This window comes from Methanolobus sp. (assembly GCF_016278385.1).
GTDB lineage: Archaea > Halobacteriota > Methanosarcinia > Methanosarcinales > Methanosarcinaceae > Methanolobus.
Map to the genome: position 1 here is coordinate 1 of NZ_JADQBY010000030.1, position 57,671 is coordinate 57,671.

Consider the following 57,671-nt stretch of genomic DNA (forward strand, 5'->3'; position numbering starts at 1 on the left):
CTTTTTAAATTATTATGTCAAAATAAAATAGGAAGTAGGTTTTCTACAGAGCCGATATTCCTCCATTTTAATATTGTTCAAGCACCTTTTACTAGCGGCACCTCATCACTCCATCAGCTCTTCTTCTGAAGGGGAAGACGAGGATGAGTTTCCACTATTCTGACCATCAGTTGTTATAGCAAAACTGGTGCTGAACGTAGCTGCATTTCCTGCATTGTCAACAACATACAGAACTACTGAATGGTTTTCTTCAGTCAGGTTAGTGGCACTGTACTTTGTATTTGAACCCGTGGTCATGACATCAGTGCTGTTAGTAATGTCCATATCATCAAATGTCATGGCTATTGAACTCACATTCACGCCTGTCTGCATGTCACTGTAGCTGAAACTGATATCCATGGATTCGATGGTTCCTTCAAATACAGGACCACTTGACATATTAACACCCTGAAGTACCGGAGCAACAGTATCGCTGGCTATTGCTGCATATACACCAGAGAACTGTTCAACCTGTGTGACCCAGTAATCAATGCCATCGACATTCTGGACCGTTGTTGGCAGTTCTTCCCAGACATTTGCGGTTTTATTGAAACTGTAGATAGCAACATCATCGATACCGATGCCTACCGGAAGGAGCGATTCATCAACCCTGATGGATATTGTGGCATTTGAGAGATTATTTGCCAGAGTATCATTAAGTTGTACAGCCAGGAAATGAATTCCCATCTGACCACTTGACGGATCTATGAAAGTCGTCGTACTTTCGGTTACTACTATTATTTCATCAGAATCCTCAATAGCATTAAAGTTAAGAATAATGTTACTTTCAGGGTCTGAGAACGTACCTGTTCCATTGAAAATAGCCACCGATGCAACATAAGCTTCAGATTCACCATTTCCGATGTTTCCGGCAAGGTCCGATCCGTTCATATTGATAGTGTAAGTTCCTGTACCATTAATCTGGAAGATGCCGTTCCAGCTATCATTCATAGATTCAATACTCACAGGCACATCATCAACAGTAAGTTCAGGATTACCCTGCAATGCTTCGGTGCTGGTGACATTCACATATGCATAGGTGTCATTGAGAATGGAGACGACTGAAGAGATACCGGGAGCTATCCTGTCGATTATCACTATCTCAGAAAGTGTGGAATTGATATTCTTTGCCCCATCCTCGGCAACAATTGTAAGTGTGTAGTTCCCGTCATCAGGAACCGGAGATAGGTCAAATGAAGCAGTCCAGGATTCATTTTCAAAGACAGCATTTGTATCTGTTTCGAAATTGCTGAAGGCAGATGACAGGACAAAGTCAACTGTGATTGCATTTCCATAAGTTGTCGATTCTGAAACGTTCACAAGCAGTTCTGAGTTGGCGTATACCTGCTGATCCGTATTATTTGTTCCATTGATACTGTTTATGACCATGACCGGTGCAGTGTTATCAACTGACACCGAGATCTCCTCTGAACTTGATTGGCCAAAGACATCAGTACTTGTGAGGTTCAGACTGTAGTTTCCACTTTCAAGTATTTCGCCGGACTGTCCGGTTGCATTCCATGTGAATGTGTATTCGCCGGTGAGCAACTTATCAGTGACGTTCTCTGTGTAGACAACAGTATTATTGTAGTCCGTGATGACAAATTCGGATTTATCCAGATTGAGATCAGTGCTGTTAAGCGTTACATTAACAGGATTATTGATGCTGATGTTGTCAGTAAACCCGACTTCCATGCTTACATATGGAGCTCCGTCATCAACAACCGTCAGGTTCTGAGTTGTTTCGGGGGACCATGCACTGTCATTGTCCTGAACCCTGAAGTTGATGGTATGATTTCCTATGGACAGAGTTGAAATTGTCAATACGGAGGTGTTACCCAGATAACCATCAATGATTGAGGTCCACTCATAATTTATTATAAAACCATCAGTGTCATTACCTGAACCGTTGAATTCAACTGAACTGCCTGCTATTGCAGGATTGGGTGAAATTGATATTATTGATGCAACAGGGATTTCATTGATGGTTTCGTTGCTCAATAATGTAAGTGGAAGATAATCGATGTTATTGTCATCCAGAGTATAGATAAGGTCAGAGATACCATCTCCATTTGTATCGTTAGCTGTCTGGCTGAAACCAGTTCCATTTATTTCTGCCCAGTAGTTCCCACCAAGATAAAGCCCGCCTACTATGTTTGTACCAGTTGTCTTTGTGATATTCCACAGATTGATATTGTCACCGACTCCGAATACAACATTATCCTTGTTATTGAGCAAATTGTTATAAATTATATTGTCGTTGGAAAATTCCAGTGAGATACCTTGAGAATTGTTCAACAATTTGTTGTTGCTCAATGTGTTGTTGTTGGACCCATTAAAATAGATTCCTTCATAGTTGTCCGACACAATGTTGTTAGTAACAACACAATTTTCAATTCCATCTAGATATATTCCATAAGCTTCGCTTGCTCCATCAATGCTAAAGCCGTTTATGTTTATTTTATCTGCATTTATAGAGAACACATCATCATTGGTGTCTGCTGCCATCACAATTGTATCTGCAGGATTTTCCGATTGCGATTTGATTGTAATGTTTGCTTGTGATACGACTATGTTCTCTTCATAGAACCCAGGATAAACCATGATTATGTCTCCATCAGTTGAAGCGTTAACAGCATCCTGTATCGAAGTAAAATTTGCTACCGAATCTATACTGTTGTTAACTGTTAGTGTGCTTGCTGATGCAGTTCCCAGAGTCACTAATAAAAAAGCTATTCCAATATAAAGTATTATATTATGTTTGATTTTCATTTTTGCTCCCCCTTCATTAGAATAATTTAGGAAACCCCACAATTATGTATACACAGCAAAGTTAGATTCCAGAAGCTATAAAGTTTTGGAATCAATGTTACTTATTATAACTACTAATGATAGTTACTAATTAGTGAAAAGTTCATTAAGTTGTAGGAGAACTTTGAATCAGTCTCTTTAAAAATAGAAGGGGAAAAAGATGTTTCATCTTTGGACTTAATTATCTTTACTTATTTTACTCAATCTCTATCTCCAGACCCCCGATTATTCCGGCTGCTGCATTGAATATCAATGCCACTATCACACCACCAATGAATCCCATGATCCCATAAAATATGGGTAATGTTATGATTGCCCCCGCTCCAAAAAGTGTACTTGCAAATGCTCCATGGTTTCCCATTATGGAACCCATTCCCAGGGATATGAGGGTTATCATAGCACCGAATATAAGTCCCAGTATTCCGTATATCGCTGCAAGGACCTTTCCAAGTGAAAATACCCCTACTTTATAGATACGTCTTGTTTCCATCAATAAAACCTCTTATTAGTAATCACTTTAAATGCTGTTGGGGTTGTATAAAAATATATGCGGTGAGTTTGAGAGCTAATCAGATATCCTTATATATATGTGACTGAATATATGCATCGTCATACAGATTGATGCTTTCATAAGCATATAGAACTTTAAAAAAATTTCATAGGGGTACATAGGATGTATAAAAAACTGATGGTTCTTGGAGCCGCTAAATCACAGGTTCCAATAATTAAATTAGCTAAGAAACGTGGCTTTGAAATAATCGTGGTAAGCTGTAATGGCAATTATCCCGGTTTAAAATTTGCAGATAAGATTTATGAAATTGACATATGTGATAAAGAAAAAGTATTGGAAGTTGCTAAACTAGAGCAGGTTGATGGGATAGTTACAGATCAACTTGATTTTCCAGTTCCAACCATTGCTTATGTAACTGAGAAATTAGGCCTGCCAAGTATTGGCTATGGTTGTGCCCTAAAATTCACTAATAAATACATAATGCGTAATGAAAGCATTAAATTAGGAATAAAGAGTCCTAAATACTATAAGGTTTCAACCTTGGATGAAGCCAGGGAAAAGTCTCTGGATATTGGTTTTCCAGTGGTAATGAAACCTACAGATAGCGCTGGTAGTAGGGGTGTATCAGTAGTAAAGACTATCACTGAACTTGAGAATAATTTCGAGTCTGCAATTGCTTACTCTACAGATAATTGCTTAATAATAGAAAAGTACATTCAGGGAGCAGATTATGGAATTTCAGGCTTTGCTTCAAATTACAAATTCACAAATTTAGTTATTGGGAAAAGACAATTATTTGATATTCCGGGCGCATTCATTCCCAGCTCAACCCTTTACACTTCATCTCCTGACAATTGTTCGGAAGAGCAGATGTTAAAGATTAATAAAACTTTGATCGAGGGTTTTGGTTTGAAATTCGGTGTTACTCACTCTGAGTATATAGTTGAAGAAGGAACAGGAGATATATATTTAGTAGAATGTGCTGCCAGAGGTGCTGCTATATGTATCTCATCCCATCTGATACCTTTAGCTACGGGCATTGATGCAAACAGTCTGTTGCTTGATGTTGCCGTGGGGAATGTAGAAGAAATTGAAATTCAAAATATAGAGAGCAATGTAGCCGGATATTTAGCGTTCACATTACCAAAGGGCTTTGTAAAAGATATCAGAGGTCTTGAAAAAATACAGTCAGTGCCAGGTGTCCAGAAAGTGTACATTGATCCGATCCATATCGGGATGGAAACAAAAACTGCGACAGATAAAGGTAACCGTATGGGCCCGATCATCATCAAAGGTAAAAATAAAGAACAATGCGAAAATATAATTCATGAAATAAAGTCTTTATTTGAGATCGATGTGGAAACCTCTGAAGGAATCAAAGGTATAATATGGCATTGAAAAGATTGGTTATGTAGGAAGCCTATTTCCTCTATACATTAAATATATTTTAAAATGCATAATTCCCAAAGTGTTAGTTGGCACCAAAATTCAAAGAATGATTAGTGTTTTGTTCCAGATCAGAAATCTGGAACACACTTTATGAATTTGTTGCAAGGTCAAATCTGTCTATTTAGGAGCAATACCTGGTGGCATACTGACTATTCTTTCAGGCCTGTGAAAGACCTGTTATAAATCCCAGAATGGCCGTTGCAACTATCCTATAAGAATAGAGTCCTTTATCTTCTTTTTCATTAATGCACTTATAAGAAAGAAACCGAATAGTGCCAGTGCTACAGGAATTGTATTCATCCCCCTATTATGCATTATGCACCTTCAACACCCGGAAAAACGATATCTGCGTTTATAAATCCGATTACTGGAATAAACTAAAGGAAGTTAAATTCAAAATATTAGTGCGTAACCTCTACAGGCATGTCAAGGTCATATTTATTATTTAATAAAGGATTTCGCTAGAGTCATTTTTTTTTGAAATTTTTTTAAATGAACTGACAACATAAGTAATAACGATTTTAGAAAATATTTTAATCAGACGAATTGGAGGTACATCTGCCATCGATCCAATAATATATCGCATTCTGAATTGATCTTCTATTTCTGTATTACCTAGTCTTGAATAATATTCAATCATCCAGAACCAGGTATTCATAGTCATGGCTTTTTGTTCGGCTCTTTTCTTCATAGACCATATTCCGCCTTCATGAACACGATAAACAGCCGGCTCTATGTTTGGTAAATACATGCCTGATCCGTATTGTCCCAAAATGGAAAAAAGGAAAGTGTCGCCATTTTTAATGAAGAAACTTTCTGGAGGGTACTCTTTTAATAATATATCAAGATTTCTATAAAATATTGTAAGAGTAGAAATATGAACTTGACCCGTCATCATTTCATAGCTGGTATATGATCGCTGATGCTCCGGTGCTATTCTGGACTCTTTCATAAGGCCATTTTCATTTAATACAATGTCGCCGTGGTAGCAACATACTACATCCGGGTTATTTTCAAGACAATCAAATTGAATTTGTAATTTTTTTGGATCAGTCCAGTAATCGTCTCCCTCACAAGTAGCAATATATTTTCCTTTTGCTCTTTGACGATTAAACAGGGATACTTTTTTACCTTGTGAGTACTGATTTACTGTTTGATAAATTGGTTTGATCAAATCTGGATATTTTTGCTCATAAGAACGGATAATATCTGCTGTCCCATCTTTTGATGCATCATCATTTATAAGGATCTCATATTTGAAGTTAACTTCCTGCATCAGAAATCCTTCAATTGCATCCGCTATGAATTTTTCATGGTTGTATGCAAGGCAGCAAATACTGACCATTATTTCTTCTTCTTCTTCTTCTTTCATTTTTGACCTTTTTAAAGTGCGTTTTTATCAGATTAATCGTACCTTAATTACTTGTAAATATATATAGATATAACTCGCTCCAATGTATGCGAGTACTGCAAGAGTGACAAAAAGTGCTATATGTATTCAATGTGGGAACAGTTTTGTAAAAACATGGCGTAGTCAGGTTACATGCTCTAGCAAATGATGTTTGCTGGACAAGACAAAACACTGGATTCACGTTGTTCTTTGAAGCGTTGATTGTTGCTATGTCTAAAGAAATGACTGTTTCTTCTATTGCAGAGCTGGTTAATATCCATGAGGATTCTGTGTGGAGAATTCTAATGCATTACGTTGAAGAAGCAAGATCAAAAGTAGATCAGTTTGAACTTGATACAATTGGAGTAGATGAAATATCTGTGAATTATCCAAATGCTAAGATCGTTTATGATAGGTTTCACATTATCAAAATGATGAATGATGTGATTGACATGGTTCGGAGAAAGGCGGTTATATTGAGATAGGTGCAATGTCCGCCGGGAATGAGATTGTGATCTATGTAAAAGACACTGGTGTGGGCATTGCAAGGGAAAATCTGGATAATATATTTGAAAAGTTCTATCAGGTTGATGGTACTTCAACCCGAATGTTTGGAGGAAACGGTCTTGGTCTGTCTATAGCAAAGCATATTGTCGACCAGCATAAAGGGAAACTGTGGGTGGAATCTGAATCAGGGAAAGGAAGCACATTTTACATAAATATCCCTTATTAGGGGAGAATGATGAAATAATTTAATTCCTTCTTTAATAAGTATTTTCATTTATTTTAATCTCTCCGAGGTTCCTATATAGTCTACATAGGTTCTACTGTTCTATGAAGACAAACTTTATAGCCCAATTCAGGTTCAATAGTTCTAGATTCCTTTTGGGTTGTGAAACGGATGGATACAAGAAAAGTACAGATAACAGGTAAATCCACTTATGTGCTTACCCTGCCCAAAAAATGGGCTCTTCGGTCAAAACTAGAAGCGGGTTCACATATTTCTATCTTTTACCAGGAGGATGGAGGTTTGCTTCTTAAACCTCCTATCTCAAAGGTTGCACAAAAAACAAAGAAATTGAAGTTTAATAAGCAATTGGAACATCTAAAAAGGGATATTGTAGGTCTGTACATAGTCGGGGATTTTCAGACAGTTGAATTAACTGGCGATAATATTTCTGATGAAGCACGCCGTGAGATTAAGGAGCTATGTCATCGTCTAGTGGGTATGGAAGTGGTTGAAAGCAGCGATCAGAAAATAATAATTAAAAATTTTCTGGACACTGAAGATTTTACCATCGAAAAAGGTCTGAAAAGAATGTCCTCTCTTGTTTATCTTATGCTGGAAGAACTTGCATCGGTTTTTGAGGAAAATGACAGGGATATGTGTCAACATATTATTACTCGTGATGATGATCTGGACCGTATGTTCCTTCTAGTATCAAAACAACACGTTGAACGTTTAAACCTCAAAAAACCTTCTAAACATGATAATCTAAACCTCGTAGAATCGTTTTATTATCGTCTTGCAGCCAACGATATAGAACGCATTGGTGACCATATATCTAAAATATCATTGCATTTTTCTTATATATCGTTGCCTCATGCTGGACTTTCCATACTTGCGGATCTGTGCAGGGACTGCCAGTCTCTCTTCATGGACAGCAGCGAAGCTTTGAGGGAATCTAACAATGAACTTGCCAATGATGTTCTTGGCAGAGAGGGTATGTTCAGTGAAAAACTTATCACTGCCAGCCAACTGCCCGTAGAGGATTCCATTGAGATGATAATTGACAGTTTCAACAGGATAAAGGATTATGCTTCAAATATTGCAGAGTCTGCGATCGATCTATCACAATTATAAGTTGATACCGCTTTTTCTTTGTATTGGTGTAATCATAGATTATTCCCTGACGTTCTATTTTGCAGGGAGTATAGAGAACATACTGGCATATGAGTTCAGTCCAACTCTTGTATTTGCAGTGAGAAACGATATAGTTCTTCTATATCTTGCAGCGACTGTTATATTTTATTATCTGATGGGTTACACAATCCTTAAGTTTCTGGAAAAAGAGGAAATATATCCAATTGGTGTTTTTATTATCTTGTTAATGAGCGTCACGCATGTGCTAGGAGGGCTTTCATGGTTTGTGCTAAAAGAGACGTATTCTAATGTGATTTTCATTCTTTCTATGACATCGATTATTGTTGCAATATCTGTGTTTGGGTATGAGGTTTTGAAGAGAGGGTAAAAAGCAGGTAGTTAAAAAAGATTTATAGGATACAGGACAGTTTGCCATTATGGCTATATCTGTCCCTGGATTTGTTTTTATGTTGGTTCGAACTCTATTTATTAAGGTCCTTTTCCACCATTAACCTGACAAGATCCTCAAAGCTAAGTTCAGACTTCCAGCCTAGTTCTGTTTTGGCTTTTGTTGGGTCTCCTATCAAAAGGTCAACCTCTGCTGGTCTGTAATATACGGGATTTACATCAACAAGTATCTTTCCAGTAGCTTTATCCTTGCCAACTTCCTGAGGTCCTTCTCCTTCCCATACAAGTTCGATTCCGGCCTCTCTGAAGGCAAGCTCTGTGAATTCCCGGACTGAATGTGTTTCACCTGTGGCAAGCACGTAATCATCCGGTTTATCAGCCTGCAACATCCTCCACATACCTTCAACATAGTCCCTCGCAAATCCCCAGTCTCTTTTAGCATCAAAATTACCAAGAGATAATTTTTCCTGCTTTCCTTTCTTTATGTTTGCAACAGCAATTGTTATCTTCCTTGTAACGAAAGTCTCACCACGCAGGGGTGATTCATGATTGAACAGTATTCCATTGCAGGCAAACATTCCATACGCTTCCCTGTAATTCACGGTTATCCAGTAAGCATAGAGCTTGGCCACGCCATACGGACTGCGTGGATAAAATGGAGTATTCTCGTTCTGGGGAATTTCCTGGACCTTTCCGTAAAGCTCGCTCGTAGAAGCCTGGTAGAATCTTGTTTTATTCTCAAGCCCAAGGATACGGATAGCTTCAAGAATCCTGAGGGTTCCCAATCCATCTGTGTTTGCAGTGTACTCCGGGGCATCAAAGGATACCTGAACATGACTTTGTGCTGCAAGATTGTAGATCTCATCGGGTTCTATATCTTTAATCAACTTGATAATACTTGGAGAATCTGTAAGGTCACTATAATGCAGCTTTAAACGGTCAGACAGATCAGGATCACTGATCAAATAATCAATTCGACCAGTGTTGCTCAAGGATGAACGTCGTACCATCCCATGGACAATGTATCCTTTGCTTAAGAGTAAATCTGCAAGATAAGCTCCATCCTGCCCTGTAATTCCAGTAATAATTGCAATTTTTGTCATTCAATCAACCTATATAGTTTAATAATTCTATTTATAGCTTAAACCCATGTCGTTTCTGACCATCATCCGGACAAGTTCTTCAAAACTTGTTTCTGGTTCCCATCCCATTTTATTATAAGCTTTTGCAGGACTGCCAACGGAAATACTTGATTCAACCGGTCTGTAAAAATCAGGACTAACTCTTACTACAATCCTTCCACACGATGCATCTTTTCCAATCTCACTTGGTCCTTTCCCTTCCCACTTGATTTTGATCCCAACTTCTTTGAAGGCAAAATTAACAAAATCTCTTACAGTATGTGCCTGTCCTGTAGCAAATATATAGTCATCCGGTTCGTTTTGCTGGAGTGTCATCCACATTCCTTTTACATAGTCGCCTGCAAATCCCCAGTCCCTTTTCGAATCCAGGTTTCCAAGGATAAGTTCTTCCTGTAAACCTTTTTTGATTCTGGCAACCGATGCTGTTATTTTTCGGGTAACAAAGGATTCGGGTCTATGGGGTGATTCATGGTTGAATAATACCCCATTACAGGCAAAGATCCCGTAAGATTCTCTATAATTGATGTTTATCCAGTGAGCGTAGATCTTTGAAACAGCATACGGATTACATGGGTAAAAAGGAGTTTCTTCTGTTCTTTGTAATTCTGTTGTTTTCCCGAAAATCTCTCCGCTAGATGCCTGAAAAAACCGTGTTTTTTCCTGTAGACCAAGGATCCGGATTGCTTCAAGTAATCGAAGTGTTCCAAGAGAATTGATATTGGATGTATATTCCGGCCTTTCAAAAGAAGTCTTAACATTGCTTTGTGCAGCAAGATTATAAACTTCGTCAGGTGCAATTTCTTGAAATAAACTGAGGACGGATGAGAAATCACTCAGGTCATTTTCGTGATAAAATACATTTTGTTGTTCATTTTCTGATGTTAATGCTGGTTTTTTTCTTGCAAATCCATGCACAATATATCCTTTATCCAGTAAGAACTGCAAAAGATATTTTCCATCCTGACCATTTATGCCAGTAATTAACGCAACTTTTGACACGTAATTCCTCTTATGATTATAATATGTTGGATATGCTCCCAAAATGAAACTTTATTTATCTCTATGTTTTAAAACACTATTCCATATAATATTTGTCGAATAAACTGTAATTTCTATATCAGGTGGGATTATGATAACTAATATATATTTTCATATGGTGTATTCAATACGATGTGTTCCATTTCATTAGTAATCTTTATTATTCTTGAAATGTTTTAAATCACATAAAATTGTACTAATGACGAGGGAAAATGAAAGTTGCTATATTCCATGACTATTTTGGTGCTATAGGTGGCGGTGAGAAAGTAGTAATGACTCTTGCCAGACTTCTGGATGCTGACATTATAACTACGGATACGGATGCTGTTAGCAAGATTGATTCTGAAATAAATGTTATTTCACTTGGTAAAACAATGAAAATCCCTCCTTTGAAACAAATATCAGCAACTTACAAATTTTACACATGTGATTTCTCTGATAAATATGACTATTTTATTTTTACCGGGAACTGGAGTCATTATGCTGCCCACAGGCACCATCCTAACATGTGGTACTGCTACACACCGGTAAGAGCCTTTTATGACCTTTATACCTCCTTTTTAGAACGACAGGATTTTATAAAGCGCTCTTTGTTCAAGCTATGGGTATATGGACATCGAAAGCTGGATCAAAAGTCGATTAAACAAGTTGACAAAATAGTCACTATATCTGTAAATGTTCAAAACCGAATAAAAGAACATCATCATAGGGAATCAGTTATAATATATCCCCCGGTTGATACTGCAAATTATAAGTTTAAAGAGCATGGTGATTTCTGGCTGTCTGTGAATCGTATTTATCCCGAAAAACGTATCGAATTACAGATAGATGCTTTTCGGGAAATGCCTGAAGAAAGTCTCATCATTGCAGGTGGTTATGCAAAAGGGGACCATGCTGAAAAATATGCAAAAATGATTGGTAAAACCCTTCCAGATAATGTAAAGATGATCGGGGAGATATCCGAGGATGAACTGGTTGAGCTTTATTCGACCTGTAAAGGATTTATCTGCACAGCGGTGGATGAAGATTTCGGCCTGACCCCGGTTGAAGCAATGGCAAGTGGAAAACCCGTTGTTGCGGTTAATGAAGGCGGTTTCCTGGAAACAGTTACATCAGAAACAGGTGTATTGGTAGTAGCTGATTCGCAAAGCATTGTAAAAGCAGTGAAAAAGATATCAGAAGAACCCGATATTTACAAGGAAGCTTGTATTGAACAGGCAAAAAAGTTTGATATATCGCTTTTTGAAGAGAAAATGAGAAATGTGGTAAATAATGATAGTTGATCACTTAAAGAGTCTCTATGGTTATAGAGAATTGATTTGGCAGCTTGCATGGAGTGAGTTTAAGCTCAGATACAAAAACTCAGTTTTAGGATATTTCTGGTCGCTTTTAGAACCCTTGCTTATGCTTACTGTTCTTTATGTAGTGTTTTCTAATCTAATGAGGGTTCAGGTAGAATATTTTCAGCTCTTCCTTCTTCTTGGTATAATTCTCTGGAACTTCGTGACCAGGGCAACTACTATTGGAACGATTGCTATAATTGGAAAAGCAGATATGATCAAGAAAGTATATTTCCCACGGGATATTTTTGTAATCTCCGCATGCTTAACAGCTCTGATCATGAGTTTTTTTGAAGCTATTATTTTCATTTTGTTTATGCTAGCATATAGAGTTCCTATATCTATTAATTTATTATATGCACCAATTCTCCTTATATTTCTTTTTGTATTGTCCCTAGGACTTTCTCTTATACTTTCTGCTCTTAATGTGTTTTTCAGGGATGTGCAGTTTATATGGCAGGTTATCTTGCAGGCAGGCTTTTTTGTAACACCTATCATTTATACAATAGATATATTTCCTGCAGATTTACAGAAAATAGTTCTACTGAATCCAGTTGCAAGAATGATTATTTCGGCACGTGATTCCATAATATACTCCTTGCCAGTTAGCACTAATGATATGGCTTTTATGTTAGCTACTTCATTTATTTTTCTTGTTGTAGGCTACATTGTTTTTTTCAGACTGGAACCCAAATTTGGGGAGGAAATATAATGCGTGTAATTGAAATTGAGCACATGTATAAGTCATTTCGTATTCCTCATGAAAAAAGAAACACATTGTTTGAATCAATGACGGGTGTTTTTAAGCCACCTTCCTATGAAACATTCAATGCCCTCAATGACATCAATTTTTCAGTTGAAGAAGGGGAAGCAATTGGTATTATCGGGGAAAACGGAAGTGGAAAAAGTACTTTATTAAAGATTATAGCTCACATACTTAATCCGACCGATGGTAACGTTAAAATTAATAAAAAAGTTACTCCTTTTCTTGAACTTGGTGTAGGTTTTCATCCCGAAATGACAGCTGTAGAGAATATAAAGACCTATGGCACGATAATGGGAATGTCTAAAAGGAACCTCAAATCAAGGACAGATGATATACTGGAATTTGCTGGGTTAGAAAAATTCAGAGATGCCAAACTGAAAAACTTTTCATCTGGGATGCAGGTACGACTTGCATTTTCTACTGCAATTCAGACAGATCCTGAGATTCTTCTTATGGACGAGGTTCTGGCAGTGGGAGATATGGAATTCCAGCGAAAATGTCTGGATGTCCTGAATAATTATCGTAAAGAAGGAGTGACTATTGTATTTGTGTCACATGATCTGTCTTCTGTCAGGAGGTTTTGTGACAGAACTTTGCTGTTGCATAAGGGAGAGCAGGTTGCAATTGGTGAAACTGGAGATGTTATTGATAAGTATGTTTATAGTGGGGGAGAAATATCTCCTGATGTTAATGAAATAGAAAAAGATTCATCTCAAACAGACGATGATTCTAATGAAAGTGTTCGTTGGGGTAACAAAAAGGTTGAAATTACTGGTGTAAAGTTCTATGATAAATTTGGGAATGGGAGTACAAGATTTAATTCCTTTGATTCTATGAAAATCAGGATTCTTTATAAGTCTCATCAAAAAATACTTGATCCAGTGTTCGGTATTGCTCTGTATTCTGAGAATGGAGAATACTTATTCGGTACAAATACTGAACTAAAAAAATTGTTCATAAATTACGTGGAAGGTGAAGGCTACATCGATCTCGATGTTGATAGGATTCCTATGCTTATGGGAAAGTTTCTGCTGACGGTTGCGATACATGCCCACGATCAAAAACCATATGATTGGCATGATAAGCAGTATTCATTTGACGTGATACCGTCAGGTAGAGATGCGGGACTCTTTGAAATACCATGTCAGTGGAATTATGATAATATGGTAACAAGGGCGAGGGACTGAGATTATGGATACATTTGAAATACACGATGAAGAGATTGATGTTGAAAAGATTATGGCCCAGATCAGGGAGAACATTCGCAACAGAAAAGGAGAAGGTGTTTATCGCGGGAACAAGGATGAGGACACCATATATCAGTCTGAAAAATCAGTTTGTCCCAATATCAAAGTTCAGCGGGATATTGAATACATTAATGCAAATTGGGATATCCAGAATAAAAGTTATTTCATCAGTTCACATCGTCCGTTTGTAGGTCAGATTCTGGTTAAAGGAAGGGAACTGGTCCACGGGGAAGTACGAAGATATGTTGATCCAATGTTCTGGAAACAGAGTGAATTCAATGCTGGTGTCACGAGGATAATAAACGATAACAACAATCGGTTCATTGTTTTAGATGGTCAGATAGACCAGCTTAGATTTGAGGTCAATAATGAGGTTAAAGATCAGATTCATCAGCTTCAGCATGAGTTCGATAACAGGATTAGAAGAATTGAATCTCAGATGAATAAAGACATTGAACATTTACAATCCCAAATAGATTTGATGAAGAGTTCAAATATATATGACAATTTAGAAGCTTTGGGAATAAATTACTTCCAATTCGAGAACAATTTCCGTGGCTCTTCCGATGACATCAAAGAGCGCCAGTCGAAATTCATTAATTACTTTAAAGGATGTTCAAATGTTCTGGATATTGGTTGTGGAAGGGGAGAGTTCCTGACATTATTGAAGGAGCAAGGCATTGGAGGAAAAGGCATCGATGTAGATGCTGCGATGATAGGACACTGTGTTTCTAAAGGATTGGATGTGGATCAAAAAGATGCGATAATGTACCTTGAATCGTTGGATGATGAAGCACTAGATGGTGTTTTCATTGATCAGGTAGTAGAACATCTTGAACCTGTTTATTTGATAAGATTGCTTACATTATGTGCTCATAAAATGCAACCAGGATCATATATTATAGCAGAAACTGTAAATCCATTGTCTTTTACTTCTTTTGCTAATTTCTATATAGATCTGACTCATATCAAACCAGTGCATCCTGCAACATTGAACTATTTGCTTGAAAGTTGTGGTTTCAAAGAAAGGGAAACCATATTTATTTCTCCTGTCCCTCAAGAAGAGCGGTTGAAAAAGATTGATCTAAGTGATTCCACAGGCTTTGAGACAAGAGAGCTCATGGAAGCATTCAATAATAACATTGAAATGCTTAACAATATACTCTATGGTGCTCAGGATTATGCAATAATAGGGCAAAGATAATTTAGGTGTGTTGTATGAAAATCGCGATAATTGCACCAAGTCCTGTGCCTTTTACTATAGGCGGAGCTGAGCTTTTGCTCAAGGGAATGGAGGATGCTATTAATAAATATAGTTCTCATCAATGTGAATTAATCAAGCTTCCTACCAAAGAAGATAGTTTCTGGAACCTTATTGAGTCTTATTATAAATTTTATCAACTAGATTTATCTCATTTTGACATGGTAATCTCGACCAAGTATCCATCATGGATGGTTAGACACAGGAATCACATTCTTTACATGATCCATCCTTTAAGAGGGTTGTACGATACATATTCTTTCTCCAACCAAAGTCAGGAAATTCCTGATAACCTCAGGATAGGACTGATCAAGGACATTGTTGATTTCATTGATAAAAGAGGAATGGGTCATGAGGGTGTTGATGACCTGTTCACAATGCTCTTTCAACTTAAAGAAAATGAAAAGCAATATTCTAAAGAGGCTTTTCACTTTCCGGGGCCTTTCATAAGAAAAATTATACGTTTCCTTGATAGTTGTGCTTTATCACCGGATTCAATACAAAAATATTTCACGATGTCAAGAAATGTGAAGAACAGGTCCAATTATTTCCCCTCGAATGTCCAAATTAATGTTATACACCCTCCTTCTAAACTGAATGATTTCGAATGTAAAGGTTACAAATATCTGTTTACAGCAAGCAGGCTTGATGGTCCAAAACGGATTGATTTGCTTATTAAAGCAATGAAACTTGTTCCACATGATATTAAATTAAAGATTGCAGGAGACGGGCCTTTAAAGCAAGCCCTCATTAAATTAGCTGATGGTGATAAAAGAATAGAATTTCTTGGATTTGTAAATGAAAGTGAGTTAATCGATCATTACTCCAATGCTCTTGCAATTCTATTTGTTCCTTTTGATGAAGATTACGGATACATAACTATTGAAGGTATGATGAGCGCCAAGGCGGTTATAACTACATCCGATAGTGGAGGTCCGTTGGAATTTGTATCGGAGTCGGAAACTGGATTTGTGGTAGATCCAACACCACCAGAAATAGCAGGCGCCATTAATTATTTTGTTGATAATAGAACAGCAGCTCAAGAAATGGGACAGCTTGCAAAAGAAAAAGTGAGAACGATATCATGGGTGAATTTTGTGCATGAATTACTGGATGAATCAGTTGTTCAATATGAGGAAAAAAAGAAAATTCTCGTTTTATCGACTTATTCCTGCTATCCTCCAAGAGGTGGCGGCCAGCACAGATCATATCATATCTATTCCCGACTTGCAAAAAAATATGATGTTACTATTTGTTCAATCATTGAAACTAACAAAACATACGAGAATTTGATATTAGAAAATGGATTGAGGCAGATTTGCATACCTCAAAGTGTTGAACATGCAAAGTATCAATGGGAAGTAGAAAGTAAGACTGGTTTCAATCTCTATGATATTGTCATGATAGATTCGATTGGGAAATCAGATGATTACGTATCCAAGGTAAAGGGTTTATGTGATGTGGCTGATATCGTCATTTTTTCACAACCGTTCCTATATTCTTTGAAGAATTTTATAGACCTGAATGATAAGATTGTAGTATATGAATCACAAAATGTAGAATATTATCTTAAAAAAGATTATGTAGGTAGCCAGTTGTCTCAAAAGGTTCTAGATATAGAGAAAGAGATTTCAGTACAAGCAGACATTGTATTTACCACCTCTTCTGAGGATAAAGACCATCTTGTGCATTTATATTGTATTGAAGACAGTAAGGTTTTTGTAGCTCCAAACGGTGTTGATACTTCTGTTATCAACATGATTAGTCAGGGACATAAACAGTTCCTAAAGAAGAGAACGGGGCTTGCTAATAAAAATGTTATTCTTTTTGTTGGAAGCTGGCATCCTCCGAACCTTGAGGCATTGAAGTTCATTGTGGATAAGCTCACAAGAAAAAATACAAATTACATTTTTGTAGTTATTGGTAGCATTAAAGATTACTATCTTCAAAAATATCATGATTTCCCGGAGAATGTCCTGGCCTTTGGTGTTGTAGATGAAGATGAAAAGTATGAATTATATAAGTTGGCAGATATTGCTTTAAATCCAATGTTTAGCGGTTCTGGAACCAATTTGAAAATGCTTGACTATATGAGTGCAGGTATTCCTGTAGTAAGTACTACTGTTGGTGCAAGAGGTTTGGATGTTGAAGATAGAAAGCATGCTTTGATATGTGATGCTGATAACTTTAATGAAAAAATCATTGAATTAATTGAAACCGAAGAGTTGCAACTAAAGTTAAGGAAAAATGCAAGAGAGCTAGTTGAAACCAAGTATTCGTGGGATAAAATTGCTGAATCTATTATATCAAAACTTCAGGAGATAGTCGAACCTTGAAAATCGCATTTGTTGTTCAGAGGTATGGAGAAGAAATTGTTGGAGGTGCTGAATATTTCACCAAGCTTGTGGCTGAGCGAATGAGTAAATATCATAATATTGAAGTTCTCACCACATGTGCTGTAGATTATCATTCCTGGAAAAATGAATATCATCAGGGTCTTGATATTATAAATGGTATTAATGTACGTAGATTCGCTAATTCAAAAAAGAGAAATCCAAAAAAGCACATTAGTATTCAGGAAAAGGTTTTTTATTCTACACATAGCGTAGATGATGAAATTCGATGGGTAGAGGAACAAGGGCCATATTGCCCAGAATTGATTAAGTTCATTTCTCAGAATCGTGATAAATTCGATTGCTTTGTTTTTTTTACTTTCAGGTATTATCCCTCTTATTTTGGAACAAAGGAAGTTAGGAATAAAGCAATAATTGTTCCATTTGCAGAACATGACCCTGCTCTTGATCTTACAATCACTAAAGAGATTTTTGATGATGTGGTTGGAATTATTTACTGTACTCCTGACGAAAAAAAATTAATTGAAACAAAAGTAGGGTTAAAAGAAGATGTTATTTCTGATATTATTGGTTGTGGAATCGAAATACCTGCGAATATAGCTTCCTGTGAAACTTTTGCAGACACAAATTATGTGGTGTACCTAGGAAGAATAGAAGGTTCTAAAGGCTGTTATCAACTGTTTGAGTATTATCAGAGATTGATTAAGGAGATGCCAGATTCTCCTTCGCTCGTGTTGGCAGGTTCGGATTCAATAGGCATACCAAAAAACGATAAAATAAAATATTTGGGTTTCATAACAGAAGATGAAAAATATTCGTTATTAAAAAATGCAAGATTTTTGGTAATGCCTTCACCGTATGAAAGTTTATCTTTGGTAACATTAGAGGCAATGGGTGGTGGAACTCCTGTTTTGGTAAATGGTGAATGTGAAGTGTTAAAGGGTCATTGTCTTAGAAGCAATGCAGGGTTATGGTATCATAATTACGATGAGTTCAGAGAATGCTTTAATTTTCTATGTTCCAATATTAATATAAGGGCAAAAATGTCCGAAAATGGAATAAAATATGTTGACGAAAAATATTCGTGGGATGTAGTTGAAGACAAATATTTAGCAATATTAAAAAAGGTTGCCAATTTGAACTCGGAAAAGTGATGATTACAAAAGAACAACTTTGGTTTTACCAGTTTGATTGTTGCTTTCTTTGCAAAGATAATCGAAGAACGTTAAGATTATGAGTATTTGCATGCTAAAATTGATTTATAGTTATATAGGTATTAGATATGGATTTAAACGATTATATTAAAAAAATGCCTAATTTATATCGTTCTGTTTTGGATACTGTTCATGTTTCGGAAAATCATCCAATGTACAAAAAATATGTTAATGACAGTATTTGGAAGTATATGTATGGTGACGAAAAAGTATCAGAACTATCGACTTACATTAATATAGATGATCTTCGAGTATTAGATATAGGGGCAGGAATAGGCGGTATTTCAGCAGCATTCGCAAAAAAAGGAGCAAACGTTACTGCAATTGATGTAGATGAGGGCTACCAATATTTGTCAAAAATTGGTTATGAGGAGTTAGGTGTTCAAGTCATCTCTCAAATATATGATGGTGGAGAACTACCTTTTCTAAGTGAATCTTTTGATGTAGTTTGTTGTTTTAATATCTTTGAACATGTGCCTGATTTATTTTTATTATTTAGGGAAATGGAACGAGTGTTAAAACAAGGAGGGATTGTAGTGGGCCGTGCTGATTACTGCTATAATATAACAAATATAAAAGCAGATCCTCATTATGGGATACCAGGAATTATTTTGATGCCAAGATGGTTCCGGCGTTGGGTAGTTGTTGATGTCATGAAAAGGAGCAAAGTATTAGATGATTTCACATGGGCTAAAAACTTTAAGGATATATGCAATCATTTTGGCAAAGTAAAAATGTTAACATATCCTTGGAATGATGATTTTATTGCAATCAAATCTCCTACTAGAAATTTTGAAATTGGCACTGGAGATATCAATATTGAGAGGCAACAGGAGTGTTTTCCTTATGGTTGGTATAGGTCGGAGTTGTGGGGTGATGAAATTGTTATGTGGAGTAAAGAAAAAGCAGCTATTCAGGTTATTCCATTGGTGGATGTGAAAGAAATATCGTTTGAACTTTTTTCATTAGAAAATAAAAGGGTCATAATTAATAACGATGTGTATTTCTTAAAACCCGGTGAATGGGAATTGATTTATGTGCAAAGTACAGAAATTAAAATTAAAACAACAGCAACGAAAGTTAAAAATGATTTCCGAAAATTAGGCGTTGCAATTAAAAAAATCAAAATAATGTGTCCATAATAAGGAACTTTTAGCTTACAAGTTTTTTCAGCAGATTGTTTATATCAATGCATTCTTTTTTGTTTACTATGAAAAATGTGAAGAAGTCACATATATCAGAAAGTTGATTTACAGCCAGAATGGTAAACAGATGTTCTTGTTAGGAACCACTTCAGATGTCTTAATTTTTTACATATAGAAATTAGCCATTTACTAATTTTCATCCATCCGATTTAATATCGATGTTCTGGAAAGCCAGACTTAAACACCTGTTATCATCTGAACCTTTGACATCGTACGTATTTGAACAACCTTCTGGAACATAGAATCTAATCATATTTATTCCTTCTTCGAGGGACACATTTGTCTTTACAGTAACAAATTGCTTAGGAACAGGTGTGTCATAGATTAGGATATCATTATTATATATCTCAAGTTTCCTTGGCATATAATAGCTCATCACACTTAAATTGGTGGGAAGATTCTGCTCTTCTTTTGAATATATCAGTATTGTTGCATTATTGGAAATCCAGCGAGTTGGAACCCCATTCCAGTTTTCCATATTGTACCAGTTATCAAAAAAGAAAACTGATGCGTTAGTTTGAGATACATCTTTAAAGGTAATAGCTAAATCATCTGATGATGAAACACTTACCTTGTAAACAATGTACCTTTTGTCAGCATAAACAGGTTTAAGATTTTTAGTTGTAATCGCTTTTGTCTCATTCATACCTAGATTTATGGGGTTTTTCGCATTTACGCCGAACACATATGCATCTGTGCCATGATTCTTTGATTTTAATAAGATTAATAGTGATTCTATTTCCTTTTCGGATTTGATAATCATATCAGCACTGCCATTGACTACAAAAGTACCATCTGTATATTCGCTTTTATCATCCAACCTATATACGAAAAGATTGTCAATTTTGTGGCCGTAATCCGAAAAAGGTAGGGTATCCATTTGTGTATACTCTATTGGTAGATATGAATATGGAAAGGTTGTCAGGTGGATTGAAGGATTGCTTGAGTTTTCAATAGGATCAAAAATAATCGGGTTTAACGTAAGAACAGCTATAAAAATAATAACTGTTGCCTTTTTGATGTCGACTTTTTTAATTAAATAAATGAACGCTGGATACAGATAAAAATACCTGTTTCCTACAGCATCCATTCCTCCAAAATAGTTATTTCCTATAATTGCACAGAAAAAAACAATATATAAAATAATTCCTATAACGACTAAGACTTTATCTTCATTAGAACTTATGTAGTTTTTAATATTTAATTTTAGAGTAGTTCTTGAATCGCCAGAGGAAGCAAAAACAGAAATTAAAGCAAATAAAGTGAATGGATAATACCAAAACATCCCGGTAAATCTTCCAAAAAAGTAATAAAACAAATTATAAGGGACAACTTTGAGATTCTCTATATTCATTAGTGCATCGACACGATTTTCAGTTATACTAAAACCTTGTTTTCCAGCTTCATTAATGCTGTCATATCCTTCAACAAAAGGATATTGATATGCGTAGTATAGTCTTTCTCCACCATAAAAGGATATACTCCCTGTATTCAAGAAGAAGTAACCATATGTTATGATTAAAGGAATTAAGAATACGCATAGCATGAGAGTAAAATTCTTAAATCTCTTGCAATACAATTCGTAAAGTAAAAATGGAACGAATAATAAGATGTTAGGTACTTTAGCCACAAATGCAATCCCGAACACTAACGATGCCAGAAGTAGAAGGTTCTGATTCTCACTTTTGAAATATCTCTCCCATAAAAATAAGCTGGTCATTAAGAGAAACATATTATATATCTCTGCATGTATCCAGAATATGTAAACAAAAGCTGTAGATAATATGAAAAATAGGGCTGATACAGTTAGTGCAATTTTCTCTTCGTTTTCCTCTCTCAAATAAAGATAACCCATCAGGATCATCGTAAAAAGCATTAAACCATTAAAGAAGAGAATTCCGTTATTCCCTAATATTTTGTAGAAAGGAGAGGCGAATAAGGCATAGGAGAATTCCTTTCCATAATAATACTTTCCGCTTTCAGTCTTTATTAAGAAAAGCCCGGCAGGGAGTTCATCAAATCTGTTCTCCATAACTCTTTCAATATCTTCTGGCTGGTACTGTATATCAAGGTCATTCGATATACTTTGTATCTGCATGTAATAGGTCGAGGCATCTCCCCAACGATGAACAGGGGCAGTCAAGGTTATACTTGATAAGAACAGGAATAATAATACAAGTATGATATTGATCCTGTTTAGCTTATTCCTATAAGGCATCATTGATTTCTTCTTGGTATTACTATCGTGTGGACCCAAACTGCTTCCTCTATAATTATCATTTCTTGCATTGAAGACTTGTTGTTATATAAAAGTCTTTCCAAGCTTTTTCAAACAATCATTCTAATTGTAAAGAAGCGTTTACATATCTCCAAGGGTATGTGTTTTAATTGTTTTGATCTAATGGGTGACAATTTGAACAACATTTGCTGAATATTCTTTTATAGATTGAGAAAGCATAGCAAACAGATTTTTACGTGTAACAAATAGAGATCAGGAATTGACGTCAAAAATGACCAAAAAAATAGTTTCAACATTGTTTGCGATCATAATTACAGTTGTACTTGTAGCTGTCCTGTTTTCACAGATAAATGCTCATGATATTTTTATTGTGATCAAGGGGATAGGTCCCATCTCATTACTGATTGGTTTCATTCTATATTCATTCAGTTATGTATTCAGGTCATTGAGATTTTATTTTTTGCTAAATAAGGAAATAGGTATAAAAGACCTGTTCGAGATAATATGTGTACATAATATGGCGAACAATGTCCTTCCGGCAAGGACAGGTGAACTATCCTTTGTATACCTTCTAAAGAAGTTACATAACAGGACGATAGCTGAAGGTGTTGTGTTATTGACAATGGCACGGGTATTTGATCTTATTGCAGTATCTCTGATGTTCTTCGTATCTGTCTATGAAATAAAATCTATGTCCACTGAAATTATGGATATAGTCTTGTTGATTGCACTTTTCATGTTCTCATTAATCATTACTTTGGTGTTATTGATATATTCTGGAACAACTTTTTCAAGGTATGTATGGAGACTTTTTGCAGCATTGAGATTAGATGATAATGATCGAGCTGTTTTCGTGTTAAGTAAAATAACCCATCTGATGGAAAACTTCGATAAGATTAAAAAATTAAGGAAAATAGTCTTCATTGAATTGATTCTATCATCTTTAGGTGTATGGTTGTCGATGTATTTTTTTAACTATGTTCTGGTAAATGCCATGAACATTCACATGAGCTATTCTTTAGTTGTGTTTGCTACATCATTCGCAATATTTACAACAATTTTACCAATACAAGGAATCGGTGGATTCGGGACACTGGAAGGTGGATGGGTCATTGGATTTGTTGCTGCAGGTCTTACAAAGGAGGTCGCCATAAGCTCGGGGTTCAGTTATCATATTATTATCCTCGTCTACTTTTTGATCTTAGGAGGCTGGGGATCGTTGATGCTAAAATTGAAGGACCAACGCTAATCCTCTTATTTCTTTTTGCAGATTGCGATTAAAGACAGGCCAATAGGGAATCTTATATTATTTTCGACGATGGCGAACCATTTTTGTAACAACTTATTTGCAGCAGCCGAAAAGTGAGATTTACTGGAATATCTGATATTCTCGTTTATCCTCTTTTTCAATATCTTTTCAAAAACAATTACGGGCAACAACCCTAAAAAGTTCCAATATCTAATATCAATTAAGTTCAGCTCCGAATTATCAACAAGGTTAGCCAGATCATTTTTGTTATATCTTCTATAATGTCCTATCTCTTTGTCTCTTAACCCATACAAATAACTTAATGCAGGGACTGAAATTATGATTGTCCCTTCTTTTTCAACAGTGTATGCCAGATTTTTAAGTGCCTGTAGATCGTCATCGATGTGCTCGAGAACATCCAGACATATAGCAGTGCTGAATTTGTTTTCGCCTAGAACCTTCACGTCCAGCAGATCAAGTGTGTGAACATCTGTTTTTATATTTTTGTTTTCAAGAATATTCTGTGTAAAGTTTGTTAATTCACTGGAATAATCTATCGATGTAACCTTGTATCCTTCGTTCAATAAGTCCAATGTCATGTGGCCTGTTCCGCAACCGGCGTCCAGTACATAGTCTCCAACTATAGATTTTTTAACCAATTTACGCAAATTATTCCATCGAAAATCAGTTTTTCCGGCTTCATGAATTTTCTCTAAATGGTTAATTAGATTCGATGCCATTTGTACCCTCTATTATTTTTTCAATGTATATTGATGTGTTCTCATCCTTGCTTTGTCTAAAAGTTAGCATTTCACCCAATAGTCCAATGGATATGAATTGAAATCCAATCAGCATTAATAAAACAGCTAGTAATAACAATGGACGCTCTGAAAGTAAAATATTTTTCGTGTATTTCAATATCAATAAGTGCACTCCTATTAAAAAACCAATCGTTGATGACATAATCCCTGGAACACCAAAAACATGGAGAGGTCTTGAAGAGTAACTAATCAAAAATTTGACCGTAATTAAGTCCAAAAATCCTTTTATGATTCTTTTAAACCCATATTTTGATTTTCCATATTTTCGTGGATGATGCTTTACTGTTATCTCAGTGATCTTGAAACCATACCATGCTGCAAGCGCAGGTATATACCTATGCATTTCTCCGTATAAATTGATATTATCTGTGACTTCTTTTCTGTATGCTTTGAATCCGCAGTTAAAGTCATGGAGTTCTACACCTGTGAGAATACACGTCAGTTTATTAAAGAATATTGAAGGTAATCTTTTTGTAATAGGATCATGTCTGGTATATTTCCATCCGGAAACCAGGTCATAACCATCCTCTATTTTATCAATGAATTTTGGGATTTCCAACGGATCATCCTGTAAATCACCGTCCATTGTAATGATGATACTTCCTTTTGCATATTTAAAGGCAGCACTCAATGCTTCAGCTTTTCCAAAATTCTTCCTGAATTTAATAATTTTAACGCAGCAGTCTTTTTCCGAAAGGGTCAGTATATTTTGAAACGTGTTGTCTATTGAGCCATCATCGACAAAGATTATTTCATATCTTCTATTAATTGATAGTAAAACATATTTTAGTTGTTCATAAAGAATAGGGACACTTTTTTCCTCATTTTTTACAGGAATTACGATTGATAGTGTTTCATTTTTTGAATGAATTAAGGATGTAGAAGGGCCGTCATTATTATTTACAGGAATTGTTGTTATCATGGTCAGAACCCGGAAATTGATATTCTCTTTTATGATTCTACTATAAGAGTACTTTCAACATAATTAAATTGAATACTTTGAATTAACGTCTTTGAATAATATCATTTAAAGTTGTTATGAAATCCAAGAAAATCATCTAATCTCTTTTAGGAGTTTTCATCTTTCAATCTTATCATAACGTGTATTAACATAATAGAATCTGTATATTTATAAGTAGCATTCGCTTAGCAATCTTTTGAGGCAGATTCTAATAAAAAAAGCGAGCAAAGCACCAACTTCGTTCGCCAAATTCAGAATAATTTCTTTCTCATCACCATTCAATATCAAAATATCTGTACACAACATATCCACCAGCAAGCAACACAGAAACAATACCCAGTATCACCATGATCATGAAATAACTTCTCTTGGTGCTGCTTTTTCCTACATCCTAAATTTGCTCATTTGCAACTGAATTTGCACTTGCGGTATCCACTGACTTTAACTTTTTATCAACAACAGGCTCTGTTGCTTTTGACCTGTCTTCTACGATAACTTCCGTGAGTCTGGCTTCAGATAATATTGCAAATGTAGAGAAATCTGGCGTCTCACTCTTAAAGTACACATATTCATCGTCCTGCCCTGTAACAATAGTGGGTAGTGCATTCCAGGTTCATTGGCAAATCTATATTTTCAACCTGAAAGTGATTAAAAAATATCCAACATATCTGTTTTCTTTTATCAGGATATTTTCGTACTTTCTTTGAATAACCCTTTTCTATCTTTTCGCTGAATCTATAGAAAATATTGTGAACTATAGATACTATGGAAACAAAGAATATAACCGGTAATTTGGATATATCTACAATTATTCATACAAGGGAAGGATGGGCATTTCAGTTAAAAGAAAGATTCAGTTGACAGGTGGCTCCACATACATTGTTTCCCTTCCCATCGAGTGGGTAAGGGATGGTGGACTCAGTGCAGGTGATACTGTACTTCTGAATGTAAAACCCGATCGTTCACTTGTTATAACTCCTGATCAGGATGGTCAAAAAAAGAATGTCCGTTCAAAAGTTGAAATGAGTGCATCCGCAGATAAGGAAGAAAATTTCAGAACACTTGTGGCCAATTATCTTGTTGGTTATGATATTATTAGAATCGTATCTCAGGGTGGATTTACTGCCTCTGAGAGGAAATACCTGAAAGAATCCGCCCGCAAACGTCTCATAGGCATAGAAATAGTTGAAGAATCAAGAACAGAAATAATACTTCAGAATCTTCTGAACTATCAGGACATATCCCTTGAAAAATCTCTGCAGAGCATGTTCCGTATTATCCATTCAATGATAGAGGATTCGATCGTTGCTTTAAAGGAGGCTGATGTGGAACTCGCAAGGGACATTGTTCAAAGGGATAACGATGTAGATAAATTCTATCTTTTAAGTGTCAGGCAGATAAAAGCTGCCCTTGATGATTCCAACATTGCCCAGAAAATAGGTATAAGATCTTCCAAAGACTGTCTTGGATATAGTCTTATCGCCAAACTGATGGAACGCATCGGTGACCATATTCATGGGATTGCACTTACTATTGTTCAGATGGATGGGTACAAAGACAACAATGAAGATATAATCGAAATGGGTGTCCTTTCCATGAGGCTGTTTCAAGAAGCCTTTAATTCTCTGCTTGAGATTAACACTGAGCTTGCAAATAATGTAATAAGGACATCACGGATGTCTTCTGCGCTTGGCAGCAAGATAATCCAGAAATCCGAACTTTCTGAAAATACTTATTGTCTTTACGGCGAAAAGCAAAGAAAAATCATTGAAAGCTTCCAGCGTATAGCCGAATATAGTGCAGATATTGCTGAAATGGTTATAAATATGAAAGCTACTGAGATAAAAGAGTCTCTTTCAGGAGAGACCCAGATACTCAAACAGGCTTAATCTGACAAATGTTACCATCAGGTTATTAATCACGAGTACAAGTCCTAAAAAGCTGATACTGACCTTTGAGAATTTCCATAGTCTTCTGGCATAGGAATGTGCTGAGCTTCTTATTGACCTGTAATTCCAGTAAACAACAGAATGATCAGGAGCTTGATTACAATGAGTGACCATATTCCGTAGTCAGACATAATTCCTGAAAGAATTCCGTTTTCTTCAAACCCGCACCCATTGCTCAGTGCATGGAATGTAGTAACAAAATCTCCTGCAATGTAACGCAGTATTATATACCTGACATCGTGCAGGAATTCATATATCTCTTTTGAAACAATTAAAATAAAAAAAGTAAATAAAAAAGTTATGAGTATCAGATATTTAACTTGCTCATCCTGTCCACTGCTTCATTGATCCTCTCAACGGAGCGTGTCAGTGCAAACCTGATATAACCTTCACCGTGGCTACCAAAACCAACACCTGGTGTTGCCACAATACCTGCGGTCTCAAGCAATAATTTGGCAAATCCCATAGAATCATAACCATCCGGAACAGGTGCCCACACATAGAATGTTGCTTTAGGTGCTTTGACATCCAGTCCTACTTCGTGCAGTCCTTTTATGAGTGTATCTCTTCTTTCCTGGTAGATATTGTTCATGTCAGCAACACATTGCTGGGAGCTGGAAAGAGCAGTAATACCTGCCATCTGGATCGCATCAAAAGCCCCGGAGTCTACATTGGATTTTACTTTACCAACACCCGAGATTATTTTCTTGTTACCAACTGCAAAGGCAAGTCTCCATCCTGTCATATTGTATGTCTTTGAAAGTGAGTAAAGTTCAATTCCAACTTCCATTGCCCCATCAACACTCAGAAAACTTGGTGCCTTGTATTTATCATAGGTCATTTCAGAATAGGCATTGTCATGTATAACTACAATATCGTTATCGCGGGCAAACTGCACAACCTCTTCAAAGAACTTTTCATCAGCTGTAGCTGCTGTGGGGTTGTTTGGATAGTTAAGGAACATTAATTTTGCTTTTTCAAGCTTATCCTTTGGTATTGCATCAAGGTCAGGCAGGAAATCATTTTCATCCAGAAGTGGCATGATGTATGGCTCTCCACCTGCAAACTGCGTTCCTATCTTATAGACAGGATAAGCAGGATCAGGGCAAAGTGCTACATCCCCAGGGTTGATGAAGGCAAGAGGAATATGTGCAATTCCTTCTTTTAAACCGATCATAGTAAGGACTTCAGATGCAGGGTCTAATTCAAGTCCTCTGGTCTCTTTGCACCAATCTGCAGCAGCTTTTCTGAAACTCATCATTCCTGTATAAGATGGATATGTGTGTGTTTCCGGATTGCGAACAGCTTCACACATTGATTCAACAATATGGTCTGGAGTTGGTTGGTCCGGGTCACCGACACCTAAATCTATAACGTCTACTCCTTTTGCTTTTACTGCTGCCTTAGACTCGTCGATTGTTGCAAATAAGTACGGGGGCAATGAGTTGATCCTGTCTGAATACATTTATTCACCTAAATTGAAGCATTTTTTGTGCCATAAGGCACTATGTATTGCATCTATTGCTTCCCCTCTATTTAATAGCATAGTATCAGGAATATTATTGCCGTCCTGCAAGTGTCTATATACAAATTTGATCTCGCAACAAAATCTATTAATAGCAATAATATATATTATACTAATATATTAGTAAAACCGATTGGAATGTGGTGTGGACATTACTTTGGACGAAAAACAGATTATCCTGGAAAAAAGGGACAGAGAGCTTGAATGCATTTACAGCATCTCAGATCTTTTTGATCTGCATGTGCCTCTGAAATCCCTGCTAAAAGGTATTATACAAAGGCTGCAGCCAGCTTTTCTTTACCCGGAAGTTGCAGAGGTATGTATAGTTTTGAATGGAGATACATACAAAACAGATAAATTCGAGAAGAATATCAACTCTTTGCACAGTAATATAATAGTACATGGCACAAAAAGAGGTTCTCTTTGTGTCTCTTATTCTGAGGAACGTCCTTACCATGATATTGGTTCATTCCTGAAAGAGGAACAACGTTTATTGAATGTTATTACATCACGCCTTTGCAAGGTTATAGAGAGAAAAAATGTGGAAGAAGCTCTTTTAGATTCGGAAAAGAGATATAGGTTAATATTTGATGCTTCACCGCTGGGTATTTTTGTAGATAACAACGGAACAATAACTCATTGCAACAGAAGTTTACTCAATATTTTTGGTGTACAGAAAGGCGACGTTGTCAATGCAGAAGTTTTAGATTACGTAAATGATGAACGCTTAGGCCAACTTTTTTCAGGTTCCTTATCAGACAATAATTCTTTTTATGAAAATGAATACTCTGCAAGGATATCCGGCAGGGAGATTTTTTTAAGGTCGTATTATGTTCCCATCAGGTCAAAAGACAATAATATTGAAGGTGGTATCGGTCTTATTGCTGATATAACATCAAATAAAAACTCAGAAGAAGAATTACAAAACCAGAAAGAACTTCTCACAAGTACTTTCAATGCTCTTCAGGATCTGATTGTCGTTGTTGACCGGGAAATGAAAATAGTGACAAGTAACTGGAAGAGTGACATTATCTCTTCACCACAGGATAACAATCAACATCCTTTGATGTGTGATTCCTTCACCCATAATCTTTTCCCATGTGATCCATGTCCTGTTAAAGACGTTTTTTCAACAGGTAATATGAAAGAATTTGAATATACTGATTCTGTCGATAGCAGGGTAAGGGATTTCCGTATCTTCCCTGTTTATGATACAAAAGGTGATGTAGCAATGGCTGTAAGCCATATACGTGATATCACTGAGCGCAAGCAGACAGAGGAAGCATTAAAGAGTTCTACATATGAACTGGAACGTGCATATGAAGAATTGAAGTCTCTGGATAAGCTCAAGGATGAATTTCTTTCAAACTTAAGGCATGAACTGAATACGCCTCTTACTTCTATTAAAGGGTTCAGTGAACTTTTGTACGATAGATCTCTGGGTCCTTTAAACGATAAACAGGCAAGTGCAATAGAGCGAGTAGTTATTAAAACACGTAAACTGCAGAATCTTATTGATTCCCTGCTTTTTGTCAGCACAAGCCAGAACGGTACTATAAGGTATAATTTTGAACAAATTGAAGTCTCATCTCTCCTTAATGGTGTTGTGAATGTATTCTTTGACAAGATCAAGGAGAAAAATATGTCTATTCATATAGACTTTGCCTTTGATTCCATTTTAGTTGATGCTGACACAACATATCTTCCACAGGTTTTCCTCAATTTGATGGATAATGCAGTAAAATTCACTCCTGAGAATGGAACCATTACTCTTTCCGCCTTTAAGGAAGATAATGATGTCCATGTAGTTCTCGGAGATACAGGTATTGGTATTTCTGAAAATGATATACAGGGTCTTTTCCAGAAATTCCACCAGATAGACAGTTCTTCAACAAGAAATTATGATGGTAATGGCCTTGGTCTTTACATAAGTAAAGTAATAGTGGAAAATCATAAAGGACGTATATGGATAGAAAGTGAAAAGGGGACCGGGACTGATGTCCATGTTCGTATCCCCTCTAAACAATCTCAGTTTTCAGACTCTTCAAGTTCACCCTCGGTATCTCGCGATAAACCCATACCAAGGTAATTCTTATTTGTTGGCAGTTCAAGGTATATTTCATCCGTGCTGTCAATTTCTACAGTCCCTGAGCTGATTACATAGTCCAGTATGTGTCCACCTGTATTTTTCTCCTGGTTGATGAAATGAAGGTGAAATCCCGGAACATTGATACCACTTACATAATCTGGCATCCAGTATCCCACAATTGTCCCTTCTGTGTTATTGAACTCAAAGACTGACTGGTCTTTTGTCACGTCGACAAGTCTGGGATAAGGTTTTTCCTGTGCTGCTACACTACGTGTTTTCATGTAGCTGAAATTTCCTGTGATCTTAACAGCATACATCACATTCTGGCTGGGAAGAAGTCCTTCGATATATTCTGCCATCTGCTTACTGTCTATCTGTTCATCTACGGTTCCTTGAATATCTGTTTCAAAGAAAGTGACAGCTGCAAAGGGTGATGTTTCAGTATCTCCAGCCTCATAGACATTTCCGTCTGCTTTTATCTGATAAATTACACCATCAAGTTCCAGCATTTCTCCGTCAAGATCTTCAAATGTTCCAAGTCCGAAGTCACCGTTTTCTTTCAGGTTACCGCAACTTATTTCTCCGTCATAAACACCTTCAAGCAGGGCGTTAATTGTAGAAAACTGGTATATTGTATCAGTTTTTGTGTTCCCTGTTGGATTAATGGTTTCAGGACTATCAGCACTATATGCAGTGTTTTCTATTTCTTCACCGATACAACCACCTGCAGTGATTGAAAAGATAACAATCATTGTCAAAATATAAAATTTTACTAGTTTCATCAAATTCCTCATGAGATAAGAATCATACTATGATATCATTATATATTAACTATTTTATAAAAAGATACTGTGTAGTTATCGTTTAAACTTCACATTGTATAATGGGAGAAAGCTGCTACCATTAAAAAATAAAAAAAGTAAAAATTTATGCTGCAGTTTCACTGATAATGTTATTGAGATTAAGAAGGATAAGCAATCTGTCATTTAGCTTTCCAACACCTTTAAGGTAGTCAGCATTTACTTTTTGTGCGATTATTTCCGGTGTCTGCTCAATGTTTGAACTTTTCAGGCGTATAACTTCACTTACTGAATCCACAACCAATCCTACGATAGTACCTTCAATATCAACGACTACAATTCGTGATTCATCTGTTATTTCCTTAGAAGACATTCCAAATCGTTTGTCAATATCCATAACAACGATTATTTTTCCTCTTAAGTTGATAAATCCTTTTATGTAATCAGGAGTTTTTGGAATCCTTGTTATTTCAGGCATTCGGATTATTTCTTGTACCTGCATTATATTAATACCGAATTCTTCAACACCCAGGCTGAAGATCACAAGTTGTTGAAGGTCATCACCAACATTATTTACGTAACTGTCACTAACTTTAGCCATAGTTTCACCTCAATAAATGCGGAATTGCATTAGCACACTACAATCCTTTGATAAATAATAATTAAATTAATATATTCCAGTTACTATAAATACTTTCTCTTAGGTTGCAGAAGTTTCATTTAGTATTCCGATAACTTTCAAAAAACCGATTCTTATTTAAGTATTTAGACCAATACCACGCTGCTAATCAGGATTACTTTTCAGTTACATTTTATAATCACGAGGGTTCACATGAGCGATATTTTACGTAGAGGACGCTTATCTTCAACACCTGATGAAGATATGATAAATTTCACATCATCAATGTCTGCTGATAAATGGATATTTGAGGCTGATATCCTTGTGGACATGGCTCACACGGTCATGTTGCATGAGCAGGGAATTATAAAGGAGAAGGACTGCAGCAGCATTCTGAAAGGGCTTCTTAAAATAAAGGAAGAAGGCATTGAGGAGCTAGACCACAGTTATGAGGATATCCACATCTCACTGGAGTCCAGGCTTATAGATATGGTAGGTGAGGATACAGGAGGCAGGATGCACTCCGGGCGCTCCCGTAATGATGAGGTTGCAACCTGTATCAGGATCAGATTGCGGGATGAGTTATTGTCTTTAATGGAAGAACTTTCCGGGCTTCGTAAGACCCTGCTTGAAAAGGCTTCTGAGAACACAGAGACGCTAATGCCAGGTTTCACTCATCTTCAACATGCACAACCCACGACCTTTGCGCATCATCTTGTTGCACATTCCGATGCCATAGGAAGGGATATTGAGCGTATAATCGGTGCATTCTCAAGGGTGAACAAGTGTCCGCTTGGTTCTGCAGCTTTTGCATCTACTGGTTTTGATCTTGATCGTGAAAGAACACGTTCTCTTCTTGGATTTGATGATGTTCTCGGAAACTCAATGGATGCGGTAAGCACACGAGATTTCCTGATCGAATCTGCATCTGCAATGTCCAATATCATGGTAAATCTAAGCAAGATGGCAGAGGAGATAATTATCTGGTCCAGTTCGGAATTTTCTTTCGTTGAACTTGATGATATGTATTCTTCTACATCTTCCATCATGCCACAGAAGAAGAATCCGGATTCCGCCGAGCTTGTACGGGGTAAGGCTGGCACGGTTATCGGTTCATTGATGGCTCTCCTTTCACTTTGTAAGGCGCTCCCATTAAGTTACAACCGTGATCTTCAGGAAGCAACGCCCAATATGTGGCGTGCAGTGGAAACTACCAGAAGTGCTGTTCGTATCACTAAAGGTATGGTAGCTACCATGAAAGTGAACACTGAATCTATGGCTGAAAAGTCAGTGTTAGGGTTTACGACTGCAACAGAACTTGCCGATACCATGGTTAGGGTGGCTGGCATTCCTTTCAGGACTGCTCACCAAATTGTTGGTGTGCTTGCACGAGGAAATGGAAATCCGAATATGGAAGAGATAGATGCAGTGGCAAAAGATGTACTTGGCGAATGTTTGAGTGACAGGGGTCTTACAGCTGAAATAGTCAAAGAGGCACTTGACCCAGTTCTCAACATCAGCAGAAGGGCTATTATAGGTGGTCCTGCGCCGGTTGAGATGAAAAGGGCAATAGAGAGCCGTCTGAAAGAACTTGAGAACACAAAGACAAGTATAACGGGCCTAAATAGCAGTATTGATAATTCATTGAAGGCTCTGTTCAGCGTTGTTGAAGCCTATACGGGAAAAGAGGCTTAAGCAGCCATAATAATTGAACTCTTATTAATGCATTAGAAATGAGATATGTATGATACTTAATGATAATCAAGGGATAATTATGGAATTTGAAGAGGGTGACAGAGTAAAGGTCAAAAAGGCCGGTGTGGAATACGAAGGCATTGTCATGCCCAGTACTACCGGTCATATTATTATAAAGATGGTCAGTGGTTACAATGCAGGGATCGATCCTAAGGGTGCCACTGTCACGATAGTACAAAAGAAGCAGGATATGGAAGCTTCCTTTAAAGTTGCAGGTAAAGCCGAAGTAAAGGCAAAGAAAGGTCTTCCTAAGGTATCCATCCTGTCAACAGGAGGGACAATTGCCAGTAAGATAGATTACAGGACTGGTGCTGTGACCTCCCAGTTCTCGGCTGACGATATTCTGCAGGCTATTCCTGAACTCACAGAGATCGCCAATTTCAGTGGCAAGGCAATCTACAATATTCTCTCTGAGAATATGAAGGTGGACTACTGGCAGGAGCTGTCAAGAGCTGTTGTGGAAGAGATTAAAAATGGTGCTGCTGGTATAATAATTGCTCACGGTACTGACACCATGATGTACTCTGCCGCTGCATTGTCATTTATGGTCGATACTCCCGTTCCAATTGTATTTGTAGGTTCCCAGAGAAGTGCTGACAGACCAAGCAGTGATAATGCCATGAATGCCATATGCGCTGCAAAGGTTGCTGTGAGTGATATTGCAGAGGTTACAGTTGTTATGCACAGTGATGGTTCAGATGACAGTTGCTCTATCCACCGTGCGACCAAGGTTCGCAAGATGCACACATCCAGAAGGGATGCTTTTAGATCAATTAACTCTGATCCAATTGGTTATGTGGACTATGCTACTGGTGAAATCATCACTTCACTTTCATACGTTAAAAGAGATGAAAAGGAACTGTCACTTAGTGACTCTCTTGAACCTAAGTGTGCTCTTGTAAAATTCACTCCCGGTTCAAGTCCTGATATTCTTGGCTATTTCATTGATGCTGGATATAAGGGCATAGTTATCGAAGGAACGGGACTTGGACACGTATCCACTGACTGGATTCCACAGATCGAGAGGGCAACATCTCAGAAGATTCCTGTGCTGATCACTTCACAATGCCTACATGGCAGAATATGTGACAGGGTTTACGACACAGGCAGGGATATCTTAAAAGCCGGTGCCATAGAAGGTGAGGATATTCTCCCGGAAGTTGCTCTTGTAAAGATGATGTGGGTACTTGGCCAGACACAGGATTATGATGCTGTAGTTGATATGCTCAAAGAGAGTGTCAGGTGCGAGATCAACGAGAGGAGCCTTGTGTAGACCTTCAAGTTCATTTATGGCAGGATCCATTAAATCCGTTTGTAGTAATTAGGTTTATAACGAATAAATGATTGCTAAAAGGGGTTTATTCACATTCTTATTATTTATTTAACCCCATTTTAAGCATTTTATTTGGTTTAGACTCTGTAAAATATTAAAATAGTACTATGATTGTTACTAACATGGTTAATCAGGATTGATATGACAAGATTAAGGATTATCGCAGACAATAACGGACATCTGCATAAACTTCACTGGATGCCCTGAAATTTGTGGCAACGTACTGTATGCCTTATATCAATCCTGAAGTAGTCCTCAAGCATTTTACCTTGGGCAACGCCTGTTCATGGGCAACCTATGAGATAGCATGAGCACATTACGAGAAATACAGAAACTCATTCAGGTTTGTAGAAATCTCCATATTAACAATAAGCACAACTTTGACATACATATCTAGTCTAGTTTGCACTATCACTTGAATGAAAAATTCTACAAAAGAACAATACAGAATATATAAGAAATGTGATACAATCTCAAAAAAAATAAGAACTATTATTTCATGTTATCAGTAATAGTCATTTGAGAGGTGGTAATTATTTTAAAGAATAAATTGAATACCTTAAAGTTTTGCATATGTTTAATTTGTGCAATACTGCTTGTGAGTAACACAACTTGTGCGCTAGGAAATACTTCTGTAAATGAAAGTTCTTCAAATGAAACAACAACGACAACAACTCAAGACATTGAAGAAAGCGTTGCAGGTAAATTCCGTCTTGCACCATCTGTAAGTTTAACATCAACAAAAAATACAGTTGAGACGACTGACCCGGCACTTATTAGCTTGTCAATGATTAATCCTTCTGTTAATGATGTAAACCTGGCAGTCGATGTTATCATAAAGGCACCAAGCGGAGTATATGTCACTGCAACAAGCTTTGCAAGCAGTGGTTCTAATCAGAATATAGGGAACTTTATCGTCAGACCCGGAGAAGAGAACCACGTAACAATTCAAATAACTTCAACAGAAATAGGTGAGAAAGCGCTGGAATCCCAGGTAATCTACTATCCAGAAGGTAATAAAGACGAGTACAGAATGCTTCAACAGACCATGTCCGTTTTTGTCGAAGAGAAATCAGAAGAAATACCTCCTGAAGCAGTGGAAGAAGAAGATGAAGAAAACGAAGACAATGGCCAGATAGTCATTCCTGGTTTCTCATTTGTTACTTCTATAGCCTGCTTATCTATCGCCTTATTCTTGTTTAGAAGAAAATAAATTTTGATGATGTGATATGATTGGCAAATGCAGAGATTGGTATCATTAGTCTCTTACTGATACCTTTTTATTTTTTACTTGTGATACTTTCTCTGCTAGCAATTCAAAATATTTTAATAAGTAAAACAAATCACCATTTGACCTGTATCTCTTATAAACACCCCTGTCTTTATAGATCAATGAATTGGTGGGCAGTTTTCGTTCAAGAATTAAGCCATGCGATAATTGCTTTTCTTACTAAGAATGAAGTAAAGGAATTCAAAGTAACTTCAAAGGGAGGACATGTTATTCATGAAAATAGTCGCAAATCCGGATTTTTTCAGTGGTTGGCAAATCAAGCAATAAGTGCAGCACCCTCTTTAGTTCCACCCCTTTTTGCAATGTTTTTCTTCCTAAAATTTGAATATATTAATCTGTCTGAATCATCAATTGTTTTTAACTCTCTGGAATACACATACATTTTCTCTAATTTATATCTCATGCAACTTCCAGTTTTGATCGAAACATTAGGTTCAATGATAATTAATCTGAATTTAATAGATATCAATGATCTAATAATAGTAATCATGCTAATTTTTTCATTCTCTGCTGCAACTCCAAGTTCAATCAAAAAAGAAGAATATGGAATTCAGGGAGATCTCCAATCAATTATAGAAAGATTCAGTACATACCCTATATTCACAATTTATTTTATTTTGCTGCTTGTTGTTCTTTTTTGGACACTTGTATATTTTAATATAAACCTATTAATGTTGATTATTATTTTTTTGATGCTGCTGCCAATAGTATCCCTTTACGGATTGTTATTGAATATATTATTCACAAAAATTGTATATATGGCTGACAAGGTCCCCCTTCTTGTTTCAATTGGGGCTATTTTTATTTCAATTGTCTATTACATCTATTCCCCTTATTTTCTGGCAAGGCAATCTACTACAAACATTACAAGCCTGATTTTGTTAGTATCAATTTTAAAATTAGGCAGTACAGGTAAAATAAAAAGGTTCTTCTCAGTATTATGTGAATAAATTTGCATAATATTGGATTAAATACTTTTGAAAAATTGGTTGTTGAGGTTGATTTGGATATACTTCATCCTTGATGTTTCTTTGCATTCCCATCACAGAAACTGTAAGCTTATAGGTAATTATTGTATATTTTGAATAAAAAAAACAAATCGAAAAGCATAAATCCAGTTACATAGCAAATCTGATATTGCTTATAACCACAAAGAATAAGATTTCAAATATACATAACTGGTTTATAAATGTAATATAAAAGATGAGTGTGTGTCAATGATAGATAAAAGTAAATTGCATAAATATTCTACAGGAATACTATTGATATCTATGCTTTGTATCGTTACCATCTCCATGATTGGAACAGCAAGTGCTAATAGTGTCGCAAGTCCTACGGTCACAAAGACAGCATCGCCGAGTGATATCAATATTGCTGGCAGTGGTACAAATGAGATTACTACTGTAACAATAACAGCCACAGGAGCAGGAAACACAACTACAACGTCAGTGCCCCTTGATATTGTATTTACAATCGACAGCTCTGGAAGCATGGAGTCGAGTGATCCTTCAAATCTTCGTTTACAAGCTGCAAACGACTTTATCGACAAGATGGAACCAACCAAAGATGCAGCAGGTGTTGTCAGCTGGGACGACGATATTGATTTTACTCAGGCTTTGACCAGTAATTTTGCCGATGCAAAAAGCTCTGTAAATGGTGTGAATAGGGAGGGAAACACGGACCTTTCTATTGGTCTGGCTGAAGCAATAAATATTTTAGATGCGAATACAAAAACAGAAAAATCTGCAGAGGTAATTATCTTTCTCAGTGATGGAGAGGGAGATTATAGCCATGCAATTGCACAGAGTGCTGCTGACAAAGGATACACCATATACAGTATTGGATTGGGAGATTCTGTTAATGTAACAAATCTAGAAGATATGAGCACCACAACTGGCGGAACATATTATTCAGCACCAACTGCAGAAACTCTTGATGCAATTTTCAACAATATATTAACTGAGGTGACCACTTCTACTATACCACAATACGTGGACGTTATCGAAGTAACTCAGAAATATATTATTGAAGAAGGTTCTTTTAACGTTGAACCAGATAGTGTCGTTACGGATGATAGCACCGGAATTACGACAATCACCTGGAATAATATTGGTTTGATTAAAGACAACGAACCAGATTTATCTAATGATGAAAAGGTAGTCTTATCGTTCAATGCAAAGTCAGACCAGAGTGGAAGTAATCTGGGTATTGATGTTTTAGGAACTGCAAAAGTATGCTATAAGGACATTGATGGAAACAATGCAGATTGTGTGGATATCCCTCAGGCCTATATTAACGTAGAAGCAAAAACAACAACCCAAAATGTTGAAGAAACCGTAACAGATACATTCCGTCTTGCACCATCTGTAAGTTTAACATCAACAAAAAATACAGTTGAGACGACTGACCCGGCACTTATTAGCTTGTCAATGATTAATCCTTCTGTTAATGATGTAAACCTGGCAGTCGATGTTATCATAAAGGCACCAAGCGGAGTATATGTCACTGCAACAAGCTTTGCAAGCAGTGGTTCTAATCAGAATATAGGGAACTTTATCGTCAGACCCGGAGAAGAGAACCACGTAACAATTCAAATAACTTCAACAGAAATAGGTGAGAAAGCGCTGGAATCCCAAGTAATATACTATCCAGAAGGCAATAAAGAAGAGTACAGAATGCTTCAACAGACCATGCCATTTTTTGTCGAAGAAAAATCAGAAGAAATTACTCCTGAGCCAGTGGAAGAGGAGACAGAAAGCCAGAGCCAGATAGTCATTCCAGGCTTCTCGTTTGCAACTTCTATTGCCTGCTTAGCTATCGCATTGTTCCTGTTTAAAATAAAATAGATTTTGATGATGCGATATTCCGGCAAATTCAAAGATTGGTATCATTAATCTTTTATTGATACCTTTCTCCTTTTTTAATATACCTTCGCTCTTATCAACTCATAATTTTGTAGTAAGAAAACAAACAAAATTTGATATGTATCTCTATAGCATCCTTTTCACTATGATCAATAATTTATAGGGCAGTTTCATTCATGAATTAAGCCATTCAATAATTACATTGGTAACTAATATTGCCCATACTTTTTGGCAAGGATATTTACTATAAACATCACAAGCCTTATTTTATTAATAGTAGTTAAGGCTCTGTAGAAATCCTCCAAATTCAAACAATAATGCAAGTCAATAAAACTTCTGTATGTTGTTCTGAATGGTGATTATTTTTGTTGAATTTTAGCTATACATAGTGATTTCAATGTGTTTTCTACAGAGCCGTAGTTAAGGTAAAATAAAAAGAATTGATGGTTAACAACCATCAATTAACGCTTATTAACTCTTCTTAACAGAAGAACTATTAGAAGTAAACCAACAGTTGAAGTCACTCCTGTGAATCCTGGCACAGGATTAGTGAGGACTGACCCGGGAGATGGATCAACTGGATCTGTGGAAGACCTAAGTTTATCTGTCACTTCAAGTATAAGCTCGTCTCCTTGAGATTGTGGAGTTTCGCCGGAAATTGAATAATGTACTTCTGATATGATGGAATGAGTCCCGGGTTCGTTACCCTGAATATTAAATGACATGTACTTTACTTCGTCTCCAGGTTCAACTGTATAACTGGCAGTATACATACCGGCTCCTGATTCTGCAAAAGAGCTGCCTGAAACACAGGTCCCATCTGGAGCTTTAAGTATCATTTGAACATCCATAGGGAGATTACCAATCGGATTAAGCACACTTAAAGTGAATACTGCATAATCCCCTACACTGATAGTGTCTTTGGTAGCCTGGAATAAAACCTCTGGTCCTCTTTTTGATACAGGCAATTGTACTTCTTTAGAACTGGAGTGTACATTCATATCTTTATCATTTGCAGTGAAACTGACTACGTGGTTCCCATCACTTAGAACAGGAGTGATTGTTGAATATGAACCTGCTGATGTATAAGAATCAATTTCCTTTCCATCAAGTTTACAGATTATTTTTCCGATTCCACTGTCATCTGTAACTGAATATGATATTTTGACTTTTTCACCCTCTTCCAATATCTTATCGTCATCACCAATTACCTCCAGATTTCCAATGATAATATTCGGAGCTGTTTTATCCTCTACTTTTAGTACCATATATTCAGTTGACGGATAACTTTCAACGTGTATCAAAGCATTTTCTTCGTAGTAACCGTTCTTTGATACTTTTAGCATAATATCTGTATTTTTGTCAACATCGGCAGTTACAACTCCGTCAATGTCGGTAACATCCACAAATTCATCGGCTAAATATACCATTGCATTACTTAATGCTTTACCGGTCTCGTCTTTTACATTTACCGTAACAGGAATCTTTACATAATTCAGGTAAATCATAACGTCTCTGTATGCATCATAACCAGCATTTACTGTTTCAAATTTTGGCTCATAGCCTGACTTCTCTGCATTCAGCAAATAACTGGTTCCTTCTGTTACCTGAGTAGTTAACTTTCCACTTGAATCGGTCTGTCCGATCAAATTCCCATCTAAGTAAATATCAGTATTTCCCAGATATGTGGAATCACTGCTATCTTTAACTGTAATCACTAAATCTAAATTATCTGAGGGTACTGCGGGTGGTATAACTGGATCACCGTCATCTCCTCCATTATTTGCATTGATTGTAACGATTGTAGATGCTGCATCTGACCACTTACCATTACTGTCCTGTACACTGAAATATATTGTATGTGTTCCGGCAGAAAGATCTGATGTGCTGAAACTTGCAGATGTACTTAATTGTCCATCGTAGCTGGAAGTCCATTTATAGGCAACAATTTTACCATTTGTAGTAGTACCGGTTCCTGAAAATGAAACAGATGTACCTTCAGTTGCAGAGTTAGGAGTAATTGAAGTTATAGTTGATTCAACAACATGATTAATTACATCGAATGAATATTCATTGACATAGAATCCCTGTTGATCAGTTTTTGAAGAGGAAGAGGGATTTCGTATATAATTTGCAACATCTTTTTCCCTGAGGGTAGTCCTTACATAAAATCTCAGCTCAGAAGCCCCTTCATTTACTTCTACTTTAATTGTGAGAGTTTCAGTTTGTCCACTGTCCCAATTATCATCATAAAGTTGAACAAGTGGATTAATTGCTGTTATTGTTGAACTAGTACTTGTAACAAGCGAACTTCCCACAGGGAATAATTTGTTTTGATTACTACCTGTGCCGCTTACCTCTATAATATCTTCATTATCAGGGAAAGAAACAGCAATGAATCCGATATTTGACGGACCACCTGTATTTTTCACGGATATTTTTATCGTGGCAACATCACCTGCATATAGACCATAAGATGGGGCGACTACAACATTCGTAATTTCAGGGAATGGAAGAGATGGAGCTTCACTTATGAATTCAGAAGAAGGAACGAATGAATCTTCATTTGAATCTTCATTTAAATCTTCATTTATGAATTTTGAATCAGCATTTAATGAATCGTCCTCACTCACATCGAATGAATATTCATTGACATAGAATCCCTGTTGATCAGTTTTTGAAGAGGAAGAGGGATTTCGTATATAATTTGCAACATCTTTTTCCCTGAGGGTAGTCCTTACATAAAATCTCAGCTCAGAAGCCCCTTCATTTACTTCTACTTTAATTGTGAGAGTTTCAGTTTGTCCACTGTCCCAATTATCATCATAAAGTTGAACAAGTGGATTAATTGCTGTTATTGTTGAACTAGTACTTGTAACAAGCGAACTTCCCACAGGGAATAATTTGTTTTGATTACTACCTGTGCCGCTTACCTCTATAATATCTTCATTATCAGGGAAAGAAACAGCAATGAATCCGATATTTGACGGACCACCTGTATTTTTCACGGATATTTTTATCGTGGCAACATCACCTGCATAGAGGTCTTGTGGTTCTACCACAACACTTGTGATTTCTGGAAAAGGAACTGAAGTTTCGTCAGTTCCATCTGCTGCTACAGAACAATTTGTCAATACTACCAAGATAAAAAGACTACACATCCCTAATCCAATCCAAGACCTCATATCATAACCACCATCTATTGTTGTCTTACTCATTAAATGCGTTAGACTAATTGGATATAAAATAGCTCTATCAAATATTGGTCTTGCCAGTTAGAATATTTCATTTGTGATTTCAACACAGTTTAACTAATTCGAGGATCAAAGTTTCAATAATATTTCCAGCATAAAAGTAGACCTCCACTATATCTCCCTTTCAATCTGGAATAAAAACACTAAAATACCCTTTTATTTGTTATGTGAATATAGGTGTCCACATTCAATTTAAACTGATGTTATTTTTATTATTCATCCAGCCTTTGATATCAATTATATTGCTTTACAAATCCAATCTATACACCATTTTGAGTCTTAACTGTTTCAAAATAAAAGTGGAAAAAGTAGAATATAAGGTTTTCTATTTTAATTTTAAAGAGATTACAAAATTAAACATTCAATAACCCTTATGAATAATATTTAAAAAATCTAAAAAATGGCTCTGTAGAAAACCTATTTCATATTTTATTTTGACATCTTTTATCACCTTATTTATATAGTCACATACTAGTACTATAGTATACATTTAGGGACTAAAAAACGATTCACAAACCTTTATAATGAATAAATTAGGTATTGAAGCAAATCAGTTATTTCAATTATATATTTAATTCAATGTTTAACGTCAAATAAGGTGAATATATGTCATTAGCAAATCTCAGGACGCATTACACGTCACAGATCAACCCGGAGGAACTGGGTGACCAGAAGGTCACTGTTGCCGGATGGGTTCACGAGGTCCGTGACCTTGGTGGAATTTGTTTTGTTGTGCTCAGGGACCGTGAAGGAAGGGCTCAGATCACATTGGTGAAAAAGAAGACAGACCCGGAACTTCTGGAGAAGGCAAGGAAACTTGTAAGGGAATCTGTAGTATCAATTACAGGTACTGTAAAGCCAGAAGCAAAGGCTCCAAATGGATATGAGCTCATTCCAGATGAGATTAACCTCATCAATGAGTCAGCTTCACCATTGCCAATGGACACAACCGGAAAGGTTGAAGCTGAGCTTGACACACGTCTTGATTCAAGGTTCATTGACCTTAGAAGGGAAAGGACCACAGCTATTTTCAGAATAAGACATGAAGTACTAAGAGCGGTCAGGAATTTCCTTACAGACAATGGATTCATTGAGACATCCAGTCCAAAAGTAGTGGCAACAGCAACAGAAGGTGGAACATCCCTTTTCCCTATCACATACTTTGACAGGGAAGCATTCCTTAACCAGAGTCCACAGCTCTTCAAGCAGATCCTGATGTCAGGCGGACTTGACAGGGTCTTTGAGATCGGTCCAATCTTCCGGGCAGAGGAGCACGACACCCGCAGGCACCTTAATGAAGCAACCTCCATAGATATTGAGGCAAGTTTCTGTGATCATTTTGATGTAATGGAGATTCTTGAGGAAATGGTTACCTACATCTATGAACAGATAATTGAGAAGTCATCTGATTCACTTGCGGCTCTTGGCGTCGAGTTAAAAGTACCGGCACTTCCATTCAAGAGAGTAACTTACGATGAAGCAATCGAGATCGTCAATGCGAACACTGACGAGATGCTCAACTGGGGCGACGACCTTGGTACTGCTGCCGAGCATACTATCGGTGAACACGTATTCAAGGAAACCGGTGAATCACACTATTTCATCATTGACTGGCCAACCGAGATAAAACCATTCTATGCAATGCCTTATGAAGACAATCCTATTCTTTCAAAGGGATTCGACATGATGCACAGGACAATGGAACTCTCATCAGGTGCACAGCGTATACACATTCCAGAGCTTCTTGTAAGCAGAATTGAGTCACAGGGTCTTGACCCAGAGGGATTCGAGTTCTATCTCAAGGCTTTCAGATACGGTATGCCACCGCATGCTGGATGGGGTATTGGGTGCGAAAGACTTGTCATGACAATGCTTGGTGTTGAAAACATCCGTGATGTTGTACTCTTCCCAAGGGACAGGCGAAGACTTTCCCCGTAATTACCAAAATAAAAGGATGAATCTTTATGAAAGAAAGAAATCCAGCAGGAGAAAGTCCTGAAAAGAAAGCTGCAGGAATTGCAGCTGCCGATCTTGTAACTGATGGAATGGTAGTCGGTCTTGGTACTGGCTCCACAACTGCCTACACAATAGCCGAGCTTGGAAGGCGTGTTGATGAAGGTCTTGACATTATTGCAGTTGTAACATCATATCAGTCAGAGATGCTTGCTATCCAGGCAGGTATTACCCTGACTTCACTTGCAGAACATCCTAACCTTGATATTGCCATTGATGGTGCTGACCAGATTGATTCTGGTCTGAACGTTATCAAGGGCGGTGGTGCTGCGCACACCCGTGAAAAAGTTGTTTCACGTTCAGCAGAGCGCTTTGTAGTTGTAGCTGATGAATCAAAAGTCAGTGAACAATTGAATCACTATGTTCCTCTGGAAGTACTTCCATATGCAAAGGAATATGTTTCCCAACAGATTCTCAGGATTGGCGGCAAACCGGAACTCCGTCTTGCATCAAGAAAAGATGGTCCGGTTATATCTGATAATGGGAATTTCATTATCGATGCAAGCCTTGGCGTGATCGAGAATCCTGTGGTTATATCCGCAATTCTTTCACAGATAGCTGGAATTGTGGAACACGGCATCTTTACCAATGCAGACGAGGTCTACATCGGTAAGAAAGACGGTTCCGTAGAAATAATGTCCTGATCGATTCGATCAGGATTCATTTTTATTGTCAAACAGACAGGCACACATTTCAAATAATGCTTCTTCTCCTGTGTGTGAACCTCTGGCTATGAGTATGTCTCCGGCTTTGACAACTGTTCTCTTGTTTGGTCTGTAAACCCATCTTTCTTCTCTTTTAATAGCCATTACATGGACACCGGTTTCGGTTTCCAGTTTTAACTGACCAAAGTTTTTCTCGATTATTGGTGAGCAGTCCTGAACTACAAGTTTGGTTATAACCTCATCAGATTCCCTTACAGCTATGGTGATGATCGGGTGCAGGTCAATATCCCTCAGGACTGTATCTGCAATAGTGTAAGCAGCATTTGAGATTGCTTCTGCTGAGTTTGCAAGTTGAAGCAGTCCACGAAGGATGTTTACATCAGGGACATGTTTTGCAGTCTCAAGTACCCAGTGCTGAAGTTCATGTTTCATGGAGTCCATTTCAGCTTCAAGCGCCTTAACTTCATGTGCAATATCCTCGTTATCGAATAATAGGGCAGAATAAGCTAATCCTACGGAAAGTTCACCCATATTTTTCATTTCCACAATTATGTCAGCAGCTCTTTCAAGGTCTATCAGGAATCTCTCATGCTGCATTTCCTTTGGAATATATTTCCGACTTGTTACAAGTTCAAAGAAAAGAGTTAATCCATCGTCATGACCACGTGCAAAAAGCACATCACCTGGTCTTATACGGGTCGCATGGTTTGGATCATATATCCACTCATCATTTCTGCGAATGGCAATTATCCACATTCCTGCCTCGGTGTCCAGTTCGATGTCTTCCAGGTTCCTGCCTGCAATTTCAGATTGATCACTGACAGTCGCTCTTGTAATGGTCTCATCAGCTTCTCTCATTGCAAGTTTTAATTCCATGGGAATACCCATATCCATTAAGACAATTTTGGCAATGTCTCCTGCTGCATTGGCTATGTTCTCTGATGCACGGGCAACCTGAAGCACACCTGACATCTCCTCTGCTTCCTCAACACGTCTTGTGCTGAGCATAGCAGCTATTTTCATGTGATAGTCAAGGGTGTCCATTTTTTCTTCAAGGCGAACTACCTCTTCTGCAATGTCCTCGTCATCATAGACCATGGCTGAATAGGCAAGGTCTACCATGAGCTCGGATGTATCCTTCATTTCAATTAGCAAATCTTTGAGGTTGCGTGGGCTATACCTTATTTCCTTTGGTCTCATATGTTTCTACCGTTCATTGTATTCTTATTCTGTATTTGTTTTTAATAATTTTCGTTTAGATTAGATTTAGAATATGCATTGTCATGAATATTCCGCTGACACCTATAAAGTCACCAAGGGTGGCGATTAATGGGATTACTGTGTCATCGGGATCTATTCCGAATCTGTGAGATGCAAATGCGATTACAATAGTTGCTGAAAAGACTGCAATCAGTTCAAATGAGCCAGCTATGAGGCACAAAGCCATGAGGGTTATAAAGGGCATTCCAATGCCAAGTACTGCCCCGGTCATCCAGACCATGATACCCACAAAAATGCAGGCGCAAATCCCTACAATGAGGGCTGCAAGGACACTATTGCGGACAACAGGGCTGCGGTGAAGGTGGTTACCCAGACCCATATGAAATGATGATGAAAGCCTGGCTCCAAGCATGCTTCCGGTGTCTCCGCCAATCTTGATGAGTGCAGGTATCAATACGAGTATAATTGGCATAGAAACGAGTTTATGTAGCTCTATGTTGAGTATCTGGCCTGCAAATATGGCTATTACAGAGGTGATAAGAAGTATTGGGAATCCTCTTCCAACAATGCCTCTTATTGTGTAGTAACTCATATCATGAGCACCACCTTTGCAGCCATGAAGATCATTATCATTGATACAATATCACCGATGGTGGCAATGGCTGGTGTGACTACGTTATCCGGGTCAAATCCAAAACGGAACATGCCAAGTGCAAGCAGGACTGCAACAACTGCAAGAATTATCCCAGAGGTTACTCCGGCGATGACTGCTATTAATGTAAGGGTGAATACACCTGCACTTTGCAGACCAAGACCTACAGTTACGAGGTGACCGACAATTCCGAGTATGATTGACATTATGAGGCTTAGGAGAAGGGAACCTGAAACATTATTGATAAGTTCAGGGTTGCGGTCTATTTTTGTGATAAGGCCCATGTGTATGGCACTTCCAAGGCGTGATCCAAGTGTGCAGGAAACATTTCCACGCATACCAAGTACAGCAGGTGTGATAACTATTAATCCCGGTATTAGTTCCAGTTCATTGCTCATACCTGAAAGGATAAGTCCTGATATAACTCCTCCTATGGTGGCCATGAGCTCGAATGGCAGCGCCTCACGTACTATGGAGCGGACACTTCCGTAATCTCCTATGTATTCCTCGACGACTTCTATTTCGTAATCCTCGTCTTCATCACTTGGATCGTAAGACATTACTGCCCTATTTTGCTTTGTTAATATTTAAACACCTATCAGGATTATTTTTCCAAAAATCATATCCTTTAGTACTCAAACATAAAAGACATAAGACATGTCAACATTTGCATAAAAGAGGAATATCACATGTTAAAGCATATTGTTATGTGGAAGTTGAAGGAGAACGCTGAAGGAAAGAGCAACATTGGGAATGCTTTACTCATGAAGGAAATGCTTGAAACTCTTAAGGGCGTAATCCCGGAAATTGAAATGATCGAAGTAGGAATCAATGAAAATCCTTCGGCTGCTGCTTACGATGTTGTTCTTTATTCCGAGTTCAGGGATGAAGAAGCACTCAGGAAATACCAGGATCATCCTGAACATGTAAAGGTTGCTGAATTTGTCGGTAAGATAAATGATGATCGTGTTGTTGTTGATTATCATGTTTGAATTTATTAAAAAAATTATCTGTTTAATTAATAATATTCGATTGTTAGATGTGTTTGCATGAATGTCTCTGTTATACTCGGATATCCTTATGAGAAGAGTTTCAACCGCGCTATTGCAAATAAGGTGCTTGATACCTTGAATGCCAATGGGTACGATGTTTATTTTCACGACCTGCATGGGGAAGGTTTTGACCCTCTTCTTCGGGGAGAATAACTCATTACTGACCAGTCGGAAGATATGTTGGTCCAGATACATTGCTCAGAGATCGTAGGGGCAGATTGTATAATCATCCATCCAAACTGGTGGGGACAGCCGCCTGCCATACTGAAAGGATGTGTGGACCGTGTACTCAGGGAAAAGATAGCGTACACGTTTGCTGAGGACGATGATGGTTCAGGACTTCCAATCGGTCTTATGAAAGCAAAGGCTCCTGTCGTGTTCAATAATTCTAATACACCGGAGGAAAGGGAGAATAATGTTTTCGGTGATCCATTGGAGAGGATTTGGAAGGACTGTATTTTTGATTTCTGCGGGGTTACCAATTACAGACGCAAAATGTTCAGGACAATTGCGGACAGTTCCGAAGAAGAGCGGCGGAACTGGCTGGATGAGGTTAAGGATATTATTTGCTTTAATTTTCCGCACATTGATGCTTAATTTTAAGAGGTTAAGATATGAGAAGGCCTGAGAAAAAAATTGTGGATCAAAATGTGATACACAGTATCCTCAAAGAGACTATTATATGCAGGATAGGACTTTGCGATAACAATATCCCATATGTGGTGCCAATGAATTTTGCATACCACGATAATGCACTCTATCTGCATGCAGCCAGAGCTGGAAAAAAGCTGGATATCATCAAGGCTAATCCTCATGTCTGCTTTGAGATGGAGTATAAAGCAGAAGTATCCCTAGCATCCACAAGTTGTGGATGGAGTATGAAATATTACAGCATAATAGGCTGGGGTAACGCTTCCATGATCACCAATTCTGCAGACAAGACTGAAGCCTTGAATCTGCTGATGGAAAAGTATGCCGGGGAGAAATCTCTCTCATATGAAGATACTATTCTGGACAAGGTCGCGATCATCAGGGTGGAAATAACTGAAATGACTGGAAAGAGATCAGGATATTAATGCCCTTTATCTGTTATTCCAGCAAAAATCAGTAAGATATTAATTTTTCATTCGGTATTTGCATATTCCATCAATAAAGGTTATATACAACTAGTTACATTAAGGAGTTGCTCGAGGGCGAAAGCGCCACCGAACAACTTTATTCGCAAACAATGTGGGCCCGTGGTCTAGCTGGTTATGACATCGCCTTTACACGGCGGGGGTCATGAGTTCGAATCTCATCGGGCCCACCATACTTCTATTTCGTCTGCTGATATTGATTCTTGTAAGAGTTGGAGCTGCTTTTCTACTTACTATTTATTTATGATTTCTAAGAAAAAAACTAACATATTTTCATAAACATTTTGCACTTAAATGCAGTTCACTTATGTATGAAAGATTTTGAAGACGCGCTTCTTGATTTATCTTGGAAGAATTTCCATCACATAAGAAACGCTGCAGCAGATAAGCCTTTTAGTTTAAATGTACATATAAAGGGAAGGTTTGAGATGTGGGAAGGGTTTTAACATGAAGCTTGTTTGCAAAAAATGTAATATATGGGTAACAAAACCAATAATAAAATTGGTTGATACTAATTTATAATGTCACACCATTTTATTGTAAACATTGATCTCAACTTCTTTTTCAAAGCAATCTGCCATCAAAGGAACTATTTCCTTGAAATGTTTAGAATTAAAGTGCCTTTCCAGACATTTATTATCTTCCCATTCCTCAATCATGGTCAGGATTAGTAGATTTTCTGAATCCCGATAAAGACCATATTCAATGCAGCCTTCTTCTTTCAGTGTCTCTTTGACCAATTCTTTGCTCAAACCAATATAATCTTCGACCTTTTCAGGTTTAACATAGTGTTTTGCAACAACTTTTATTGTCATGAAACCACCTGATACTAAAAAGATTCATAATTTTTTACCGTATGAGTTGTGGTAGACCTTCTCTTCCATATACCTGTCCTGCGGGCCAGCCTTCTGTGCAGGATATCCAACAGGTACCAGTCCTAGGGGAATTATATGTTCCGGCAAATTGAAAGCTTTCCTGAAACCTTCCACCCTGTCTTCCATAGGGTGAATTCCAGTCCACACCGCACCAAGACCGAGTGCATGAGCAGCCAGCAGGAGATTCTGTATTGCAGCCGAACAGTCCTGTACCCAGAATCCCGGAGCTTTTTCCAGACTTGTATCTCCACAGACAAGAATTGCAAGTGGAGCATTGCGGGCCATGGCTGCATAAGGGCTGTATGTAGGGATCTCATCCAGTAGCTTGCGGTCGTCAATTACTATAAATGTCCACGGTTGTGCATTCACAGCTGAAGGCGCACTCATGGCAGCAGACAATAGTTCTTTGATTGTTTCCGGTGCTATGCTTTCATCCGTATATTTTCGGATACTTCTGCGAGTGTGAATAGCTTCTAATGCGTCCATAGTTACAGAGCTCCTTTTATGCCTGAACACCGATGATTTAACAAAGCTCAAAAGAACTATAACAATAAATTCATGTGGCATACAGACTAAATTATTGCAACGTCATTTGTACATGTAAACTACTTCAAGCTATCGAACAACGGATTAATGGAGAAACAACTCCTATAATTGTTGAAAACTTTTTCTCTGCATCATCTAGTTATATCTTAAATCATAAATATGAAATAAATCCGCCTGAAAGAGGCGGTGGTTTACAGATGCATTTCATGAGGTGCTTATCTTATGTCTGAGAGTTTAATTGATTTAAACTTGCTGAACATTTCTTATTATACTTTCACTATATAGTATCAGGGATATATACAGGAATTAATTCCAAAGGATGAAGAAAGTATCAACGAATCATTTATTCTTTGCATAAATAAGGGAGTTGTCATCATGAAAATACGAGAGCTTATCAACCAGTATTGTAGCAGTACTGAAAAAAAAGGAAACGGGATTACTATCTATACAATCAATGTTCTCGAACCTATAGAAACACCCGAATTATTCAGCTATCTGGACTTCTTGTCTGAGGAACCTCACAGGAGGATTTGGGTCAGCGACCCTTACAGGATGATAGCAATAGAGATAGATGGCGAATTAACCGTTTACGAACACGTGAGGATGGCAAACTACAGGATACAGTTGAATGATCTCCAGGAAAAGTATGAAGAACAAAGGGAGACTGACCTGACAGAACTTGCTGATGTGTTTGCGTTCGCCGTTGATTGTCACAAGAATAGCATGAGGAAGTCAGGTACTCCATATATATCGCATCCAATGGATGTAGCATCCATCCTTCTCAAAGAGAACGTACCTCTTGAACTTGTTTTTGCAGGATTGCTCCATGACGTTGTTGAAGATACTGACATTCATATTGAAATAATATTAGGAAAATATGGCCAACAAGTTGCTGATTACGTGTACGCTGTTACCGAACCTGAAAAGCTTAGAAATCCTCCAACTGGTAACAAGGAACAAACCTGGAAAGAACGGAAGGAACACACCATACAAGAGATGGTAGGTGCTAACCGCGAAATCAAACTCCTCTCATGTGCAGACAAGCTTGCAAATATCAGGGACCTTATCAGTGATGTAAGGATGCAAGGAGAAGGCTTTTGGGACAAGTTCAATGCACCTAAGCAAGAACAGGAATGGTACTACCGCTCAATGCTGGAATCCTTCGCGACGGGTACACAGAACATTGCAGAAACCCGTGTGTACTGTAATCTCAAGGAATGTGTGGAAGAGCTATTTTGAATTACAATTCTTGGATCATCTTGTACTTTATTTACCCTGTCCTACATAGGCGGGGTTATAGATGCACTTCATGAGGTTGATCTAAATACACTGAATATTCAGTCAATATATTTCATTTGAACATTTCAAATGAGTTATATCATCTGAACTTTAGGTCATGTAGTTCAAACGTGATAAAAAGAAGAAACTAAGTTTAGCAGAATAAGCAAGACAAATCTATAGATTATCTTTATCTGATTTAGCAGAAAATACATTAATTCTACATGCTAAGTAACTGTACGAAATCTGTAGTGTAGGAGTAGTGTCAAAAAGGAAATATTTTTGATGCCAGCAATTTTGCATTTCTTTTGTGAGGATTAGGTAGACAATGAAAGGAAAGTGAGACGTACCTCTATTTTTCCACATGAGGATTTCTACAGAGTCGAATACTCCATTTGGTTGACTGGATTTTGAATCCCTTATTTTCATACTTCAAAAAGTCTAATCAATATGAAAACCAACAGTCCCAAGGTTGTACCTAAATATATCCAGCGGATATATTCCCTTCCTGCACTCTTATTATTGCCAGATTTTAAAAGTCTCAAAGATGGATAAGCAATCGAAACATTCATTATTGCAATTGGAACCAGATAAATGGCAGGCAACCACCTTAGTATAAAGGGAACAAATGTCAACAGAATAACAAAAAAGAAAATGTAACTGCTTATCCGGAGAGCCATTTTATTTCCATATTTTATTGCCAGGGAATTTGAATTGATAAGAAGATCTCCCTGCACATCCATAGAATCAGCAGCAATCTCTTCTCCCAAATCTATCAATGCGGCAATTACAGCAAAAAGCCAGACGATATTATTAAAAGGCAATCCTACAGATACGCCACCATAAATAAATGTCGTCCCAACAGAAAAACTCACCATCAAATTACCAGGCAAACCGCTCTTTTTATATTTTCTGTTATAGAGAAATCCAATCATCAACAAAAGAACTGAGAATAATAACACTACAATATTGATCAGATAGCTAAGGATCAGACCAAAGAACACTAAACTAATTGCTAGCATTAAAGCTTCTGATTGAGTTACAGCGTTTGAAGGAATTGGCCGGTCGGGTGCATTGAGTCTATCAGTCTCAACATCAAAATAATCATTTAATACTAATATTGAAGCTGAAATAAAGAATACTGACAAAAAACCAAGTGTTGTTTCAGGAATAGATGCAAACTTTCCCAGGGCTAAGATTTGTCCCATGACAACGCATACTCCTGCTGAGAACGGGAGTTCAAATCTTAATAGCCTTAGAAGTCCTTTTATTTTTCTCATGGTAATGCACATTCTTTATTCATCAATCAAATACTCTTTACATTATAGAGTGTTACCAACTAAAAAACAATAATATACATGATATTACATCAGTGATGTTAAATTTCTATGGCTTTTGTTTGTGTTAATTATTTAAAAGTACTTAATTCAGATAATGAAGTACTTCCCGTGGTCAAAGTCCCTCTTCTCCGTGCGAAGCCAGCAACATCCAGTCTGTATCTTCATATATTTCCAGTTTGGGACTCAGGTTACATATAGTTTTTGAGATAGATATTTTTGCAACGAATTCAAAATGGATGCTTTTATTAATTAATAGGTTTATTCAATAATTTAGGATTTCATTCAATGTAAAATATTATAGGGGCATTACCATCAAAATCACTGTGTGGTGAAACTATTATACCTAATTACAAGTATAAACCCGGCATCTATTATCTTTCAATCTTCATCATAACCTTTGCTCTCTGGTTTGCAGGTGCATACATGAGTTTCCGTGATGATGGAAACGGACTATACATGCTTGTACTGCTGCCAGGACTAATGGCACCATTTCTCATCTCGCTTTTTATGATCTACCGCTCAAACAACGCGGATCTTAAAAAAGATTTTATTAACAGGCTTATCAACATCAGGCTGATACACCCAAATATCTTACCTGTGTTTTTTTTACTAATGCCTCTAGTAGTCCTGCTCTCGACACTGATCTCTATTCCACTCGGAGAACCCTTGTCACAGTTCCAGTTTGCAGAAGGCTTCTCCTTCTCTGCAGGAGCTGTACCGGTATTGTTGATTCTCCTGCTTGCAGCTAGCTTTGAAGAACTCGGGTGGAGAGGTTATGCCTTTGACAGCTTGCAGAGTCGTCATACTTACTTTACAGCATCACTGATCTTCAGTGTACTATGGTCACTCTGGCATTTCCCGTTGATATTTGTCAACAACTCCTACCAGTATGAGATCTTTAATGAGAATTTCTGGTATGGCATGAACTTTTTTGTCAGCATCGTTCCAATGGGAATGATCATCAGCTGGATATGCATAAAGAACGGGAAAAGCATTATTGCTGCTATGGTCTTTCACTTTATTATCAATATGTCCCAGGAGCTGCTGGATATAACCCAGAACACAAAATGTATAGAGACTGTTGTGCTGATCTTTGTGGCAGTTCTTCTAATTGCATATGACAGGGAAATGTTCTTTTCAAGAAAACACCTTGCAGAAAGGACCGAATAAGGTCCCTCTTTTTTTATCGAAGTAAAATGGTAATACAATGACAGACAAATCACAGGACCTTTTTCCTAAATTCCTTCTGATCTGGTTCGGGCAATTTATCTCCATAATAGGTACTGGCCTTACGATTTTTGCTCTGGGAATATACGTGTATCAGCTAACAGGAACTGCTTCCAGCTATGTTTTTATATTATTGTGTGCTTTTCTGCCGCCAATCTTACTAAAACCCTATGGAGGCATACTGGCAGATCGTCATGACAGGAGTATAATGATGGTCTTCGGTGACCTTGGATCAACGCTGGGCCTTCTCTTCATATTCTTCATGATGCTTAAAGGTGATATTCAGCTCTGGCAAATCTATCTCGGGATTTCTGTCAGTTCAATCTTTTCAGCCTTTCAGGAACCAGCTTACAAGGCTTTGGTTACTGATCTTCTGCCTGAGAACCAGTATGCCAAGGCAAGTGGCCTCATGCAGCTGGCAAGTTCTGCCCAGTATTTATTATCACCATTTTTAGCAGGTATATTGCTGTCTATATTTGATATAAAATACATTTTCCTGATTGATATTTCAACTCTTGTGATAGCCAGTTCAATTGTAATCTGGGTTAGAAAAGTTCTGGGTGCTGTCCCGGTGAAGTATCATGAACAAAAGCTCATGGAAGAGTTCAAAGAAGGCATCCATGAGTTTTCACGGAATAAAGGTGTAGTCCATCTTGTAATTACCACCATGTTCATACTCTTCTTTGTGGGATTGCTTCAATCCTTGTTTATTCCGATGATGCTGAACCTGGCATCTGTCAGAGCAGTCGGTATCTCGCAATCGCTTTGTGCTTCTGGAATGATAATTGGCAGCCTTTTCATCGGTGTGTTTGGCAGCAAGAACAAACATGTAGCAATGCTGTCAGTTTCCCTGTTTCTGTCAGGCATATTCTTTGCAGGACTTGGTTTCTCGACAAATATAGTTCTGGTTACTCTGTCAGGCTTCTTGTTCTTTGCCACCCTGCCCTTCATCAATACTCCAATCGAGGTACTGATACGAAAGAATATCGACAACAATAAGCAAGGTCGTGTGTGGTCCATTATCTCCACGGTTACTTATCTTGGGTCTATCATTGCCTTTGCAGTGGCCGGTTTTCTTGCAGATGATATTTTTAATCCACTGCTGGAAACAGATGGACTTCTGGTAGAATCAGTTGGTTCTGTTATAGGCATAGGAGCAGGCAGAGGAATTGCTTTAATGTTTATTTTTTCTGGATTGATGATCTCTGTCATCGCTTTGTTCATCTGGAAAAATGAGATGATTCAAAGACTTGAAGGTGAACGGGAAAAATAAGAACCTGACAGATTATGACGTGATTTCTCAATCCTGCTTTATTTTTACTTTAACAGTCGGCAAAGGGATTAATTTTTATAACAGTCCATGAAATAAATGATGGGATTCTGATGAGTGAAAGCAAATCAATGGGATTATGGTCAGCCACATCGATTGGCGTCGGTGCCATGGTGGGTGCAGGAATTTTCTCAATATTCGGGACAGCAACTCAGATATCCGGTAATGCAGTCTACATATCTTTCATAATCGCGGGAGCCATTGCTCTATTAAGCACATATTCCTATGCAAAATTGGGGGTAAGATATCCTTCAGCAGGTGGTCCGGTAGAGTTTCTTATTCAGGGTTTTGGTGATGGTATATTAAGTGGTGGATTAAATCTTCTTCTATGGACAGGCTACATATTCGGACTTGCACTTTATGCAAAAGGATTTGCACTTTATGCAATGACCTTCGTGCCTGCTGGTGCGGCAGCGATATGGTCAAATGTATTTGCTACAGCAATAATTGTAATTTTTACAGCCATTAATTTCATAGGTGCAAAAGCGGTAGGCAAATCAGAACTATTCATCGTATCAATCAAAGTAGGGATTCTTCTCCTCTTTGCCATTTCAGGGCTTTTCTTTATAAATCCAGCAAATCTGTCAGTTGCACAGTTTCCTGCAAGCTCCAACATCTTGTTTGGGGCAGGGATAGTCTTCCTTGCATACCAGGGTTTTGGACTAATAACCAATGCAGCAGAGGATATGGATGATCCTGAAAAGAATCTCCCCAGAGCTCTGTATCTGAGCGTTCTCATCGTCATATGCATCTATGTTCTTGTAAGTTTTGTAGTTGTAGGAAATCTATCAATGTCCGAAATCTCTACTACAAAGGATTATGCACTGGCTGCAGCTGCAAAGCCATTTCTGGGAGATATAGGATTCAAGATAATGGCAATAGCTGCTCTTTTTTCAACATCATCAGCTATCAACGCATCTCTTTATGGTGGTGCAAATGTAAGTTATCTCATTGCTAAGGAAGGTGAATTACCTGAATTCTTTGAGAGGAAAGTCTGGAACAGAAGCACTGAGGGCCTGTTCATTACTTCAGGTCTCGTCATCCTGTGCACAAATCTCCTGAACCTTGAAGGAATTGGAATGCTTGCAAGTGCTTCATTATTGGTGATATATGTGGCAGTTAATACAGCTCATCTGCGTTTGTCCGGGGAGACCGGTGCGAAACGGTATTTAATATATGCATCTTTATTCAGTACCTTGATCTTTTTTGGGATTCTCATTTATTATGAATTTCTTCACTCAGTAACAACATTGATTTTATTTGCACTGGTTTTTATATTCTGCTTTACAGTAGAATGGACTTATAGGAAATACTCCAGAAGGACATTAAAGACCAGAACGGTATGTGATGAGGCTAATGTATGAAAGATGCATCTTCTACAAAATCCATAGGCTACCTTTCTGCAGTTTCCATCGGTATTGGGGGCATGGTTGGAGGTGGTATCTTTGCAGTTCTTGGCCTTGCTGTAAAACTTGGCCAGGGTGGAACACCCATTGCCTTTGCATTTGCCGGTCTTGTCGCTTTGATAACTTCCTATTCATATGCAAA

48 protein-coding genes, 1 tRNA gene and 2 pseudogenes (1 of these 51 running past the window's edge) are annotated in these 57,671 nt (G+C 37.5%); 32 read left to right on the top strand and 19 right to left on the bottom strand.

The window, feature by feature from the left end:
• Positions 1-105: 105 nt before the first annotated feature.
• Positions 106-2,811, bottom strand: coding sequence for a NosD domain-containing protein (locus QZZ23_RS11890; protein WP_292470397.1), 2,706 nt, complete (start codon positions 2,809-2,811; stop codon positions 106-108).
• 235 nt (positions 2,812-3,046) lie between these two features.
• Complete coding sequence (locus QZZ23_RS11895; RefSeq protein WP_292470399.1) at positions 3,047-3,340, bottom strand: hypothetical protein; 294 nt, start codon at positions 3,338-3,340, stop codon at positions 3,047-3,049.
• A gap of 183 nt (positions 3,341-3,523) precedes the next feature.
• On the opposite strand from QZZ23_RS11895, the gene QZZ23_RS11900 reads away from it, so the two are divergent.
• Positions 3,524-4,759: an ATP-grasp domain-containing protein gene (locus tag QZZ23_RS11900; protein WP_292470400.1), complete on the top strand. Its 1,236-nt coding sequence runs from the start codon at positions 3,524-3,526 to the stop codon at positions 4,757-4,759.
• Positions 4,760-5,255: 496 nt separating this feature from the next.
• Here the strand turns inward: QZZ23_RS11900 and QZZ23_RS11905 are convergent, their stop codons facing one another.
• On the bottom strand, positions 5,256-6,182 hold the full coding sequence (locus QZZ23_RS11905) for a glycosyltransferase family 2 protein (RefSeq protein WP_292470402.1): 927 nt from the start codon (positions 6,180-6,182) through the stop codon (positions 5,256-5,258).
• 194 nt (positions 6,183-6,376) lie between these two features.
• Here QZZ23_RS11905 and QZZ23_RS11910 point away from each other — a divergent pair.
• The 4 genes and pseudogenes from QZZ23_RS11910 to QZZ23_RS11925 form a co-directional block, all read left to right on the top strand.
• Positions 6,377-6,664: pseudogene (locus tag QZZ23_RS11910) on the top strand (helix-turn-helix domain-containing protein); the annotation flags it as partial.
• Positions 6,665-6,690: 26 nt separating this feature from the next.
• Positions 6,691-6,933, top strand: a complete 243-nt coding sequence (locus QZZ23_RS11915; protein WP_292470404.1) for an ATP-binding protein — start codon at positions 6,691-6,693, stop codon at positions 6,931-6,933.
• Positions 6,934-7,101: 168 nt separating this feature from the next.
• Positions 7,102-8,064 (top strand): phosphate uptake regulator PhoU, encoded by a 963-nt coding sequence (locus QZZ23_RS11920; protein WP_292470407.1) that lies wholly within the window; start codon positions 7,102-7,104, stop codon positions 8,062-8,064.
• Positions 8,018-8,452 carry a hypothetical protein gene (locus QZZ23_RS11925; protein ID WP_292470409.1) on the top strand — a complete coding sequence of 145 codons (435 nt, stop codon included), beginning with the start codon at positions 8,018-8,020 and terminating at the stop codon, positions 8,450-8,452. Before QZZ23_RS11920 ends, QZZ23_RS11925 begins: the two co-directional genes overlap by 47 nt.
• A 94-nt stretch (positions 8,453-8,546) precedes the next feature.
• Here the strand turns inward: QZZ23_RS11925 and gmd (QZZ23_RS11930) are convergent, their stop codons facing one another.
• Both gmd (QZZ23_RS11930) and gmd (QZZ23_RS11935) read right to left on the bottom strand, forming a co-directional pair.
• On the bottom strand, positions 8,547-9,575 hold the full coding sequence (gene gmd, locus QZZ23_RS11930) for a GDP-mannose 4,6-dehydratase (protein ID WP_292470411.1): 1,029 nt from the start codon (positions 9,573-9,575) through the stop codon (positions 8,547-8,549).
• A 27-nt stretch (positions 9,576-9,602) separates the two neighbouring features.
• Positions 9,603-10,613, bottom strand: coding sequence for a GDP-mannose 4,6-dehydratase (gene gmd / locus QZZ23_RS11935; RefSeq protein WP_292470413.1), 1,011 nt, complete (start codon positions 10,611-10,613; stop codon positions 9,603-9,605).
• Positions 10,614-10,864: 251 nt separating this feature from the next.
• Between gmd (QZZ23_RS11935) and QZZ23_RS11940 the strand changes: the two genes are divergently transcribed.
• The 7 genes from QZZ23_RS11940 to QZZ23_RS11970 all read left to right on the top strand — a co-directional run bounded on the left by QZZ23_RS11940 (position 10,865) and on the right by QZZ23_RS11970 (position 19,976).
• On the top strand, positions 10,865-11,935 hold the full coding sequence (locus tag QZZ23_RS11940; RefSeq protein WP_292470415.1) for a glycosyltransferase: 1,071 nt from the start codon (positions 10,865-10,867) through the stop codon (positions 11,933-11,935).
• Positions 11,925-12,704, top strand: a complete 780-nt coding sequence (locus QZZ23_RS11945; protein ID WP_292470417.1) for an ABC transporter permease — start codon at positions 11,925-11,927, stop codon at positions 12,702-12,704. The genes QZZ23_RS11940 and QZZ23_RS11945 overlap by 11 nt, the downstream gene beginning before the upstream one ends.
• Entirely contained in the window at positions 12,704-13,945 is a 1,242-nt protein-coding gene (locus tag QZZ23_RS11950) for an ABC transporter ATP-binding protein (RefSeq protein WP_292470419.1), read from the top strand. The genes QZZ23_RS11945 and QZZ23_RS11950 overlap by 1 nt, the downstream gene beginning before the upstream one ends.
• 4 nt (positions 13,946-13,949) lie before the next feature.
• Complete coding sequence (locus QZZ23_RS11955) at positions 13,950-15,209, top strand: methionine biosynthesis protein MetW (protein WP_292470423.1); 1,260 nt, start codon at positions 13,950-13,952, stop codon at positions 15,207-15,209.
• 14 nt (positions 15,210-15,223) lie between these two features.
• The gene (locus QZZ23_RS11960) at positions 15,224-17,602 is read left to right on the top strand and encodes a glycosyltransferase family 4 protein (RefSeq protein ID WP_292470426.1); all 2,379 of its coding nucleotides are present in this window, start codon (positions 15,224-15,226) and stop codon (positions 17,600-17,602) included.
• A complete protein-coding gene (locus QZZ23_RS11965) occupies positions 17,599-18,774 on the top strand; it encodes a glycosyltransferase family 4 protein (RefSeq protein ID WP_292470429.1) in 1,176 nt (391 codons plus the stop codon). Before QZZ23_RS11960 ends, QZZ23_RS11965 begins: the two co-directional genes overlap by 4 nt.
• Before the next feature lie 128 nt (positions 18,775-18,902).
• Positions 18,903-19,976, top strand: coding sequence for a bifunctional 2-polyprenyl-6-hydroxyphenol methylase/3-demethylubiquinol 3-O-methyltransferase UbiG (locus QZZ23_RS11970; protein WP_292470432.1), 1,074 nt, complete (start codon positions 18,903-18,905; stop codon positions 19,974-19,976).
• Between the two features lie 199 nt (positions 19,977-20,175).
• Here QZZ23_RS11970 and QZZ23_RS11975 read toward each other — a convergent pair whose 3' ends face one another.
• On the bottom strand, positions 20,176-22,296 hold the full coding sequence (locus tag QZZ23_RS11975; RefSeq protein WP_292470435.1) for a hypothetical protein: 2,121 nt from the start codon (positions 22,294-22,296) through the stop codon (positions 20,176-20,178).
• A gap of 253 nt (positions 22,297-22,549) precedes the next feature.
• Between QZZ23_RS11975 and QZZ23_RS11980 the strand changes: the two genes are divergently transcribed.
• The gene (locus QZZ23_RS11980) at positions 22,550-23,527 is read left to right on the top strand and encodes a lysylphosphatidylglycerol synthase transmembrane domain-containing protein (RefSeq protein WP_292470438.1); all 978 of its coding nucleotides are present in this window, start codon (positions 22,550-22,552) and stop codon (positions 23,525-23,527) included.
• A gap of 5 nt (positions 23,528-23,532) precedes the next feature.
• Here the strand turns inward: QZZ23_RS11980 and QZZ23_RS11985 are convergent, their stop codons facing one another.
• The 3 genes and pseudogenes from QZZ23_RS11985 to QZZ23_RS11995 form a co-directional block, all read right to left on the bottom strand.
• The gene (locus QZZ23_RS11985) at positions 23,533-24,267 is read right to left on the bottom strand and encodes a class I SAM-dependent methyltransferase (protein WP_292470441.1); all 735 of its coding nucleotides are present in this window, start codon (positions 24,265-24,267) and stop codon (positions 23,533-23,535) included.
• Positions 24,248-25,270, bottom strand: coding sequence for a glycosyltransferase family 2 protein (locus QZZ23_RS11990; RefSeq protein ID WP_292470443.1), 1,023 nt, complete (start codon positions 25,268-25,270; stop codon positions 24,248-24,250). Before QZZ23_RS11990 ends, QZZ23_RS11985 begins: the two co-directional genes overlap by 20 nt.
• A gap of 430 nt (positions 25,271-25,700) precedes the next feature.
• A pseudogene (locus tag QZZ23_RS11995) lies at positions 25,701-25,907 on the bottom strand (hypothetical protein); the annotation flags it as partial.
• Positions 25,908-26,136: 229 nt separating this feature from the next.
• Here QZZ23_RS11995 and QZZ23_RS12000 point away from each other — a divergent pair.
• A complete protein-coding gene (locus QZZ23_RS12000; protein ID WP_292470446.1) occupies positions 26,137-27,198 on the top strand; it encodes a phosphate uptake regulator PhoU in 1,062 nt (353 codons plus the stop codon).
• 367 nt (positions 27,199-27,565) lie between these two features.
• Here the strand turns inward: QZZ23_RS12000 and QZZ23_RS12005 are convergent, their stop codons facing one another.
• The gene (locus QZZ23_RS12005) at positions 27,566-28,723 is read right to left on the bottom strand and encodes an LL-diaminopimelate aminotransferase (RefSeq protein WP_292470449.1); all 1,158 of its coding nucleotides are present in this window, start codon (positions 28,721-28,723) and stop codon (positions 27,566-27,568) included.
• 217 nt (positions 28,724-28,940) lie between these two features.
• On the opposite strand from QZZ23_RS12005, the gene QZZ23_RS12010 reads away from it, so the two are divergent.
• Positions 28,941-30,872: a PAS domain-containing sensor histidine kinase gene (locus tag QZZ23_RS12010; RefSeq protein ID WP_292470452.1), complete on the top strand. Its 1,932-nt coding sequence runs from the start codon at positions 28,941-28,943 to the stop codon at positions 30,870-30,872.
• On the opposite strand, the gene budA is transcribed toward QZZ23_RS12010, so the two are convergent.
• Together budA and QZZ23_RS12020 are read right to left on the bottom strand one after the other, a co-directional pair.
• Positions 30,812-31,654, bottom strand: coding sequence for an acetolactate decarboxylase (gene budA, locus QZZ23_RS12015; RefSeq protein WP_292470455.1), 843 nt, complete (start codon positions 31,652-31,654; stop codon positions 30,812-30,814). The genes QZZ23_RS12010 and budA overlap by 61 nt on opposite strands.
• 145 nt (positions 31,655-31,799) lie before the next feature.
• Positions 31,800-32,273, bottom strand: a complete 474-nt coding sequence (locus QZZ23_RS12020; protein ID WP_292470458.1) for a chemotaxis protein CheW — start codon at positions 32,271-32,273, stop codon at positions 31,800-31,802.
• Positions 32,274-32,504: 231 nt separating this feature from the next.
• Between QZZ23_RS12020 and argH the strand changes: the two genes are divergently transcribed.
• The 5 genes from argH to QZZ23_RS12045 all read left to right on the top strand — a co-directional run bounded on the left by argH (position 32,505) and on the right by QZZ23_RS12045 (position 39,516).
• A complete protein-coding gene (gene argH, locus QZZ23_RS12025) occupies positions 32,505-33,986 on the top strand; it encodes an argininosuccinate lyase (protein WP_292470461.1) in 1,482 nt (493 codons plus the stop codon).
• Between the two features lie 79 nt (positions 33,987-34,065).
• The gene (gatD, locus tag QZZ23_RS12030) at positions 34,066-35,319 is read left to right on the top strand and encodes a Glu-tRNA(Gln) amidotransferase subunit GatD (RefSeq protein WP_292470464.1); all 1,254 of its coding nucleotides are present in this window, start codon (positions 34,066-34,068) and stop codon (positions 35,317-35,319) included.
• 658 nt (positions 35,320-35,977) lie between these two features.
• On the top strand, positions 35,978-36,592 hold the full coding sequence (locus tag QZZ23_RS12035) for a hypothetical protein (protein WP_292470467.1): 615 nt from the start codon (positions 35,978-35,980) through the stop codon (positions 36,590-36,592).
• A gap of 179 nt (positions 36,593-36,771) precedes the next feature.
• Positions 36,772-37,620, top strand: a complete 849-nt coding sequence (locus QZZ23_RS12040; protein WP_292470470.1) for a hypothetical protein — start codon at positions 36,772-36,774, stop codon at positions 37,618-37,620.
• A 267-nt stretch (positions 37,621-37,887) separates the two neighbouring features.
• Positions 37,888-39,516: a VWA domain-containing protein gene (locus QZZ23_RS12045; protein ID WP_292470473.1), complete on the top strand. Its 1,629-nt coding sequence runs from the start codon at positions 37,888-37,890 to the stop codon at positions 39,514-39,516.
• 479 nt (positions 39,517-39,995) lie between these two features.
• Here the strand turns inward: QZZ23_RS12045 and QZZ23_RS12050 are convergent, their stop codons facing one another.
• Entirely contained in the window at positions 39,996-42,719 is a 2,724-nt protein-coding gene (locus QZZ23_RS12050) for a PKD domain-containing protein (RefSeq protein WP_292470478.1), read from the bottom strand.
• A 675-nt stretch (positions 42,720-43,394) separates the two neighbouring features.
• On the opposite strand from QZZ23_RS12050, the gene aspS reads away from it, so the two are divergent.
• Together aspS and rpiA are read left to right on the top strand one after the other, a co-directional pair.
• Positions 43,395-44,726, top strand: a complete 1,332-nt coding sequence (aspS, locus tag QZZ23_RS12055; RefSeq protein ID WP_292470481.1) for an aspartate--tRNA(Asn) ligase — start codon at positions 43,395-43,397, stop codon at positions 44,724-44,726.
• Positions 44,727-44,752: 26 nt separating this feature from the next.
• Positions 44,753-45,445, top strand: coding sequence for a ribose-5-phosphate isomerase RpiA (rpiA, locus tag QZZ23_RS12060; RefSeq protein WP_292470484.1), 693 nt, complete (start codon positions 44,753-44,755; stop codon positions 45,443-45,445).
• A 9-nt stretch (positions 45,446-45,454) separates the two neighbouring features.
• Here the strand turns inward: rpiA and QZZ23_RS12065 are convergent, their stop codons facing one another.
• The 3 genes from QZZ23_RS12065 to QZZ23_RS12075 are packed head-to-tail and all read right to left on the bottom strand — an operon-like array spanning position 45,455 to position 47,899.
• On the bottom strand, positions 45,455-46,666 hold the full coding sequence (locus QZZ23_RS12065) for a potassium channel family protein (protein WP_292470487.1): 1,212 nt from the start codon (positions 46,664-46,666) through the stop codon (positions 45,455-45,457).
• Between the two features lie 55 nt (positions 46,667-46,721).
• Positions 46,722-47,279 carry a magnesium transporter gene (locus tag QZZ23_RS12070; protein WP_292470489.1) on the bottom strand — a complete coding sequence of 186 codons (558 nt, stop codon included), beginning with the start codon at positions 47,277-47,279 and terminating at the stop codon, positions 46,722-46,724.
• The gene (locus QZZ23_RS12075) at positions 47,276-47,899 is read right to left on the bottom strand and encodes a magnesium transporter (RefSeq protein WP_292470492.1); all 624 of its coding nucleotides are present in this window, start codon (positions 47,897-47,899) and stop codon (positions 47,276-47,278) included. The genes QZZ23_RS12070 and QZZ23_RS12075 overlap by 4 nt, the downstream gene beginning before the upstream one ends.
• Positions 47,900-48,028: 129 nt before the next feature.
• Between QZZ23_RS12075 and QZZ23_RS12080 the strand changes: the two genes are divergently transcribed.
• From QZZ23_RS12080 to QZZ23_RS12095, 5 genes are all read left to right on the top strand, one after another.
• Positions 48,029-48,331, top strand: a complete 303-nt coding sequence (locus QZZ23_RS12080) for a Dabb family protein (protein WP_292470495.1) — start codon at positions 48,029-48,031, stop codon at positions 48,329-48,331.
• A gap of 57 nt (positions 48,332-48,388) precedes the next feature.
• Complete coding sequence (locus tag QZZ23_RS14715; protein WP_366931351.1) at positions 48,389-48,544, top strand: hypothetical protein; 156 nt, start codon at positions 48,389-48,391, stop codon at positions 48,542-48,544.
• Positions 48,545-48,571: 27 nt separating this feature from the next.
• The gene (locus tag QZZ23_RS12085; protein ID WP_366931352.1) at positions 48,572-48,988 is read left to right on the top strand and encodes an NAD(P)H-dependent oxidoreductase; all 417 of its coding nucleotides are present in this window, start codon (positions 48,572-48,574) and stop codon (positions 48,986-48,988) included.
• 17 nt (positions 48,989-49,005) lie between these two features.
• On the top strand, positions 49,006-49,467 hold the full coding sequence (locus QZZ23_RS12090; protein WP_292470498.1) for a pyridoxamine 5'-phosphate oxidase family protein: 462 nt from the start codon (positions 49,006-49,008) through the stop codon (positions 49,465-49,467).
• A gap of 156 nt (positions 49,468-49,623) precedes the next feature.
• Positions 49,624-49,700: transfer RNA gene (locus QZZ23_RS12095), tRNA-Val, on the top strand.
• Between the two features lie 351 nt (positions 49,701-50,051).
• Here the strand turns inward: QZZ23_RS12095 and QZZ23_RS12100 are convergent.
• A complete protein-coding gene (locus QZZ23_RS12100; protein WP_292470499.1) occupies positions 50,052-50,342 on the bottom strand; it encodes a putative quinol monooxygenase in 291 nt (96 codons plus the stop codon).
• 24 nt (positions 50,343-50,366) lie between these two features.
• Positions 50,367-50,888: a nitroreductase family protein gene (locus tag QZZ23_RS12105; protein WP_292470502.1), complete on the bottom strand. Its 522-nt coding sequence runs from the start codon at positions 50,886-50,888 to the stop codon at positions 50,367-50,369.
• A 435-nt stretch (positions 50,889-51,323) separates the two neighbouring features.
• On the opposite strand from QZZ23_RS12105, the gene QZZ23_RS12110 reads away from it, so the two are divergent.
• Positions 51,324-52,187: an HD domain-containing protein gene (locus tag QZZ23_RS12110; protein WP_292470505.1), complete on the top strand. Its 864-nt coding sequence runs from the start codon at positions 51,324-51,326 to the stop codon at positions 52,185-52,187.
• A 464-nt stretch (positions 52,188-52,651) separates the two neighbouring features.
• Here QZZ23_RS12110 and QZZ23_RS12115 read toward each other — a convergent pair whose 3' ends face one another.
• The gene (locus QZZ23_RS12115) at positions 52,652-53,506 is read right to left on the bottom strand and encodes a UbiA family prenyltransferase (protein WP_292470508.1); all 855 of its coding nucleotides are present in this window, start codon (positions 53,504-53,506) and stop codon (positions 52,652-52,654) included.
• Positions 53,507-53,902: 396 nt separating this feature from the next.
• Here QZZ23_RS12115 and mmrce1 point away from each other — a divergent pair, with 396 nt between their 5' ends.
• The 4 genes from mmrce1 to QZZ23_RS12135 form a co-directional block, all read left to right on the top strand.
• Entirely contained in the window at positions 53,903-54,736 is an 834-nt protein-coding gene (gene mmrce1, locus QZZ23_RS12120; RefSeq protein WP_292470532.1) for an MmRce1 family CPBP family CAAX prenyl protease, read from the top strand.
• Positions 54,737-54,773: 37 nt separating this feature from the next.
• Positions 54,774-56,066: an MFS transporter gene (locus QZZ23_RS12125; protein ID WP_292470510.1), complete on the top strand. Its 1,293-nt coding sequence runs from the start codon at positions 54,774-54,776 to the stop codon at positions 56,064-56,066.
• 110 nt (positions 56,067-56,176) lie between these two features.
• Positions 56,177-57,487, top strand: coding sequence for an APC family permease (locus tag QZZ23_RS12130; RefSeq protein ID WP_292470512.1), 1,311 nt, complete (start codon positions 56,177-56,179; stop codon positions 57,485-57,487).
• Positions 57,484-57,671 carry the start of an APC family permease gene (locus QZZ23_RS12135; RefSeq protein WP_292470514.1) on the top strand. 1,114 nt of this gene lie beyond the right edge of the window, so 188 of the gene's 1,302 nt are visible here — the first part of the coding sequence; its start codon is at positions 57,484-57,486; its stop codon lies beyond the right edge, outside the window. Before QZZ23_RS12130 ends, QZZ23_RS12135 begins: the two co-directional genes overlap by 4 nt.

Excerpts from the sequence above, each read along its gene's own strand:
- QZZ23_RS12050 (WP_292470478.1), bottom strand. The coding sequence starts at position 42,719 with ATGAGGTCTTGGATTGGATTAGGGATGTGTAGTCTTTTTATCTTGGTA.
- QZZ23_RS12045 (WP_292470473.1), top strand. The coding sequence starts at position 37,888 with ATGATAGATAAAAGTAAATTGCATAAATATTCTACAGGAATACTATTG.
- QZZ23_RS11900 (WP_292470400.1), top strand. The coding sequence starts at position 3,524 with ATGTATAAAAAACTGATGGTTCTTGGAGCCGCTAAATCACAGGTTCCA.
- aspS (WP_292470481.1), top strand. The coding sequence starts at position 43,395 with ATGTCATTAGCAAATCTCAGGACGCATTACACGTCACAGATCAACCCG.
- QZZ23_RS12130 (WP_292470512.1), top strand. The coding sequence starts at position 56,177 with ATGAGTGAAAGCAAATCAATGGGATTATGGTCAGCCACATCGATTGGC.
- argH (WP_292470461.1), top strand. The coding sequence starts at position 32,505 with ATGAGCGATATTTTACGTAGAGGACGCTTATCTTCAACACCTGATGAA.
- QZZ23_RS11955 (WP_292470423.1), top strand. The coding sequence starts at position 13,950 with ATGGATACATTTGAAATACACGATGAAGAGATTGATGTTGAAAAGATT.
- QZZ23_RS14715 (WP_366931351.1), top strand. The coding sequence starts at position 48,389 with ATGAATGTCTCTGTTATACTCGGATATCCTTATGAGAAGAGTTTCAAC.
- QZZ23_RS12105 (WP_292470502.1), bottom strand. The coding sequence starts at position 50,888 with ATGGACGCATTAGAAGCTATTCACACTCGCAGAAGTATCCGAAAATAT.
- gatD (WP_292470464.1), top strand. The coding sequence starts at position 34,066 with ATGGAATTTGAAGAGGGTGACAGAGTAAAGGTCAAAAAGGCCGGTGTG.
- QZZ23_RS11905 (WP_292470402.1), bottom strand. The coding sequence starts at position 6,182 with ATGAAAGAAGAAGAAGAAGAAGAAATAATGGTCAGTATTTGCTGCCTT.
- gmd (WP_292470411.1), bottom strand. The coding sequence starts at position 9,575 with ATGACAAAAATTGCAATTATTACTGGAATTACAGGGCAGGATGGAGCT.
- QZZ23_RS11980 (WP_292470438.1), top strand. The coding sequence starts at position 22,550 with ATGACCAAAAAAATAGTTTCAACATTGTTTGCGATCATAATTACAGTT.
- budA (WP_292470455.1), bottom strand. The coding sequence starts at position 31,654 with ATGAAACTAGTAAAATTTTATATTTTGACAATGATTGTTATCTTTTCA.
- QZZ23_RS11990 (WP_292470443.1), bottom strand. The coding sequence starts at position 25,270 with ATGATAACAACAATTCCTGTAAATAATAATGACGGCCCTTCTACATCC.
- QZZ23_RS11970 (WP_292470432.1), top strand. The coding sequence starts at position 18,903 with ATGGATTTAAACGATTATATTAAAAAAATGCCTAATTTATATCGTTCT.
- QZZ23_RS12115 (WP_292470508.1), bottom strand. The coding sequence starts at position 53,506 with ATGAGAAAAATAAAAGGACTTCTAAGGCTATTAAGATTTGAACTCCCG.
- QZZ23_RS12080 (WP_292470495.1), top strand. The coding sequence starts at position 48,029 with ATGTTAAAGCATATTGTTATGTGGAAGTTGAAGGAGAACGCTGAAGGA.
- QZZ23_RS11950 (WP_292470419.1), top strand. The coding sequence starts at position 12,704 with ATGCGTGTAATTGAAATTGAGCACATGTATAAGTCATTTCGTATTCCT.
- QZZ23_RS12020 (WP_292470458.1), bottom strand. The coding sequence starts at position 32,273 with ATGGCTAAAGTTAGTGACAGTTACGTAAATAATGTTGGTGATGACCTT.
- rpiA (WP_292470484.1), top strand. The coding sequence starts at position 44,753 with ATGAAAGAAAGAAATCCAGCAGGAGAAAGTCCTGAAAAGAAAGCTGCA.
- QZZ23_RS12005 (WP_292470449.1), bottom strand. The coding sequence starts at position 28,723 with ATGTATTCAGACAGGATCAACTCATTGCCCCCGTACTTATTTGCAACA.
- QZZ23_RS11895 (WP_292470399.1), bottom strand. The coding sequence starts at position 3,340 with ATGGAAACAAGACGTATCTATAAAGTAGGGGTATTTTCACTTGGAAAG.
- QZZ23_RS11890 (WP_292470397.1), bottom strand. The coding sequence starts at position 2,811 with ATGAAAATCAAACATAATATAATACTTTATATTGGAATAGCTTTTTTA.
- QZZ23_RS12075 (WP_292470492.1), bottom strand. The coding sequence starts at position 47,899 with ATGTCTTACGATCCAAGTGATGAAGACGAGGATTACGAAATAGAAGTC.
- QZZ23_RS11960 (WP_292470426.1), top strand. The coding sequence starts at position 15,224 with ATGAAAATCGCGATAATTGCACCAAGTCCTGTGCCTTTTACTATAGGC.
- QZZ23_RS12000 (WP_292470446.1), top strand. The coding sequence starts at position 26,137 with ATGGGCATTTCAGTTAAAAGAAAGATTCAGTTGACAGGTGGCTCCACA.
- QZZ23_RS11945 (WP_292470417.1), top strand. The coding sequence starts at position 11,925 with ATGATAGTTGATCACTTAAAGAGTCTCTATGGTTATAGAGAATTGATT.
- QZZ23_RS11925 (WP_292470409.1), top strand. The coding sequence starts at position 8,018 with ATGCTTCAAATATTGCAGAGTCTGCGATCGATCTATCACAATTATAAG.
- QZZ23_RS12065 (WP_292470487.1), bottom strand. The coding sequence starts at position 46,666 with ATGAGACCAAAGGAAATAAGGTATAGCCCACGCAACCTCAAAGATTTG.
- QZZ23_RS12100 (WP_292470499.1), bottom strand. The coding sequence starts at position 50,342 with ATGACAATAAAAGTTGTTGCAAAACACTATGTTAAACCTGAAAAGGTC.
- QZZ23_RS12125 (WP_292470510.1), top strand. The coding sequence starts at position 54,774 with ATGACAGACAAATCACAGGACCTTTTTCCTAAATTCCTTCTGATCTGG.
- QZZ23_RS11940 (WP_292470415.1), top strand. The coding sequence starts at position 10,865 with ATGAAAGTTGCTATATTCCATGACTATTTTGGTGCTATAGGTGGCGGT.
- QZZ23_RS12090 (WP_292470498.1), top strand. The coding sequence starts at position 49,006 with ATGAGAAGGCCTGAGAAAAAAATTGTGGATCAAAATGTGATACACAGT.
- QZZ23_RS11985 (WP_292470441.1), bottom strand. The coding sequence starts at position 24,267 with ATGGCATCGAATCTAATTAACCATTTAGAGAAAATTCATGAAGCCGGA.
- QZZ23_RS12040 (WP_292470470.1), top strand. The coding sequence starts at position 36,772 with ATGAATTGGTGGGCAGTTTTCGTTCAAGAATTAAGCCATGCGATAATT.
- QZZ23_RS12110 (WP_292470505.1), top strand. The coding sequence starts at position 51,324 with ATGAAAATACGAGAGCTTATCAACCAGTATTGTAGCAGTACTGAAAAA.
- QZZ23_RS11920 (WP_292470407.1), top strand. The coding sequence starts at position 7,102 with ATGGATACAAGAAAAGTACAGATAACAGGTAAATCCACTTATGTGCTT.
- QZZ23_RS11915 (WP_292470404.1), top strand. The coding sequence starts at position 6,691 with ATGTCCGCCGGGAATGAGATTGTGATCTATGTAAAAGACACTGGTGTG.
- QZZ23_RS12070 (WP_292470489.1), bottom strand. The coding sequence starts at position 47,279 with ATGAGTTACTACACAATAAGAGGCATTGTTGGAAGAGGATTCCCAATA.